This is a genomic window from Alexandriicola marinus, assembly GCF_004000435.1.
Classification (GTDB): Bacteria; Pseudomonadota; Alphaproteobacteria; order Rhodobacterales; family Rhodobacteraceae; genus Alexandriicola; species Alexandriicola marinus.
The window spans coordinates 1,189,257-1,244,135 of sequence record NZ_RBVZ01000001.1 but is presented as its reverse complement, the minus strand read 5'-3'; the positions used below and the strand labels follow the sequence as shown (position 1 = coordinate 1,244,135).

Here is a 54,879-nt window from a genome sequence, read left to right as displayed (position 1 = left end):
TCATCTTTTCGACGGTCTCATTCTTTTGGTGTGTCATCTGGAGTGTCCCTTCATGGACGTTCCGAGAAATAAGAAGCGTGCCGACATGCCGACCTCTTGGGGGTCGTACGCCAACACGCTTCTCAGGTGCTCGGAAAAAAATGCCCTGCCAGATATTCGGCGGGCACATCTCATCTAGCCGACATCATCGCCCCGCCGCACTGACGCAGGTTAGTCCCGGCGCGTGCGGCAGGTCGAATGACACGGCGGCACTCAGGCCAGCATGGTTTGCTGGTGGGAGATCCTCAGCCAGGTGTCGTCATCGTTGAGGTACGTCGAGGCGCAGAGGGCCTTGTAGATCGACACGTCGGCTTTCTCCGCTGAGACACGGTAGGTGAGAATGGCGATGTCATGGCATCGCGTGACGCGCCGTTCTGCCATGGCGACGGAGCGCCAGCCGGTCCTTTGCTTCAGATGGGTCCAGATCTGGTCACCCTGAAGGATGCCGGGTGGATAAGGGAAAATCATGACGGCGTTGGTTGCTGTCGTCGCCCGCGCGTTGTCCGCGCCACTGGTCCAGAAATCCTCCTCCATGTCCCAGAGTATGCTCTGCTCGCGCGGCGATAGCGTCCCGGTCTTGTGCGCAGAATGACCTATTGGCGGCGATGCCTGAGAGGAAACGGTCATTCGCCCGACCCCGATCCGCCGAGGAACAGGACCTGAAACAGCACAAAGACGATCGCCAGCATCACCCAGATCAGACCGGGACGTCCCGAAGCCGCCGGGGCATCGTCCTTGTCGGTCCCCGGTTTGTTGCCATCGGGGAGCAGTTGGCTCAGATCCTGTGCAACCCGGCCGTGATCGCTGGCGAGGGCCGGCACATCGCGAAACCGTTCGAGCAGCGTGTTCAGCCGTGATCGCGCCGCATTGCGGCCCAGCGTGGCCAGTTCGGCAGTTTCGATCCACGGATCGAGCCCGAGCCGCGCGAGCGTGGAGAGGACCGTGACGACAGATCCGTTCCTGTCCTCGCCGACCGAGGCATAGAGAAATCGCTCGAATTCGGGCGGGTGGGGGTTGAGCGCGTTGGAATCGGCCATGGTCTTTGCATCCTTGATAGCAGGGACGCAGATCGCCCCTGTTTTCCTGATGATAGACGCAGGTCTGCCCTGGCGCGCTTACACAGGTCAGTCCCGGCGATCATGCCCGCACGATCCGGGGCGGTTCTTTTGGCCGGGACTAACCTGTGTCAGCACAGGTCGGATCATCCTGGGGTAGAAACGGGAAAATCGTTCGACCGGGCCGCCCAGACTTAAAAGGCCGCCAGAGGAGGTCAGCGACAGATCTTCCAACATCGCGGAGACCAGAGATGAGCATGCGGTCAACCAGATCGACTGTCACGTTTTCAAGGCCCTTCACCATGCCGGGTTACACGGACGAGCTGCCCGCGGGCGAATATGGCCTTCTGATCGAGGAGGAGCTTATTCACGGGCTGAGCTTCGACGCCTATCGGCGCACCGGAACCTATCTGACGGTGCAGGGCAGGGGCCGGGAGGCCGGACGTACCGGGCTGCGCGCGATCACGGAAAATGACCTGAAAGAGGCGTTGAGCCGGGATGCGGCCGCGACCGAGACGAATAATCACAGCGATGCGGCGCTTTCCCCGCAGGAGGACTTGAAATGAACACTCCCGAATGGATCAAACCCGGCATCTATGGCGCGCTGGTCGGCGGCGCCCTTGTCGGTATCCTCGGCTTTTCGGTGGGCGGCTGGGTGACCGGCGGCACCGCGAATGACATGGCGATGGAGATGTCCCGCGACGATGTCGTGGCCTCGATGGTCCCGGTCTGCCTCGATATGGCGCAATCCGATCCGGCACGGGCGAGCAAGCTTGCCACGATCCGCGACACCTCGACTTTCCAGAGGCGCAACGCGGTCATGGAGGCTGGTTGGGCGACAATGCCGGGAACCGAGACACCGGATCGGGATCTCGCGCTGGCCTGTCTGACGGCGCTCGATGTCGATGCAGGCTGACGGCCAGACCGTCGGGGATCTTGCCCCAAGATGATTGACCCCGGACGGCGCGTTTCCGCGTCAGACGGCGGTCAGGCATTCATGACCACTGACACCCCACAAACCCCAGGACTTCGGTCCGCCAACGGAGAGCCGATGAACCGACATATGACCCCCACCAATGCCCTGCGGGCAAGCTGGATCGCGAGGCTGGCCCTTGTGGCCGGTGTGATCGCCTCCATGGCCTTCGCCGCCGTTGCGCAGGATGGCACCGGACCGGTGCCCCAGAACGCGCAGCCGCGCAGCTATGGCGAGGGTTGGGGCTGTGACCTTGGCTATCGGGTGGAGGGGGCCGAATGCCTTGCCGTCGTGATCCCCGAACATGCCTTTCCAACCGGGCATGCCTACGGAACGGGTTGGGAATGCGCGCGGGGATACGAGCAACGGAACCGCACGTCCTGCGTCGAGATCCTTCTGCCGGCCAATGCGTTTCTTCGGTCGTCCGGCTATGCGTGGGATTGTGATCGCGGGTATCGCAAGCAGCGCGACGCCTGTGTGCCCATCGTCGTGCCGGAAAATGCCTATCCGACCGCGGAAAGCTCGGGGCCGGGGTGGGCCTGCAATCGCGGCTATTCCGAAGTATCGGGCGCCTGTGTGCAGATTGTCGTGCCGGCCAACGCCTATCCGACGAACGCGACCTATGGCAGCGCCTGGGCGTGCGAGAGAGGCTTTCTCAAGACCGACGAGAGGTGCGACGCGATCACGGTACCGGCGAATGCCTTTCTGGATCAGAGTGCCTACGGTCCGGGCTGGCGCTGTGAACGCGGATACGAACCGCTTGGCGGCGCCTGTGCGGTGATCGACATGCCGGCCAATGCCCATCTCGACCGGACCGGCAATCGCTGGACATGCGACAGGGGCTTTCAGCTGTCCGACGAGGCCTGCATCCTTGCCCGCTGATGCGCCTCTTTCCGGTCATGGCGGGGCGGGGGGCGATCCCGTCTCGGCCGATCGGCCCGGGCGCGACGACGCCATGCCGACGATCAAGGGACGCAGGCGCCAGCGACATGCGGCACCGGGGGAGGAGATCACACCAATGAACGATCTGACCAGCAAGACCATTGCGGTCTTTTCGCAGCCTTTTACCGTTCCGGGCTTTGCCGAGACGCTTCCCGCAGGCGAATACGAGATCGAGACAGAGCTGGTGTCCCCTCCGGATCGTCAGGATCCGGCAGAGTGGAAGGCTTCTGTCCTCGTCAAGCTTCATCCCCGGATTTCGCATCCCGGTCTGGCACGGACATTGACCGTTACCCTGTCCGAGCTGGACCTTGCCCGGGCAAAGGACAAGTTGACGGGCCGGGCCTTGGCCGACTTTTTCCTCGAGGACATGTTGGCCGACCCGATCGTGCGCCTTGTGATGGAGGCCGATGGTGTCACCGAGGCGCATCTGCGGCATCTTTATTCGGGGTTCGGGATGTCTGAGCCCGACGTGGACGCGCCGGTATCATCCACGGCGACCGGTGTGGCACCGGATATCCACCCGATCACCTCAGCCGACGGCAAGGACATGCAGCCCGGCCCGTTCCGCCGCCCTGTCGCAGGACAGGTCTGATGGCGGCAAAGACTATCCCGGATAATGCCGCGCCGTATATCCGCACGGCAAAGGCCGTGGGTGACGTTCCACAGGAACGCCGGTGCCTGCGATGCACGACCCGCTTCGTGAGCGAAGGTTTCGGAGAGCGGATTTGCCGGCGCTGCAAGGGGTTGAACGCGTGGCGAAACGCCGTTTCGGTCACTCCGGGCCAATCTCGCCGCCGCTGATCCGTCTCGGCGCGCGTGGCAGGCAATGATCGGGCGGGCTTGCTGACCCGTCCGACCTGTTCATCTTCTCGACCCCGCGCACCCACGATCAAACGATCCCGGGGACGATGAGCCTCAACAGCCTGTCTCACCGCGCGCCACGCCAGAACCGTCGGGTCACTTGCAAGCACCGCGGTCGGTCATATGCACATCAAGAACCCGGACGTGCTGCAATTTTCGTCAGAACCGGGCCGGTCGGCTTGCATGAAAGATGAATTATCCGGATCGTGTCCACCTTGTGGTGTCTGAGCCCCTCTGATCCATGTATCCTAGCGTTGAATGAACTGATGCGTGTGGCAGTATCCCCTGCGGGCCGCATATCGGAGGGCGCTGTGATTTCTGCACCATGTCTATCCCCCGTTCGGAGCGCCTCTTCGACTATCCTCGAAGGGCTTCCTGCAGCTTGTCGTGTCGTCACAGGCGCGGTGCGAGATGGATCCAACCTGCTCATGGGGCTGACCGGGCTGAGGAATGGCATGAAATCCATCAGGCATTGGACTGAGTGCCGAAAGGCAGGTCGTATCCTGTCAGGGCAAGCCGAAAACCGGGGTTTATCGCGCACCCGCGCCCTGAACCCTTCGCGCCGACCCGGATATGGCGTCCGCGATCCGTTTGCACTCTCGGTCGAGGCAGAGCCATGACAGCCACGAATGAAACCCCGACGCGGGCATTGATGCCGGATTACCTGAGGCTGTTTGCCTTGTTCGGCATTGTCGTGGTCAACGTCCAGTATATCGCGTTTTCCGCGCTTGGCGGATTTGTCGATCCGGGCGGAGAGACGACGCGGGACGCCATTACCTTGTGGCTGGTCCACGGGCTGGCGCTGCTCAAGACTTACGGGCTCTTTTCTTTCATGTTCGGTGTCGGGCTGGGGTTTCTGATGCGCTCTGCCGCGCGGCGTGGGCTGCCTTTCGGGCGGCTCTATCGCAACCGCATGATCGGGCTGGCGGTTCTTGGGATCGCCCATGGCTGCCTGTTTTTTCCCGGCGATATCCTGACCATCTATGCGATCACCGGATCCATCCTCTACCGGTTCCGAGACTGGCCCGTTCGGCGTCTCGTTCGGGTTGGCGCGGCACTGCTTGTCGTGCAGGTCCTGATCGCGGCGCCGCTGCTGCTGATCGCGCCCGAGACGCCGGCGGACATCGCCTTGATAGAGCGCACCATCCTGACGGAGGGCGGGGTCCTGGGGTCGGTTGCGTTGCGCAGTGTCGCCTATGCGTTCACCCTGCCGTCCCTGCTGCTGGTTCAGGGCTTTTCTGCGCTCGGCTGGTTCTGTCTCGGGCTTGCGGCGGTGAAGTCCGGCATGATCGACAACGCCCGTCACCCGATCTGGCAGCGCGCGCGGCTCTGGTGCCTCGGGCCGGGTGTTGCGCTGAGCCTCGCCGGGGCGGCGATCTGGCAATGGGGTCCGGCAATGGCCGGTGTCGTTCTGACCGTGGTCGCGGCGCCGATCGCCACGCTTGGCTATCTTGGCCTAATTGCCGCAGTCGCGCGCCCGCCGGGGCCGATCATGGCTCCGGCCCTGACGGCAGGTGCCTCGAGCCTGAGCATATACCTCGGCCAGTCGATCGTCCTTTCGACGATCTTCTCGGCCTACGGGCTGGGCCTGTGGGGCGCGGTGGACAGGTGGACCGCCGTTGCCATTGCATTGGCCGTCACGGTGGGTCTGATCCTGACGCTGCTGCTCTGGCGGCGCTACGCCAGGCTTGGACCGTTCGAATGGCTGCTCCGCCGGATCACCTATGCCGGGCAAGCGGCCTGATACCTGTCGTTCGGCCATAAGGGGCCCGCACCGGGCCATGCGCCGTGACGCTTTACCGCGCTGCGCACCATGCGCCCAATCTCGCCCGGTGTGCGCTGTCCCGGGCGAGGAGCGATCGCAGTGCCCGCCCGAAAAGGCCCCGCAGAACGAAAGCGGGACCCCCGGGCGTTTCTACCCTTCGGGTTTTGCCCTGCCTCTGGCGCAATCGCCTCACCATCCAGACAGGACAAAACCATTTGTCAGACCGGTCGCCGGGGTGGACCCGGGCGATCAGCTTCGGTTGTCCAGTCCGGTCGTCTCGACAACACCCATCTCCTCCAGCGCGGCGTCGGTGAAGCTGAAGTCTACGATGTCGTCGATACCGATCACCGGGACATCGCTGAAGTCGGGATTGGAATAGGTGAAGTCCAGCGACGCCTGAAGCGTGTCGGGGCGCATGCAACCATTGACGCACCAGAGTTTGGAGTTGAACTCCGCGGTCCGTTCGATGCCTTCGCGGGTGAGGTCGGGGCGCCGTTCGACAGCCGCTTCGATCCAGAGTTCCGGATTGGCGGAAAACTCGCGGGAAGCATCCATGATCGCGTTGGTAAAGCGCTGCAGCGCTTCGCGCTTCTCGTCGATCCTGTCCTCGCGCACGACCAGGAATTTTGGTGCCGCCGGTGCGCGCGAGGCGAATACGTCGGCCGGCAGGAGGACATGCAGGCCTTCCGTTTCCTCGACCGCCGAGAAGGTTCCGAACGAGACGGTTGTCGCGTCCACGCGGTCGACGGCAAGTGCCTGAACACGGACTGACGGCGCGCCGATGGCCACATAGTCGGGCAGGTCCGGGTCCAGCCCGAAACTGCGCAGCACCGCCTGGGTGAGCGCATGGTCAAGCCCGCCGATATCAGAGATCGCGAAACTGCGGCCATCGAGATCCTCGAGCGAGGAGATATCCGAGCGTGACGCGATCAGGAACGGGATACCGGATCCGACAGAAAGAAACCCGCTGACGGGAAGATCGTTGCCCGCATCCAGTCGGACGGCCGCGTCAATGCTGATATGCGCAACGTCGACGGCCCCGGACTGAAGCGCGGCCGCGGCGAGGGGTGTTCCGTCAAGCCCTACGAACGTAACGCTGACCTGATGCTTGTCATAGAAACCGAAGTCCTGGGCCAGCTGGAACACCGATGACGTTGTCGGGTTGAAGACATTGTCGTCCGTGGCAAGCGTCACGGTCAGTTCGGGATAATCCTCGGCCTGGGCGACGCCGATCCCGGCGAGAGCGAGAAGGGCGGCTGCCGCGAGTGTCGAACGCATGGTGGAGGTGATCGTTTTCAAGATACTGGCTCCTTGGTTATTGGCCTGACGTTGCATGTGTGTGAAAGCGGGGTCAGGCTGCTGCCGCGAAAACGGGCAGCGGTTCAAATTCCTGTTTCAGGATCGTTCCGATAGCGTCATGCCCCATCCAGCCACGGATGAGGGTCGCATAAAGGCGGCGGAAGTCGGTGGTGTACCTCAGGTTTCCTCCGTCCAGATCGGTCAGGCTTGGCACGCCGCCGTAATGGCCGCCGTGAATCGGCTTGCCGATGATGAATGCGGGGCCTGCGGTGCCGTGGTCCGTGCCAAGGCTTGTGTTCTCGGAGACCCGCCGTCCGAATTCCGAAAAGGCCATCAACACCACGTCGTCGCCGCGGCCGAGCCTGTCCATGTCCCGCAGGAAGGCGGCAATGTGATCGGAGGTGTATGACCAAAGGCGGGAATGCAGATTGCCCTGGTGCACATGGGTGTCGAAGGCGTTGTTGCGAAACGGCACATAGTAGACCTGCGTCGGGAAGTCGGCGGCGATCAGGGCCGCGACCCGTTCAAGCCCCCAGTTCACAAGGCCGTAGTCGACAGGTGTCTGGTAGGACGCCCAAGCCTCGCGCACCAGCCGCTCCGACCGGCTGGCACTGGCCGCAATCTCGAAAAGGTAGTCGAGAGAGGGGTTGTGATCGACGTTGCCCGGTGCGTCGCCCGCGGCGATGGCCCCGGCCTCCTCATGGAACACGCGGCGGCTGAACTTTTCGGGATCGTCGAACACCAGCGGCACATGGTGCCGCGCCTTGACCGCGAGTGACTGGTGGTCGTCGATGTTGACGAGGAAGTTCTGACCGTGACCTTCGGGGTCGATGGCATCCGCCATCCGCCCCAGCCAGCCATATGCCTCTCCGCTATTCGGTGCGCCGGTCTGCCAGAAGGCCATCGACGAAAAATGCGAGAACGACGGCTGGTCGTAGCCGACGCCATGGACGATCGCCATCTGGCCGTCCTTGTAGAGCCGCTCGAACCCTTGCATCGATTTCTGGAAGGCAAAGTAATCGTCGATCCGAAGTGCCTGATCTTCCCGGATGCCCAGATGCGGACGCGCTCGGTAATAGGCATCATCGGCATAGGGAATGACCGTGTTCAGCCCGTCATTGCCGCCCGAAAGCTCGACGATGACCAAGATGCGGCCGTTGGAACCCTGTTTGCTCAGTTTCGACCAGACGGGGGAGGTGGCAATGCCGCCGGCACCTTCGAGAACGATACTGTCATAGCCGGACCGGACGAGGTTCTCCTTCTCGCTGGCAGAAAGCTTCGGTGATCTGGTCATTTGACGCTCCCGGGGGCTTGTTCAGGCAAGTTGATATTGTGGCGTGCACATGATCGCGTGGGCCACCAACCGCAGACCGTATTCGGTATAGCCCTCGGCCTCGGCGAGATCGGAGGTGCCCAGCTCCGAGGTCAGCATCTCGATCAGCGCGGCGCGCGAAGGTGCGGTCAGCGGCACGCAAAGAAGTCGCGCGGCGAGGAGGTCGACGGCCTCTTCGGTTGTTCGGGCGCCCTCGGCGGCGAGTGTCTTTGTCAGATCGAATTGGGCCGCGGCTCTCGGGATCGGCTTGAGTTTGCGCATCGCCTCCTGCCAGCCCATGAGATTGCCGAAACGGGTGTTGAAGCTCTCCTGAATGCCGGCGGTGGCGCTTGGCGCCGCGCCTTCCTCGAGTGTGGCGGCCGTGATCTCCATGCCCGCATTGATGTTGTCATTGGTGCGGCGGACGATGTCGCCCGGCTCGTGGTTCGGGTCGACGAAGGAAATCATGTCCGGGAACACCACGTCCCGTGCGAAATTCCCGCGCTCGAACAGCAGGCCCGGAGTGATCCAGGCGCGCCCCTCGCTCCACCCGGCGACGGTCGGCGGATAGAGCAGGATCTGCCCCAGCGTCTTGCCGACGGTATAGGGATCGGGGACCCCCGGCATCGCATCGAGGCCAAGCTTGCGATAAGTCGACACCATCAGTTCCGTGGGCGACATGATATGCGTGGCGACCGACGCGTCGCAGTAGAAATCCTCGGAGGCGAAGAGCGTCGCGAGGAATGGTGCGATCCTGTAATCGCCGTCACGGAACAATGCGCCAAGTTCGCGGGCAAAGTCGGGCGAAATGGTTTCGCGCACGAAGAAGCGATAGATCTTCGTGGCTATGTAGGTCGCGGTCTGATCCTGCTCGAGGATGATCGAGAGGATGTCGTCGCCGTCAAAGGCGCCGGTCTTGCCGAAGAAGGTCTTGTCGCCGGCGTCATGTTTCGTCTCATCGAACCGGAATTCGAGGTCGTCGTTGCCCCAGCCGGTGAAGGCGCGTGCGGCCTCCCGGATATCGTGCTCGGTGTAGTTGCCGACGCCCAGCGTGAAGAGTTCCATGACCTCGCGGCCGAAATTCTCGTTCGGGGCGCCGGCGACGTTATAGGTGGCGTCGAGAAACACGAGCATCGCCGGGTCCTTGGCCACCGCCGTCAGCAGGTCGCGGAAACTGCCAAGCCCGCCTGCGCGCAGCGTGTCGATCTGCAGTTTCATCTTGCGATAGTCGCGGACCTTCTCTTCGCTGGTGGCGAAATGGCCGTGCCAGAACAGCGTCATCTTTTCCTCGAGCGGATGACCGCTGCGCAGCATCCGGTCGAGCCACCAGAACGCAACACGCCGGGTTTCGAGCATGCTTGCCCGACGCCAATAGAAGAAACGGTTGGTCGCGGGCTGGAGCGGGCGCGGCCCGCTGGGTTTTGTCCTGACGCCCATCACCTCGCCGGTTTCGGCGGCCTGATCGGTGGTGGCCGGCCGGGAGGGTGGAAAATCGGCAAGGCAGGGTTCCCAGAACCCCGAATCCTCGAAGTCCGGCAAGACCGGGCCATCGGCCCGGCCATGGATCATCCGGTCGACCGCCTCGGCCGGAGACAGGGCCGCAAGTTCGGCGATCTCGGCCGGTGTTCCACCGAAGCCTGCGCGCCTGAGAAGGTGCGCGGCGCGTTCGACATTCCATTGCGATGCGCTGATCGGCGCGAGGTTGCCCTCCGCAAGTGACGCCATAGAGGCCTCCCGTCCAATGCGCCGTCATCAGGCGCTGCGGCTGTTGGCTTGATGTTAGGCAAGGCGCGGATTTCTAACAATTCCACGGCGGCCTATCGGCTCGATTAGCAAGTCTTATCGGGGTGCTTCGTCTGTGGATGAGGCATCTCCGAAGGCCCCGGCGAGTTCCTCCAGAGCCACGCCTTCACGGCCCATGGCATGGATCCGGTCCCACAGCGTGCGGCGCAGTTCGGCAAAACCCGGTTGACCGCGCGGATCGTTTTGCCAGCGTGGCGTGGGCAGATCGACTGGCAGGACGGCATCGATGCGGCCCGGTCTCGGGCGCAGAACGACGATCCGTTGCGACAGGATGATCGCCTCGTCGATGTCATGGGTGACGAAGACGATCGCCATGCGCCGTCGCTCCCAAAGTCGCAGCAGTTCGCCGCGAAGCGTCTCGCGCGTCATCGCGTCGAGGGCTGCGAAGGGTTCGTCCATCAACAGCACCTCGGGCTCGACCGCGAGCGCGCGCGCAAGGCCCACGCGCTGCTGCATTCCGCCCGAAAGCTCATGCGGATGTGCGTCGGCAAAGTCGCGTAGCCCCACGGCCCCGAGGATCGCCAGCGCCCGGGACCTGCTTTCCTTGCGCGAATAGCCCCGAAGACCGAGGACGAATTCGATGTTGCCGGCCACCGTGCGCCACGGCAACAGCCGGGCGGACTGGAACACCATCGCCATGTTCAGCGTGGGTTCGGGCGGACGGCCCTTGATCAGAACCTCGCCCTCGTCCGGCTGGATCAGGCCGTCGATCAGGCGCAGCAACGTTGTCTTGCCGCAGCCGGAGGGGCCGACAAGGCTGACGAATTCGCCGGGCCCCACGTCGAAGGACAGATCGTCCAGCGCCTGCACCTGTCCGTCCTTGAACGACTTGCTGACCCCCCGCAGGGAAATGGGCGGTTGCGATGCTTCCGCCATCTCAGTTTCCATCGCGCAGCTCGATGCGCCATCGGCCGAACTGTCGCTCGATCAGCCTGAGCGCGATGGTGATCAGCGAACCCAGCGCCATCATCACGAGAACCACTGCGAAATACCGGTCCATCTGGAACCTGTTGCCGGCCTTGATCATGAGCCCGCCAAGCCCCGATTGCGCCATCGTCAGCTCGGCGATGACCGTGCCGACGATGCAGATCGCCGCCCCAATGCGCAGGCCCGAAAGGATCGAGGGCAGGGCGTCGGGCACCATGACCTGCCAGAACAGGGTCCGCCGTGGCGCGCCGAAGGATTCCGCCATTTCGACCAGGTCCTTGTTGGCGTTGGCGATACCGGCCGTTGTGTTGATCAGGATCGGAAAGACCGCCGCCAGCCAGACCAGAACGACCTTCGCTTCGATGTAGAGGCCGAACCAGACGATGACCAGGGGGATGAACGCGGCGCTTGGGGTCGCGTTCACTGCGTTGACATATGGGTCGAGGACCCGGCCCAGAAACGGAAATCCGCCAAGGAGGATCCCGATCAGGATGCCCGATGACGCGGCCAGAACAAATCCGAGACCCAGCACCGTGAACGATTCTCCGAGTGCGCGGGGGATCGTCCCGTCGGACCACATCTCGACGCTTTGCCAGAACACCGCCTCCGGACTGGGCATCACCAGATTGCCCGACGTGGTGTTCAGCAGCTTCATTCCGGCGATCAGCATGACAAGAATGCAAAGCTGCCAGACAAGTGCGATCCGGCGCGAACGGAGCCGTGCCACCCCGGCGGCGCCGGTGGCGGCCTTGCCCGCGCGGCGGCCCTCGGACCCCCGGTTGGCGTCCGGCGCGCTGACGTTCTTTGTGCCCCGATCCGCCATGTCATCCTTTCGTCAAGACTGCGACCTTTGCCGTTTCGGGGCAACGGAAGCGAGTCGTGTTTACACGTATCTGTCTATTGCGAAATCAATACGTTGTATTGAAATGACCGCCGGCCAACGTCGCTAGGGTATTACGCAGCGCTTTGTGGCAGGGGCCGAAAATGGACAATATCACCTTCGATTTCGAGGCCGGGCTCGCCGAACAGACCGACAGCGCGCCCCGAAAGGCCGTCCTTTCGATGACACTTCACCAATTGCGCATCTTTCATGCGGTGGCCAACGCCAACACCATGACCAGCGCCGCCAAACAGCTCGGACTGACACAGCCCTCTCTGTCCCAGCAACTGGGTCGTCTCGAAGCGGCCATCGACGCGCGTCTGTTCTACCGGCGTCCGAATGAAATGGAATTGACAGAGGCCGGTCGATACCTCTTGCCCCGGGTCGAGCAGCTGTTGCGCATCCTCAACGAGACGGAGGAAGGGCTGACGCGTTTCAGCGACGGCCAGCCGTCGGTCGTCAAGCTCGCGGGGCTGGACTCGCTTCTGCGCAACCTTCTGCCCGGCGCGGTTCGCCGCCTGCATGATCGCCATCCTGACATCAGCATCGATGTTCAGGAAAGCGCGCCGGCCGACATTCTGGAAATGCTCGATGCACGGCGCATCAATTTCGGCCTCGTCGCTGCGAATTCCCTGGCACAGACCCATGAGCAATTTCTGCAGATCCCGGTGATGGAAGACCCCTATGTCCTTGCCGTGCCTGCGGATCTCGACCTGGCGGGGATCGTCGACCCGGTGCGAGAGCTGTCATCGTCGCAGTTCCGGACGCTCAACCAGTCGATCCAGTTCGCCTTTGGCAGCACCCACACACGGCGCGTCTCGAACTGGTATGATCGGCTTCTGCCCGGTCATCAAACGATCGTGCAATGCCGGAGCTACGAGTCCGCACTGTCATTCGTGCGGGCTGGGACCGGCGTCTGCGTGGCGCCGGCGCTGTCGACAATCGGAGCCGCAGGGCCCGATGACAAAGTGCGGCGCTACCTGATCAAGGTGCCGCCACGCCGGATCGTCGCGCTTCTGTTGTCTCATCACCGATCCATGGAGCCGATGGCCACGCTGATTGCCGCGCTGCAAGAGGTTGGCCGCTCCTATGAAGTGCCCCGATTGTTGCCGGTGCCTCCCTTCCTTGCCAAGGATGCCGTCCCCTCCCGGGCGTGATTGCAGCCGCGAGGCCTCCGACACGAACCCGCGTGTCCCTTACCCCTGTTGGCCGGCAGACCTTTCAATGCATCTCATAGGCAACATCAATCCAACATTGGCGCAGGCTTCTATCTTCATGAAAAGGAGCCTGCGATGAGAAATATCCTTCTTGCTGTTTCGGTGATCCTGCCCGCGTCGGGCATGGCGGAGGGCTTTCAGGAAACGTGGCGTCTTGGCGGTTTCACCATGCCCGAGTCCGCGTGGTATGAGGCCAGCATCGACAGGATCATTGTGAGCAATATCGGTGTCTTCGGCCCTGACGGGGGCATGGACGGACGCCTTTCGCTTGTGTCGTCCGATGGTGTTCTGGAAGAGGCCGATTGGGTGACAGGGCTGATGGACCCGAAGGGTATGTCGAGCCACGACGGGCTTCTTTATGTGGCCGATGCCATGGGAATGCATATCGTCTCGATCGCTGACGGCGCGCTCATGTCGACGATCACGCTTGAGGGCGCGACATTCCCCAATGACGTAACGGTGAGCGCGGATGGATCGGTCTTCGTGACCGATTTTCTTGCGGGCGGCCTTTATCGGTACCAGGACGGAGCCGCCGAGGTCTTCGTGCCGGCCGGCAGCCTGCCATTGCCCAACGGGATACTGGCGGATCAGGGCGTGCTCTGGATCGGATCTTTCGGTGACCAGATGCAGCCTGATTTCACCGTGGCCGAGCCGGGTGGGCTCTGGCAGGTGGATATCGACAGCCGGGCAATCTCTCCGGTCGAGACGGCACAGGGTGTCGGCAGCGTGGACGGCATGGTGATCGTCGGGGAGGCTGTCATTTTCGACGACAATCCAAGTGGCACGATGTTCATCCACGATGCAGCCGGGACACGCGAGCTTGCATCCGTGGGGGCCGGTGCGGCGGACCTTGGTGTGATGGGCGATACGGTGATCGTTCCGAATCTCGGCTCCGGCGAGATCGTGGCGTACCGTTATACTACGAATTAGACTGTCGGACCTCCGCGTCGAAACAGCGACACCCGGCATGGCGGTGGCCTTGCCGGGTGTCGTCTTGTCATGGGGTTGGGGGAGACCGCCGCTTGTGTCGTGGCTGGGATCTTCAGCCGCGCTTGATCATCCGGATCGAGCCCCGGTTGGGATCGTATCCGCGCGCCGATAGCCCGAATGCAACGAGCGCGACGCCCACCACGACGGCGCAGGAGGTCCAGTTCATCTGGCCATATGCCGCAAAGCGGATCAACTCGACCGCGTGGGTGAAGGGGTTGAACAGGGCGATATCATGGAGGAGCGATGCGCCGCTTTCCTGCAATTTCCACAGCGGATAGAGCGCCGAGGACATGAAGAACATCGGGAATATGACGAAATTCATCAATCCGGCAAAGTTCTCGATCTGCCGTGTGTAGACGGTGATCAGAAGTCCGATCGACCCCAGCATCAAACCTGACAACAGCATGGCCGGCGCGATCCAGATCATGCCCGCAAGGGTCGTATAGTACCCGACCAGTGCCGCCAGCCCCAGAAAGACATAGGCTTGCAGCATCGAAAGGATCGTGGCCCCCATGATCTTTGCCAGCAGCAGATAGCTTCGGGGCAGCGGCGTGACGAGCATCACCCGCATCACACCTGCCTCCCGGTCATAGACCATCGATAGCGCCGATTGCATGCACTGGAACAGGATGATGATCCCGACGAGCCCCGGCAGGATATATTCCTGATAGGGCGTGTAGGTCTGATAGGGCGGGATGATCGAGATACCCAACAGGTTCTGCAGTCCGGTGGCAAAGATGAACAGCCACAGCGAGGGCCGGATGATGGCCGACAAGAGACGCTCGTACTGGCGCAGGAACTTCAGGATTTCCCGCTCGGTCACGGCATATAGCCCCAGAAGATAGCGCCGCCGGACGGGGGATGTGCGCTCAGTCACAGGCGAACTCCGGCTCGTCGACGCCGAGGCTGTCGAGCGTGTTTGTTCGATGCAGGAACCCTTCCAGCGGCGCGATGCCGATGATCGCATTTGCGGTGGCAAGCAGGATCGGCTGTCTCAGCTGGTTGTCCCAGGGGCGGAAGCTCAGCTGTGCGCCCTTGGAGCCGTCAAGCCGCAGAGCGTCCGACCGCAAGAAGGCTTCGATCGCGTCGGGATCGCGGTCGCGGGATTTGGCCTCTGCCGTCAGGACCGCGCGCACGGCAATCCAGACCGACCAATCCTGCCAGGTCATCCGGCGGCTGTCGCCGATGGCTGTCTCGAACCGGCTGTTGACCTGCGGTGCGCCAAATCGCTCGAGCGACCAGTGCCATTCCAGCGGGACAAGCCCGGTCGCGCCGACCACCGGGCGGGGCAGGGCGGTGCGATAGGGCAGGTAGCGCGAGAATTCGCCATAGCTGTCAGCGATGAAGACCGCGTCATAGTCGCGAGTATCCCCGGTCAACAGGGCCACGTTGTTCTGTTCCCGCAGCGCGGGGTTCGTCGACAGATCGAATTCCCGCGTGTCCACGATCCGCAGGCGGAACCGTTCTGCCGCTTCGGTGAACGATGCCGCGCGCGCCAGATCCCGGTCCGTCTTTCCATGCAGAAGCAGCACCTGCTGCCATTGCATCTTGACGAAATGCTGGATCAGGGCGTCGGCGATCATCCTGTCGCTGGCGGCCGTGTGGAGCATCCGGGCATGACAGCGCCGGCGCAGCCAATCCTCGGGCGCGGTCGTATTGAGCAGGAGCGGGCCATCTGGCCCGAGGGCCGCGGCAACCGCGTCGGCCTCCGGCGCGGGCAGATCGAGAATGATGTATCTCGCGCCCTCATCGGCAAGCGACCGGGCCGCGGTCACGAGGTCACCGGGTTCGGCGACGCGCATCACCGACAGGTCGATCGTCAGATCCCGCGCGTCGGTCAGCAACGACAGGTCGCTGATCGCCATTCTGGCGGCAACCTCGGGGTCGCCCTGCCGGCTGGTCTCGATCCGCGCATAGGCGATGGCGTCGTCAAAGCGCGGATCGGGATCGAGCCCGACAAGAGCGATCCGAACCTCTTCTTGGGCCGAGGCGATCCCGGCCCAGACTGAGACGACAAGGATGAGCAGCGCGCGCATCAATCGTCGATCACAACCGTATGCGGGACCTGGCCCACGGGGATTGAGCGGATCGGGCGCAGGGTGGCGGTGTCGATCAGGGTTATGTCATCCGACAACCCGTTTGCCACCACCGCAACGCTTTCGTCGCGGGTCAGCGCGACCGACCATGCGCGGCGCCCGACAAGGACGTAGTCGATCAACTCGTGAGTGACCCCGTCGATGACCGCGATATGGTTCGCCCGACCGAGCGAGATGTATCCGCGCGAGCCGTCGGCCGTCAGCGCCATGCCCACCGGCGTCACGTCCTCGGGGCGGAAGCCGGGCGGCAGGAATTGCAGCACTTCCTTGATCTCGTTGGTTGCGCGATCGATGATATAAATCTCGCTCGAAAGCTCCGCCGAGACCCAAAGCTCGTTCGTATCGGGCGTCAGAATGAACCGCCGGGGCCGGGTTCCCACGATGATGTTGTCGATCACGGCACCGGCTTCGGTGTCGATCACGTGGATCATGTCGGCCACTTCCGAGGTCACATAGACGGTGGCGCCGTCCTCTGACGCGATGACGCCTTCGGGTTCGGCGCCCGTAGGCACGTCATGGATGACGATTCTGCTGTCGGCCTCGATGATTTCCATCATCGAGTCCTCTTCGTTCGAGACGTAGATCAGCGACTCGTCGGGCGAAAAGGCAAAAACCTCGGGGCTGGGCCCGGTCGGGATGCTGTCGACCACCTCCAGCGTTTCCACATCGATGATGTCGATCACGTCGTCGTCCCCGCAGGCGACATACAGAAGCGTCCGGTCGGCATTCAGCCTCATGTCGCGGGGACGGCGCGAGGTTTCGATGGTGGCGATATGTTCGAAATCCGGGGAAAAGACCCAGACATCGTGGCTTCGCTCGTTCGAGACGAAGATGCGCCCGGTGTCGAGCGCCATTGCCGGGGTCGCCGCGATCAGGGCGACGAAAAATGCGCGCAACATCGCTCTACCTCACGATGAACGTGCCGGCGAGGCCACGTTCCTTGTAGCCTTCGATCCAGAAATCGTAGTTGCCGGGCCGGATCGGAACGAACCATATATCGATGCGGCCTTCGTCATCGAATTCGATGGCATAGAGGCCATAGGGTTGGACCTCGAGGTCGTTGATCACCACCTGGTTGATCCAGGAATTGCGGAACAGGCTTGGCGCCACGATCTGGAACTCTTCGCGGCCGTCATGAACGATCGACCAGCGATAATACTTGCCGGTCTCAAGCTCGAATTCGTTGACGGAAAGCGACAGCTCGTCGCTGTTGATCTCCATGTCCGGAAGCCTCGTGGCATCGCTTGCGAGGTTGCCTTCGGCCTTTGCGAAGGTTGCCACGGCGCAGAACAACACAGCCCAGAATACCCGTCCCATTTTTTACTCCTTCAATCATCTGTCCGATTCAGAATAGACGAACAGTGGGATTGGATTTGGTAATGTCTGAGATTGAGTAACGCATTTTGGACGGGTGCTAGCATCCGTCTCAACACTACGACCAAACAAGGTCTGGTTTGGGAGGCATGACATGAAAAGACGGGATTTCAACAAGTTGCTTGCGATGGCCGCAGGGGTGGCTTTGCCGGCTCGGGCGTTCGGCTTTTCGCCACCTGCCAAAGAGGTTGTCGTCGGTGTTCAGCTGACCGGCACAGCCAGCTGGGAGATGCAGACGATTCTCGACAAGAGGCTCGATGCCCACAACGAAATCCGTCTTGAACTGATGGATGTGGCGAACAAACAGGCCGGTCACGTGGCCCTCCTGTCCGGGGAGGCGGACCTGATCCTGTCGGATTACATCTGGGTGGCCTCGCTCAGAGCCGCCGGTGAGCCGGTCACCTGCGTTCCGCATTCGCTCGCGGTGGGGGGGCTCATGGTTCCGGCCGGCAGCGACATCGGGTCTGTCGCCGATCTGCCGGGCAGGACGATCGGAATCGCAGGCGGCCCCGTCGACAAGAGCTGGATCGCCCTTCAGGCCTATTATGGCCAGCTGACCGGCGACACACTGGCCGACAAGGTGGATGCCAAGTTCGGTGCGCCGCCCCTGATCAATGAGCTTCTGGCGAATGGGGAAGTCGATGCCAGCCTGAACTTCTGGCATTTCAATGCGCGCGCCAAGGCGGCGGGACATTCCGAGCTGATCTCTGTCGCCCAGATGATGGAGGGCATGGGCATCACCAATCAGCCTCCGTTGCTGGCCTGGGTGTTCCTCGAGGAGACGGCCGAAAAGAAGGACGATGTGCTGACCCATTTCTTCGATGCCTCCTTCGAGGCCAAGGAGCTCCTCGCCTCCGACGATGCCATCTGGGAAGGATTGCGCGAACAGATGCGGGCGACGGATAACGATGCGCTGTTTCATGCCCTGAGGGACGACTACCGCGCCGGCATCATTCCGGGCTATTCCGACGAGATGATCGACGCGGCGGCGACTGCCTTTGCGATCATGGCGGAATATGGAGGTCCGGACCTGGTCGGTGATAGCACGACGATGGATCCGGGCACTTTTTGGGCCGGCTACCGCGCCTAGGCCCGCGCCAAGGCAAAGGTCCATCGCGCAGAAGGCCGACAACAACGATGTGCAAGGCGGTCACTCTTCCGTGCCAGATGGGCCTTTGTTCCGATGACGCCGTCCGGATGCGTCCATTGGAAAGCCATGGCGTGGTGACAGCCATCTTGTCCGCAAAGCGCCGGGCCGTCGTGGCGATCAACCGTGGCCTGATGCGCGCGCTGCAAAGGTTCATCTACCCGGTCGTGGAAGGGTGCCGCATGAGGATCGCTGTCAGTCACGGTGCCCCGAAGATCGCCGGATGTGCCGGTCCGGCAGGGCAGTTGCATGCCGGCCCGGTCAAGGCCATGGCCGGCTGCGGCGAGGGTGATCCATCCAATGGCATCGGGATCGGGGCCAAGCCATATTCGGGGGCAGAGGGATGAGTGGTCCCGTGCTGGACCTGAGCGATGTTCGCAAGTCCTATGGCAAGTCCCGGGCACTGGACAGCATTTCGCTGGCGATGAACGAAGGCGAGTTTGTCGGGCTTCTGGGGCCGAACGGGGCGGGAAAATCGACGCTCTTCCAGATCGTCGCAGGGCTGTTCGCGCCCGACGGCGGGACCGTCCGGCTTTTCGGTCTCGATCATGCCTCCAATGGGCCGCGTATCCTTGCCCGGCTCGGCGTGGTGTTCCAGGTCCGTTCGGTCGACCTCGACATTTCGGTTCATGCCAATCTTCGATTTCACGGAAGGCTGTTCGGGCTGAGCGGTGACGATCTGGCCCGGCGGATTGCCGAGCTTTGCGCGCAGTTCAATCTGGATGATCTGTTGACCCGGCCCGTGCGCACGCTGTCGGGTGGTCAGCAGCGCCGGGTCGAAATCGCAAGGGCCCTGATCAACCACCCCGATCTGTTGATCATGGACGAACCTTCCGCGGGCCTCGACGCATCGTCCCGCCGGGATCTGGTCGCGCATGTTCGTGCCCTTGCCCGAACCGAGCGGGTCGCCGTTCTTTGGGCCACCCATCTGGTGGACGAGGTCGGCGACGCGGACCGGATTGTCATTCTCGATCAAGGCAAGATCCGCGCCGACGACACGCCGGCCGCGCTGCTGGCAGCGACAGGCGCGGCGGATCTTACCGATGTCTACGAGAGGATCTTGCACAGGCGGCTGGCGGATGAGGACCGGGTCTAGACGGGCAGCGCGGCTGCCTCGACCCGTCAGGGTGCGTGGGGCACCGTCGTGATGACCCTCTCGCGATAGCCCTGAGCGACAAGCGCCTGCCGCGCCGCGTCGAGCGCGACCGGATCAGGGGTCACCCCGCGCGCCCAGATAAAGCCGACCTCGCCCCGCGGCGCGCCGATCACGAGAAGGCCGGCCTCCGCGTCTTCCCAGAGCACGATCAGCGGCAGGTTTCCGAGCTGTGGCAACCGGTTCAATCGCGCGACGAAGACCCCCGGCGACACCTCGACGATGATCCCTTCGATGGCAAGAACGGGCCCATCGAGCCGGCCCACATGGCAGTTGATCTTGAGCGTCAGTCGGCTGTCATCCCGTTCTTCGATCCGGACCGTGGTGCCGTGGCAATCCCGCCCCAGCAGGGTCGGCGTCCGGGCAAGTTCGAACCAGTCGCCCAAAAGCCCGCCTTGCTCGAAGCTCGTCATGGCGATCAGGGGCCGGTCGAGATCGCGGACCTGCTGCGCAAGGGCAGGGGCCGCCAGCCACATCGCCATGGAAATGCACATGATCCGCTCGAACATGCCTGTCTCCTCCGTTGCCTTTGGGAACACAGAACGATCCGGCCGAACCTTGCAATGCCGGGGCGCCAATACTGGCTATCGGTTATTCCAATTCCCGGACCGCTTAGTGTTTCCCTGAACGGAACCGGAGACCACATGCGAATCTGGCAAGGACTTGTCACTCTCAGCCTCATCCTCATGGCCGGGCTGGGCCTGTTGGTCATGTCGGGTCATGCGCGCGGTCTCCTGTCTGCGGAGCTGCAGGCGGAACTGCATGTGCAGGACTTTCCCTTACCGCCCGACATGGGGGTCGATGCGAACCGCGTGGCGGATTTCATGGCGGGCGAATTGCAGGACCGCATGGACACCGACATCGCCATCCGTCTGACGATGGACCCGAACGTGGCCCAACAGGTCAAGACGGTGGTCCTGCCACGGCTGATGAACGTGGTCGCCGTCCGGACGATGATGCGTGAGGTCCCCGAACTGTCAGAGCTTCTGGACCTCGGGACGTTCCGCCGGACGGTCAGTGGCACAGTCCACAGCCGGACCGCGGCCGAAGATGTGGCGCTGACGGTGCCCGGTGCGCTTCTTGCGACGGTGGACGGAACGAGGGTTCCGGTCACAACGACGTCGACCGGCATGACCGCGCTGGAGCTTGGATCAATCGCCGCCGGGGAAAGCCGGGACATCGTCCTGTGGCTGGACGAGAGCGCGGGATCGGTCGATCTGGGCCGCGCGATCCAGCTTGGTGCGACCGAAGGCCAGCGCGGACGCGTCCTTCTGTGGGGCGATACGGGCTGGTTCGGCGCCGATGTGGAAGCGCTGCGCTGGGGACGCTGGGTTGTCGGCGGTGTCCTTGCGGCGGCTTTCCTGTTCGGGCTGGCGGGCGCGATGCTGCCGTTTCTGGGTCGGCGGAAGGCCGGGCCCGATCGCGGCGATGCGGGGGCCTACCGATCCTGATCCGACGCCGCGCGGCCGGTCCGCCCGAATGGGCACGGGCAGTCGATCACTGCGGTTTCTCGGGGGTGACCGGCGCTGGCGCCGATCCGAATGTCAGGATCGAGGGATCGAACATGTAGAACCGTTGGCCCACCGAGGGCGAGCCGGTCGGCGGACCTTCGGCGATTTCGCCCTCGATCTCCTGTGCAAGCGCCTCTGCCGTCGCCTCGGGCAAGGTCTCCTCCGCATCGACGGTCCCCTGAATGGCTTCGCCCGCGGCGATTTCGCCCATCGCCTGGCTGATCTTGAGGCGCAGGTCGTCCGAATAGGGAAGCTGGTAGGCGCGCGGCTGACCCACGGGATAGTTGTCGCTGTCGAGCTGCTGAAGCCACAGGAACACCCGGCCGGTTTCCCCCTGAAGCTGATTGGGTTCGACGATCTCGGCCCAGAGCATGCGGAAGCTTGGCGGGATCGGGCCATCCGACGGCATGCCGCGCAGTTCGCCCACCGCATTGAATGTCAGCGGGATCAGCGCGATGGTCGCCGCCGTCGACAGGACCTTGAACACCCAGTGGAGCCGGGACAACAGGAGGAGATAGGCCAGAAGGGAGACCACCAGTGCATAGGCCGCCGTCAAGGTAAGGATCGTCATGGTCATTGGTCGATCACCTGTCCGGTCGCAGCATCGATCTGCCCGCCTTGATCGTTCCCTCCGGGTCCGGAGCCGGGCCCCTTGCCCCCGGACCGTGTCTGTTCCACGAGGCTTCTGGGAATATTCGTGACATTCTCGACCTCGCCGCCCGCAAGCGTGAACCGCACGGCCGTCACCTCGTCGCCCGTGCCACGCAATTCGAGGGTCTGGTAGAAGATCACCTCGACCGAGGGGTTGAGCTTCTCGACCTTCACTTCCACCGGCAGGGGCGCCGCGCCGTTGGCGATGTAATGCACGATGTTGACGATGTATTCCCCGTCCTGAAGGCCGCGGAACGCCACGGTTTCCTGATTGAGCGGGTTCGAGATCTCTTCGTTGTTGAGGAGGATCACGTCCTTGAACATGCCCCTGTCGTCGCGTTCCAGATGCATCAGCCCGGATTCACGCTGGTTGTACCAGACGATGTTGCCGGCCGGGTCCATCACGTAGGTGTCGACATCGTCGGGATTGTTGTCGGGCCAGTTCACGGTGATGATCATCTCGGCCTTGGGATCGATCTTGCCCTCCTCCGCGGCCGGGTTGATCATCGCGAACGAGATGAAGAACATGAAGGTGATGGCCTTCAAGGCATTGAACAGGAGAGCCGAAAAGATCTCGAAATCCGGTTCCTGCTCTTCTTCAAACATCGCGGTCTGCCCGGGCCAGAAGCGGGAGAAGGGAAACTTCGGTGAAACTTACGGTGGTCTGGCTCAGATCGGTCACGAGAGCGTCGGCGATATTGTATTCCAGCCGAAGCAGAATGCCGCCGATTAGGCCCGCGATCGTGGTCAGCAACGACACCGCCATGCCCGAGATCATGTCCTGCAGGGCCTCGCGCAAGGTCTCGACCTCGAAGTTCGCCATGTCGCCCATCGAGTTCAGCATCATCACGAAGCCGACCATCGTGCCCAACATGCCCAGCTTGTAGAGCAGGTCCGCCCCGTAGGTGCCCACCTTCGTCCGGCGCCGGAAGCTTGCGCCGAGGCTCATCATCAACAGATGGGCGTCGCCGTCCTCGTCCGAGGAACTCTGGCGGGCGCGGATCAGGTCGGCGACATAGCTGTCGACAAGTCCGCCGCCTGCGGGCGGCTCCGGCACCACCGAACTCGCGGCGAGCCGTGCTTTCCACATCATCGCCCGCCGGTTTTCCCGAGACAGCTCCACGAGGATCCACAGGCAATGCGCCGAGAAGCCGACGTAGAGCACCGCGATCAGGACCGTGATCCGCGATCGGTCCGCGCTGAACAGATAGGTCAGAAGGCCGTAGTCGTAGGAGACGACCCCTCCGATCGTGATCAGCGCCATCAGAAGCGCCCATTTCAGAACCGCGTCATAGGCCCCGTCACGGCCCGGCGTCAGGATTGCATCGGCAATTTGCGTCATCTTCGATCCTATCTCAAACCGCCCTGGCTTTCGCGCCGGCGAAACTCCCACGGCTCTTCGAACTGCACACCGGGCTGCCACAGCCCTACGCCGGCCCCGATCGCCTCGGCCATCGGGCCCATATAGGCATCGGTCTGCTCCACGTAGGCCAGCGCAAGACCCGCCCTGACCATTTCCGCGTTCAGATCCTCGCCCCCGCTTTCACAGACCCCGAAATGTCGACCGAACGGATCGGGATCGCTCACGAAACGGCAAACCACCTCGCCGCGACCGGCGAGAAGTTGCAGCTGGCGGAAGGCCACGTCGTAGCAGCCCCAAAGCTCTCCGTTCAGGCGGCAGGTCTGCGGCCGCTCCGGCGCGTCGATGCCCCAGAGGATGACCCGTTGGCCTCCGAATCTCAGGATATCGGCGTCGATGACCTCGGCCGTTCCGCGTATCTCGCCTGCCTCGGATTGCGCATGGATCGGGCCTGCAACGGCTAGGCCGAGCAGGGCGACCATTGAAAAGACCAATGTCGTGGATTTGCGCAAACGGGAGATGCGGTCGTTATCAGAGGTCATGGGCAATCCAGTTCAATAAAGGGGGAAGCCGGGAATGCGGATCGTATTGGCGACGGCACTGACGTTTCTTGCGGGACCACTTCTGGCGGAACCGGTCGCAGAGCTGATCGAAGGGCTGCGCGATGAGTGCCGGGGCTGCGACTTGCAGGGCGCCGATTTCAAGAAGGCCGATCTGTCCGGTGTCGACCTGACCGGCGCCGACCTGACGGACGCCTCCTTTCATCGCGCCAATCTGCGCGGCGCTATCCTTGACGGGGTGACGGCGCGGGGCACGAATTTCAATCTGGCCGACCTGACGCAGGCGCAGATGACAGAGGGCGATTTCGTGCGGGCCATGTTCTACGGCGCGCAGATGTCGGGCGCCGATCTGAGCGCTGCCGACCTGACGGAGGCGCGCATGCAGACGGCCCGGCTGACCTCTGCCAAGCTGCCCGGAGCGGTGCTGGACCGGGCGCTCCTGCGCGAGGCCGTCGCGAACAACGCCGATTTCAGCATGACCTCGATGGAACAGACCAACCTCAACGGGGCGCGTCTGGGGCGCAGCCTGTTTGACGGCGCGACGATCAGCTATGCGGGCTTTGTCCAAGCTGAGGCAAGCCGGGCGAGCTTTGCGAACGCGACCGTCGCCTATACCGACTTCTACGGCGCGGACCTGCGTCGCGGGACGGTAGAGGGCGCCACATTGACCGGCAACCGCTTCACCACCGCCGCAACCCGTGAACTGGATTTCGACACGGCCACCATGACCGGCAACCTCATGTCGAACGGGCGGATGCAGGACTGATCTCATGGCGCCGGTGCCGGGACGTAGGGGGACAGGACTTCCTCGAAGCGGGTCTGGCTTTCGAAGTAACCCGTGTTGATCTCCTGCGTTTCGAGGTTCCGCGCCTGCTGGCCGCGCTTGCGCAGATAGGTCGCCTCGAGGAGGATCCGCGTATTTCCGTCGGGTGACCGGGCGGTGCACAGTTCATGGATGAACTGGTTGCCCACCGGCTGTTCGCCGTCCCGCATGGGAACGTCCGCGCACTCCAGCGACCATTCCCCGAATCGTCCCTTGAAGTTTCGGATCAGGGTGAACGCCGTGCGGCGCACCATGTCCTCGGTCCGGTCATCGGTCACGATCCGACGGCCCTGCACGATGCCGTCGGGATCGACGAGAACCGACACGATAACGGGATGTGCGTAAACCGAGGTGCCCCCCTGAAGGGCCTTGTATTCAAGCTCAAGCGCCCGCGCGACGTAGTCCTGCTCATCGTCGTAAGAGAACTGGACCTCTCGCAGGCCGGACTCCTCGGGGGCGCAGGTCATGAAATCGGTGAAGGAGCCCAGCTCCCGCCCCGGCGGCCCGCCGTTGGTGCCGCAGGTGATCACGCCGACGCGGGCGTCAGGGGCCTGCGCGACCGGCTCGCCCAGGACCACGTCCCAGATCGAATAGGCGGGAACGACCTGTTCCTGACCAAAAGCCCCCTGAGCCGAAAGACCGAGGCAGAAGGCGGCGCTGAGAAACCTGTGCATGTTCATGGGATCACCGGAGCCCGGCGCAGGCGCGCGCGGACGGGTTGTCGTAGAATTCGGCGCATTCCTCATACGTCGGCTCGCCGCGGCCGATCACATAGGTTTCGAGGTAGGCCACGATGTTGGCCACGTCCCGGTCGTTGAACGTCTTGCCGCGCGGTGGCGCATTGCCCGGGGCGAAATCATCGAGGCCCATTCCGAAGCAGCGGCCGTCGCGATAGGCGGCTCTGTCGTGATAAGGCATCGCGCTTCCCGGTCGGCCACATCCGATCACCTCGATCAGCGCCGCCGTGTCCAGAGGGGTCTCGCGCAGATTGGGTCCGACAGGGGCCTGAAGATTGGTGCCCGACTTGCCGTCTCCGGCCCAGCCATGGCAATTCCCGCAATATCCGACCGACCGGTAGACGACCCTACCACGCTCCGGATCGCCGATATGTTGGTCCGTTTCCTGAGCCCGCAGGGGCGGCGCATGAAGCGTCGCGAGGGCCAGTGTCAGGGCGGCAAGAGGGATTGCGACGGTGGAACTCAAGGGCATGGCATCTCACTGTCTGGGCCGGTGATTGAGGGCAGAAATGCCGGGCAACCGAAGCTGCCCGGCATGGGATTTTCAGGTCATCAGCTGTCGAGAGCGAAGACCCAGAGCATGTTGGCTGCCTGCATGTTGGACAGCTCGGGCGCCAGGCCACCGCCGACACCAAGGCCACCGCCGGTGATCGCAACATACTGCGTCCCATTCACCAGGAAGGTGATCGGCGCGGCCGAGAACGACGTGCCCACATTCATCGACCACAGCTCTTCGAGGTTCGATGCGTTGTAGGCCGAGAAGGTCCCGTCCAGATGCCCGGCCCAGAGCAGATCGGCCGACGCCATGACGCCGCCATACAACGGGTAGGGCGTGTTGAGCGTCGCCTCGATCGTGTTCGTGGAAACGTTGACCGCGTTGATCGACCCGGTCTGTTCTCCGCTGTTCACGCCTGCGCCACCGATGAAGATGTTCCCGGGGAGAACGTCATCGGGATCGACTGCCCGGACCGACAGGTCGGAACAGCCTTCGATCCCGCCGGCATAGGCCAGCCCGAGTTCGGGGTTGTAGGCCGTCGGGAAGAAGTTGGTGCCGCCCTGGATGTTCGGGCAGGTGGTGGCCGTATCGCCGGCGCGGGTGATCCGCCCGATCGCGTAGGACTGCAGGTCGGCTTCCGGATCGTATTCGATCGGCAGGCCGGTCTTGGAATCGATGCCTTCGGTCCAGTTCAGGTTGCCGACATAGGCCACCGAGTTGATGTAGGCGCCGCTGTTCCGGTCGAGCGTGTAGAAGATGCCGTTCCGGCCAAAGCGGGCCATGACCTTGCGGTCCTCGCCGTCGATATTGGTTTCGACGAGAAGGGCAGGGCCGACCTCGTCATAGTCCATGTAATCGCCGGGCGTGTACTGGAAGTACCAGGCCAGCTCGCCCGTATCGGCATCGAGGGCAACCGTCGAGTTGGTGTAGAGGTTGTCGCCGGGCCGGTATTCCGGGTCATACATCGGAACCGGGTTGCCGGTGCCCCAGAAGACGAGGTTCGATTCCGGGTCGTAGGAGCCCGCGACCCATGCCGCGCCACCGCCGGTCTTCCAGCAGTCGGGATTGCCGGTCTGCTCGCAGAGCCAGGTCTCGGAGCCGGGCTCGCCCGGTTCAGGGATCGTGTAGAAGCGCCAGAGTTCCTCGCCCGAATTGGCGTCGATCGCGGCGATCCAGCCGCGGGTCGCCCAGTCACCATAGGACTGGCCCACGATGATCTTGTCACCGACCACCTGTGGCGAGTTGGTGAAGCCTTCGCCCACTTCGGTGGCGACCTGCGCATCCCAGACCACGTCGCCGGTATCGCTGTCACAGGCGACGACCCGACCGTCGGGCAGCACGCTGATGACGTTGTTGCCCGAAAGCGCAAGACCACGGTTCGCCAGAAGGATGCCCTGGCTCGGGTCCTTGTCGATACCGGTGTCGCAGATCCAGACCGGCCGGGCGGCGGTTTCGCTCGTCAGGTCGTACTTGTAGGGCGTGCCCCACGGATCCGACAGATAGAGGAACCCGTCATCGACAAGCGGGGTCGTCTGCATGGCGCCGATGCCGAAACCCGCGGGCTCCATGCCGCCGATCGGGGCAGCCATGACCAGACGCAGGTTTTCGACGTTGCCGGAGTTGATCTGGTCAAGTGACGAGAACCGGTTCAGGTCGAACGTCTTTCCGATCATCAGCCAGTTGCCGGCCTCCTCCTCGGACCCTGCCGCAAGCAGGCGCTCCATCGTCACCTCGGCGTGGGCCATGCCCGACGCCGTGGCGATCAAGCCTGCGATTAAATAGTGAGATTTCATGTTATGCCTCCCGACCTTACATGATTGTGGACTTCAGTGAGGACATGCTCGCACCATTGTTTAATGGATATTCCTATGAGCAATATTGGTTGTGCGATGCTGCCTTTATGGCCTTAGGCGCTTTGAGCGAGTCGGTCCGCGTCTTGGCCGATGCGGCGGTCGCCAAGGATCAGATCCGACCCTCCCAACGAAAGCGACCCCAGGATGATCCCGGGGTCGCGCAGGTCCGACTGACGGCTTTCGGTCAGGTTCGGATCATGACGTATCTGTCATCTCATCCGGGCTGGAACCCGCCGGATGACGGGTTGTCGCTACTTTCGCCACTCGCGGAGGAAGAGGAAGCGGATGATCGCGAGGGAGAACAGCGCAACCCCTGCATAAAGAGCATACCAGTAGCCGTCCTGCAGGGCCGAATCCATCCTGACCTTGCGGTGCGATGTCGGGTCCGTGTAATCCGACCGACCGATGAAGTTCATGTCCAACCCGGAGGCGCGCATATCGCCGATGAAATAGGCCAGCCCGACGGTGATCAGGTAGGACAAGCCGACAAGAAGGATCAGCGTCGTCGCAAGCGGGAGCCTGACGGGACCCAGCTTGAATTTCATGTTCACGAAGAGGCTGGCCAGAAGGGCGAGCATCGCGACGCCGAAATAGGTCCAGACAAAAGGTTTGAAAAAGCCGGGCATCTCGTAGAGAGCCGGATCGGAGGCCATCCTGACCGGACCGACCGCGTCGATACCCCAGGGATGAAGCACAAGGTCGTCGGTTCCCCGGATGGTTGCGATGTCCCCGATCCACCACGGCTGGAACCACGAATAAACCATGAGCGCAGCCGCCGCCACGAGCAGGAGCCTAAGTATCCACGTTCCCGCGCCCCCACCAACAGTAAAAGCCGCTTCTGTATGTGCCATCATTCCTCCCATCGCCCGCTTGGTCATCGACCTGCGGGCATACTCCCAGTCCAATGAAATTATATGCTTTTTTGCTCAGCTATCTGGCTTCACGCTGCCCAAGCGTAGCAACGAAAAATTTTTCCGGTCAAGCCAAGGCCATGGCCTCCGACGCGGTCAACGGAACGACGAAATCCGCCGCGCCGTCATGTGTCCGATGGTGTCGGCATGGGGCCAATTCCGGGCAAGACGATCTCGGGTTGGTTGCCCCGCGCTCTTGGGTGGTTCCAAATAAGTTATTTAAAACAAATTGTTATATGCATTCTTTCAACCAGCCCTGGTCCCGTCGTGATCATGAGACCTGGCCGAGGCAAATCCGCGACGAGAGGAATCACGGGCTTGCGGAAGGCAGTTCCGGCATCCACGATGAATTCTCAATCTGGAATATTGGGATAGCAAATGATCGATGCGAGGCCCTTGCGATCGCTCGCTATTCCCAAGTCGAGGCGTCACCCGGCGGGGTGCTGTCATTCTCGCCCGGTGTGCTGTTCTGATCCGGCCGTATCCGACCCGCTAACGCGTCGGTGACCGCTTCAGATTTCGATGCACGACATCGGTCTCGTCTGCGACGGAAGTGCTTCGATCGTCTGCGGCAGGATGGCATTGTTGATGGTCTGTTCGACGAAGCTGCAGAGCCGGTTCTGAAACTCCAGGAAGGGCCGCAGCGAGGTCAGGTGCCGCGGCATGATCAGAACGGCGTCGCGTCCGATCATCTCCAGATCATAGAACCTGAGTCGGTCCAGTGTCTGACCGGTCAGATTCGGCAGCAGCGACGTCGGGCAATGACAGGTCGCGAGTCCTGCCGCCGTGATGTCGATGGCCACCTGGTGAGTCGAGGCATGGAAGAAGGGGGCCGAACCGGGCAGGTTGTCCCGATACCAGGCTTGACTCCGATGGCTCCAGGGCACTGCCGTGGTGACTTCGACGTGCCGGCCAAGCGCATGGTCCTCGGTGTTTTTCTGTTTACGGTGGATCAGCGCATCAGCGACCTGTTCATGCGATACCGACCTCGGCACCCCCCAGACGATGCGGTCGTGAAACAGGTGACGGATGGACAGTGAGGCCTTGTGATCCTCGACATTGGCGGCTGTCACGACACCGCAGTTAAGTTGATGCGCGTCAACCATCTCGACAATTTCTTCGGAGCTGAGCGCGAAAATGTGTTCGAATCGCGTGAACTGGCCGATATCGACAGCAATGCTCGCGGCGGCTTCGGTGAAACGTCCGCGCAGGGATGGTGTGGCTCCGAAACGCAGGAGGATCTGATCGGTTCTGAAGTTTTGGGAATGCCCGGTCTCGTATTCTTCGCGGCGATTCAACAGATCGCGAGACGCGCGGAACCAGTGTTCGCCGGCAGGCGTCAATTCGACATTCTGACCGCGCTTCCGAAAAATCAGCTGGGCGCCCAACTCTTCTTCGAACTTCGCCAGCTGCTGCGAAATTGTCGGCTGTGACAGACCCGTGAGACGGGTTGCCTTACTGATTGAGCCAGAAACAACGACTGCATTTAAGAGCTCAAGGTAACGGAACGTGATGTTCATCGGATGACCTCCCGTGCAAACGTTATCTGAATATATATTATTGGCAATATATACTTCTTCTGAAGTCCGCTTCGGTGGCGCGATGCCTCTGACAGGAACAGCAGGCCGATGGCTGATTTCGCGACATGTCCGGTCGTTTCTCGGGTCTTTCGAAGCGGTCTTGGCTCCGCTTGCGGGAGGTCATGGCCGCACGGATCCGCGGGTCGAATGCCCGAAACGCGAGATCGGGGCTGGCCATGCACCAACCGGCGCTTTCCTCTTGGAATTCTCCGAGCAGGGCCGGGGCCGGCATCCCGGACCGAATGGCAGGTGTTCATGGCGGCGCTGCCTGTTGTCCGCCATGTGCGACGCAAGTCGCGGCCAGGTCGTCCTTGGTGCCAAAAAGGATTGGCGACATTTCCCGGTCACGCCGGCCGTATCGGTGATCGCCGCAACCCGGGCATCCTTGTCGCCCATTTCGCGAAACACGATCACTGCGGCGTCATGAATGCGGAACCGGGAGCGACGACGGAGGGATCCCCTTTTTCAGCCGTATCAAGGTCCTCTCACTGAGTCGGGCCAGCCTTGGAGACGATGATCCGAGTGATATCCATGTGCAGCATCTACCCGCGCGTGTAAGTTATTCCTGCATGTAAGCGTCACCAGAGCAGTGGGAGCCGTCCGATGACCAGTCTTGAGCCTTTTGGGAAGGGTCTCTGGCTGGCCGAAGGGCCCATGGTCACGGCAGCGATGGGGTTTCGCTACCCGACGCGAATGGCGGTGATCCGATTGCAAGACGGAGGATTGTTCATCTGGTCGCCCGTGGCTCTGGCTCCCGATCTCGCGGCTCAGGTCCGCGCCCTGGGTCCGGTCAACCATATCGTTGCCCCGAATGCCCTGCACGACACGTTCCTCGCTCAATGGGCGGCGGACTATCCCGAGGCTGCGCTGCATGCCGCACCCGGGCTTGCCGGGCAACGGCCGGACCTGTCCTTTTCCTCGACACTGAGCGAAGGGCCCCCCGAGGCCTGGGCAGACGCGATTGATCAGGTTGTCGTTGGCGGAAATGCGATCACGACCGAGGTCGTCTTTTTCCACCGGGAAAGCGGAACTGTCCTTTTCGCCGACCTGATCCAGCAATTCCCGAGGTCATGGTTTCGCGGGTGGCGCAGCATCCTCGCGCGGCTCGATCTCATGACAGGGCCCGAACCCGCCGTGCCCCGGAAATTTCGGATGGCATTCACCGATCGCAAACTTGCGCGGCGGGCGGTCAGCCGGATTCTCGACTGGCCGGCCGGGCAGGTGGTGATGGCCCACGGCACGCCGGTCCGGCGCGACGGTGCCGCCTTCCTTCGACGGGCGTTCCGATGGTTGCGGGTGGCGCGGGGCTGACGGCATTCCGGGCCCGTGGCTGTTGCATCCGATCATCACTGGCTGGAACCCATCTGGCGACCCCTGAGACGGCATTAGACGTCCTGGGCGGGGTGCGGGCTTTGCGCAACCGCGCGCAGCTCGACCAGCCCGCCGGGCACGATCAGTTCGCTGACGCCAATGGCCGTCCAGGCCGGGTAGGGGGCGGTGATGAAGCGGTCCTTGACGCGGATGAAACTCTCCATGTGGCGGGACATCTCGACGTGGTAGGTCGTGATTTCCACGATGTCCGGCAAGCCGGCGCCCGCCGCGTTCAGAATGGCCCGAAGCGCAAGAAATGCGGTGACGAACTGCGCCTCAGGGTCGCGCACGGCGACCAGATCGGCCAGATCGTTCGACGCGTTGCGGGTGGTCGATCGTGCACCGGCAAGGCCGTCCTCGTTCGGCGGCTCGCCGCCCGGGCTCGTCCCAATGATGCCGGAACAGAAGATGAGGCCATTTGCCTCGACGGCCGGCGCAAAGTGCCAGTTGTCATAGACCCCTTGCAGGTCGGGCGGGATGATGCGTCTGGCGGGTGACATCGGGGCTCCATTTCCGCGTTCGCCAAGCGTGCGCCGGATGCGGATTTGGCCGGAAAGCGCACTTTGGGAATTGGTCTGCCTCCAAAACTAGTGGATAGGCGCTCGCCGGTCCATCGCGATGCGCGGGTCAGGGGTGCCAACCCGCCGGTTTGGGCCGCCCCTCGCGCCACAGGGCCTGCGCGTGACCGTCGGAATCGCTTCCCGAACGGCTGCCCAGGCCCTAGGATCGGCCCCGCGACCGAGGGAGGGGAACAATGCGGTTTGACAGGATGCGGCCCGGTGAATTGAGGGAGGCGGCTGAACGGGGGGTGCCCTTCGTCCTGCCGATTGGCGTGATGGAATATCACGGACGCCATCTTCCGTCCGGCGTCGATATGATCGTGGTGACCGAGACGCTTGAGAGACTTGGGGACCAGATCGTCGTTCTGCCGCCCTTCGCCTATGGCGCGGCAAGCTATGCCGTGGCGCGACCGCAAGACGGTGGGACATTGCATGTGGATGCCGCCGCGATCCTGCCTTTTGCCGATGCGTTGTTCGCATCGCTCCTTCTGGCCGGCTATCGCAATATTCACGGCATCGTTCATCACCAGACCGAGAATTTTCATCAGGGAATGCCCACCGATCTTGTGTTCCGACTTGCCGCGCGCAACGCGATCTTCCGCCATATCGAGAAGGAAAGAGGCCCCGGTTGGTGGGGTGCCGGCGAGATGGCGGATTACTACGATCAGCACGCCGAGGGCACCGATCCCTTTGCCTGGATCAGGATTCACCCGCTGTTTCCCAAGGGCGCCGATTTCCCGTTCGATCATGCGGGCGAGGGCGAAACCTCGCTGATGCTGGCGCTGGCACCTGAAACGGTCGCGCGCCACGAGGCCGAGGATGATGGCCACTGGTTCACCGACACCGCGCCCCGCGCAAGCGCGGAGGCCGGGGAGAGAGGCGTCGAGATTGCGCTCGAGCATCTGCGCAAGGTGCTGGGTCTTGCGCCCGGGGCCTGAACGGATGTGTCAGACGCTCCGGTGTTATCCGGCCTCGGGCGCGCCGCCCAGGGCGCGGTCAAGATGCACGTAGCCCCCATCTGGAAAGAGCCATTGGCCCGTCGTATGCGACGACCGCTCTGACAGGAGGAACGCCACGGTATCGGCAATCTCGCGCGGGGTCGTCATGCGCTGGCCCAACGGGATGCTTTGCGTGATCTGGGCCTCGGCCCCGGCGGGATCGTCGAATGTATCGAGCCACCGTCGATAAAGCGGTGTCATGACTTCGGCGGGCACGACGGCGTTCACCCGAACCCCGTCCTTCAGGAGTGCCGCGGCCCATTCCCGCGTCAGGCCAAGCTGTGCCGCCTTTGCCGCGACATAGGCCGAGGTCGAGCCCTGTCCGGTCAGGGCCGTCTTGGAACTGATGTTGACGACCGATCCGCGCGCGGCCCTGAGATCGGGAAGGCACAGGTGCATCAGTGTGTAGTAGTGGATCAGGTTCTGCTCCAGCGAGGCGCGGAACGCCCCGGGCCCGGCATCGAGGCCGACGGAATCATTGGCCCCCGCATTGTTGACCAGACCGTCGATCCGGCCCGCCCGCGCGCGGACGGCTTCGATCGCTGCGGCGCATTCCTCATCCCGCGACAGATCGGCCCTGACGAAGATCGCGCCGGGCAGACCGGCGATCCAGTCCTCGGGCGGCGCGCTGCGCGAGACGATCGCCGGGATCGCGCCTTCCTCGGCGAGAACGGTGCTGATCGCGGCCCCGATGCCAGAGCCGCCGCCGCTGACGACGATCACTTTCCCGGTCAGTCCCAGATCCATGACAAGTTCCTTTCTGCGTCGCGTTTGCGCCTCTTGCGGCAACGGGCCTTGGCCCATGCCGACCTGCCGTTGCCCCGCGTCGATCCGCCCCTAGCCATCGCGCCGGATCGGCGGGGCAAAGGCCAGTTCTTCACCGTCGCCAAGGTCCTCGGGCTGTTTGCCATAGCTGCCGAACCGTCGAAGGATGTCCGCCATCTCGTCGCGGTCGAGGATGACCGGGGTTCCGGATTGGCGGGCAAGGATGAATTGCTGGCACAGCATTTCGATCTCGACGCCAAGCGCCAGCACCGACCTCAGCGACGAGGCGAAACAGATCATTCCGTGATTGGCCAGAAGGGTGGCATTGCGCCCCTCCATCGCCCGGAGCATCGCCGTCGACAGTTCCTCTGTCCCGAAACTCGCATAATCCGCACAGCGCAAGGTATCGCCCCCGGTGACCCCGATCATGTAGTGAAAGGCCGGAATGTCCTGCCTGAGACAGGACAGCGCGGTCGCATGGGGTGAATGCACATGCAAGATCGCCTCCGCCTCGGGCCGTGACCTGTAGATATCCATGTGCATCCGCCATTCCGAAGACGGCAGAACAGGGCCGAGATAGCCGCCCTCAAGGTCCATCTGCACGACATGTTCGGGCGACATGTCGTCGTAGCGGACGCCCGAAGCTGTGATCAGGAACCCGTCGCTGTTGCGCACTGACACGTTGCCTGCCGTGCCCTGATTGAGCCCGATGGCGTTCATCTCGAGGCAGGTGCGAATGACGTCCTGGCGCAATTCTTCGTATTCGTTCACGGCGAATCTCATCTAAGATAGTGCTGATTAAGCCCGCGAACCGGAAGAGAACCAAGTGCCGAACACCGCGCCGCGCAGTATTGTTGTCATCGACGTGGGCGCGACCAATGCCAAGGTCGTGCAGATCGGCCCCGATCTGACAATCATGCAGGACCGTTCGGTTCCGGTGGCCCCTCTGGACGGGGGGCTCTACCAGATCCTCGACAGTGAGGCTGTGCTGAATTTCGCAAGCGCCGCGATCCTTGATTTCGACAGGCGGACCTCGGTGGATGCGATCGTTCCCTGCACCCATGGCTCGGCGCTGGCGCTGCTCACAGCTGATGGCGAGTTGGCGCTTCCGATGATGAGCTATCTCGCGCGCGTCCCCGATGACATTGCGCAGATCTATGACACGATCGCCCCCGCTTTCGACGAAGTCCGCGCGCCCACGAACCCCGGCGCGCTGACTTTGGGCCGCCAGTTGCTCTGGCAGGAGACGTATTGGCCCGATGCCTTCGCGCAGGTCGACTCCATCCTCCCCTATGCGCAATATATTGCGTTTCGTCTGTGCGGCGTCCGCGCGACCGAAGTTTCGGCCATGGGGGCGCAGACCCATCTCTGGGCGCCCGAGGCGCGGGCCTATTCGTCACTGGCGCGGGTGCGGGGCTGGGACAGTCTTTTCCCGCCGATGCGCGCCGCGGATGATGTTCTGGGCCAGATCCGCGATATGGAGTTGACCGGACGGGGCGATGTCCTGTGCGGCGTCCACGACAGCAATGCGAACTACGTCAGATACCTGTCCGGCGGACCAATGGTCCTTCTGTCGACGGGCACCTGGATCATCGCCTTCGACAGCGACGGATCGATAATGGGCCTCGATGGGGCGCGCGATCAGGTCTCCAACACGACGGTGTCCGGGGCGCCTGTGGCCTGCGCGCGGTTCATGGGGGGGTGAAGAATACGCCCGTATCGCCGGGCGCGACAATCCGCACCGCGCCAGCGTTGCGGGTGTGGCGGCTTTGGTGCGCGACGGTGTGATGGCCTTGCCGTCCTTCACCGACAGCGGCGGTCCGGTGCCACACAGAGGCGGCCGTGGCGAAATTCTTGGAACGTCTTCAATCATGGAGGAGGCCTTGGCGAACCTCGCCACTCTCTACACCGCGCAGATGACGTCCGTTGCGCTCGACGCCCTTGGGCGAACGGAAAAGGTCGTGGTGGACGGGCCATTTGCCACCAATATCGCCTTTCTTCAGACGCTCTGCGCCCTGATGCCCGGGCGTCGGATCCTTCGCGCGCTCGAAGCGCAGGGCACGGCGCTTGGAAGCGCGTCCCTTGCGATCGGCGCGGCGGCACCCGAGCCCCGGATCGACCCTGTCGCGACGCCGGATATTCCGGGCCTTGAGGCCTATCATCACCACTGGATGGCCGCGGCCATCGCATAGGGCCCGAGGGCAGGGCGGGTCTACCGGGGCGGTTCCTGATCGGCGGGTTCTTCTGGCGGCTGATCGGCATCCAGCTCGGCCTGATCGGCCGAAAACGCGGCCGTTTCGGGTGTCGAGGCGCGCGCCAGTGGCTGGGCCTGAAATGCGACCTTGTCCTCCGACGCGACGGCGGGCGCCGTCCGGAGCCGGAAGATCGCGAACAGCAGCAAAAGCAGGTGCGCCGAACCCGTCACCGCGAACAGCGTCGATGCGCCATAGGACGTCATGGCAAAGCCCGCGACGGTCGGCCCGAGGATCGAGCCGATCCCGTAGACCAGCAACAGCCCGCCGCTGACCTGAATGAAGGCCCCCGGTTCCGCGTGGTCATTGGCATGGGCCACGATCACCGGATACATGGCAAAGACCGTCGCCCCGAAGAGCGCCGACAGCGCCAGAAGGATCATGGGCTGCGTCATGCCCGAAAACAGGAACAATCCGTCCGCGAGAATGGCGAAAACGCCGATGGCAATCAGGACCTTGCGGCGATCAAACCTGTCCGACGCGATGCCAACCGGGATCTGGGAGGCCGCGCCTGCAAGGATCGGGATGCTGGCGAAGAGCGCGATGTCGCCCAGCGGCAATCCGACCCGGGCGGCATAGACCGCCGCCAATGTGCCAAAGGCCGCGTTCGAGACCCCGACCATCAGTACGGCAAAGACAGCGATGGGCGAATTCCGCCACAGCTTGCGCAGATCAAGAGAGACCTTGGTCAGCGGCCGGGGCGTCGAGGTGGCACTGATCGCAGTCGGCAGCAGAGCGAGGCAATAGACCATCGCGGCCAGTACGAAAAAGAAATAGCCCCCCGGATCGCCCAGCGTCAGAACCATCTGCCCGGCGGTCGTCGCCGCGAGATTGACCATCGTGTAGACGCCGAAGGCGCGGCCCCGCGACTTCGCGTCGACCCGCTCGTTGAGCCAGCTCTCGACGATCATCGCAGCGCCGGCAAAGCAGAAACCAGACACCGCGCGCACCGGGATCCAGACCCATGGCGTGATCAGGATCAGCGACAGAAGGACGGCGATCGCCGCGATCGCGCACATGGCTCCGAACGCCCGGATATGGCCCACCCGGGCCACCAGGGCCGGCGTGCGCAGGCAGCCCGCCACATAGCCAATGGCCCAGCCCGTCCCGAGCAGGCCGAGCGAGGCCGCGGTGAAGCCGTCCGCCTCGCCCCGGATCGGCAGGATCAATCCATTCACGCCCCCGGCGAACAGCAGAAACGCTGAGCCCATCAGGAGCGCGGTCAGGGGAAGTAGTCCTTTCAACATGAGGCCACCGTAACTTCGTGGCGGTCGGTTGAAAATCCGAAAGCCGTGGTCCCGGGAGCACCTCGCCGGTCATGCCTTGAATGTCGCGGTCAATGTCCGGTTGCCGGGCGCCGAACCTTGTGGCTTTGCTGTTGAGGCATCGCTTCTCGATCCGGATCGAACCGGCCGCGTGGTCTTCTCTCGCAAGGGTCCGGATGTCGCATGTGGTTGAAATCGTCGCGCTTTGCTTCACCTCAATCCCTGAAAGTGAAGGAGTTGAGATTGCAAACCGACGAGGCGACACGGTCCAGGGCACTGCAGATCACGCAGGACTTCGTGCCGCGGATGGGCAAGGCCTATGCCGCCGGGCGAAACCATGATCGCGGGCCGGGCCGGCATCGCGATGTCTCGCAGCTTTCGGCCCATGTCCGGCGGCGCCTGATCACGGAACAGGAGCTGGTCGCCGCCGCGCTTGACCATCACGGGGCAGGGGCTGCCGAGAAGTTCATCCAGGAAGTGCTGTGGCGAGGCTATTTCAAGGGCTGGCTGGAGCAGCGACCGCAGGTCTGGGCCCATTATGTTTCTGGCCTCGATGCCGACCTTGCCATGCTCGACCGCGACGATGCCCTGCGCGCGCGGGTCGAGGCGGCGGAACGCGGCGAAACGGGTCTTGCGTGTTTCGACGCCTGGGCGCGCGAGCTGATCGAGACGGGCTATCTGCACAACCACGCGCGGATGTGGTTTGCCTCGATCTGGATCTTCACCTTTCGTCTGCCATGGCGGATCGGCGCGGATTTCTTCTTGCGTCACCTTCTTGACGGCGATCCGGCCTCCAACACCTGTTCGTGGCGCTGGGTTGCGGGCCTTCATACCCGTGGCAAGGCCTATGAGGCGAAGGCGTGGAACATCGCCAAGTTCACCGGGAACCGGTTCACCCCGCGCGAGAACGATCTGGCCACGGACGTGATCGGGCTCGAGGATCAGGAACCCGGTGGCCTGCCCGAGATCGTGCCCCTGCGGTCCTGCACGCCGCCCTGGCGCGATGTGCCGACGGCGCTTGTGCTGACCGAAGAGGATTGCCGTCTGGAAGACTTCGATCTTCTGTCCATCGACATTCGCGGGGCGGTCATGCTGCAAAGCAGTCACCTGCGCTCACCACGAACCGTGGCCGGGCATGTCAGCGACTTCGAGGCGGGTGCGCTCCGGGATGCCGCTGATCGGATCGGTCATCCCGCCGTTGAACTGCGCGCGGATGCGCCGGAGGGCCTCGCGCTCTGGGCCGAACAGATCGGCGCGCAGCAGATCGCGATGCCCTATGTTCCGACCGGCCCGCTTGCCGATTGGATCACCCGGGCGCGCCCGGCGCTTGAGGCGCGCGGGATCGTCTTGACCGAATGGCAACGGGAATGGGACAGGCTGATCTGGCCCCATGCCACCGCCGGGTTTTTCAAGGTGAAGAAGAAAATCCCGCAAATCCTCCGGACCACAGGACTGACATGACATCACTTGCCATTGAAAACGTTCAGGATTACCCGCGCCCACCCGCACTCGAACCGGTGCCCCAGATGCTGCGCATTCTGCTGGGGGATCATGTGGTGGCCGAGACGGTGCGGGGGTTCCGCGTTCTCGAGACGCATCACGCACCGACATATTACCTCCCGCCCGGGGATGTCTTCGCCCGGTTGAGCCCCGCGCGAGGCCGATCGATCTGCGAATGGAAGGGCGTTGCGACATATTGGGACGTGACCATCGGCGATGTCATGGCCCCGCGCGCAGCCTGGAGCTATCCCGAGCCAACGCGGCCCTTTCTGCCGATCGCCGGCTACCTTGCCTTCTATGCGACCTCGATGGACGCCTGTTTTGTCGGGGAGCACCGGGTCATCCCGCAACCGGGCAATTTCTATGGCGGTTGGGTGACCGATAACCTGCAAGGCCGGATCAAGGGCGCGCCGGGCACGGAACACTGGTGACGCTAGCCCGCAAAGCGCGCCGTCAGGCCCCCATCCACAGTCCAGTTGGCCCCCGTGACGAATGACGCCTCGTCCGACAGCAGGAACGCGATGCAATTGGCGATCTCGGACGGGCTCGCCATGCGGTGCATCGGATGCACGTCCAGCACCTGATCGCGTAGCGACGGGTCGTTCATATCGAAGAACTCCTTCACCAGCGCGGTTTCGGTATAGCCGGGGCTGAGCGCATTCACGCGGATCTGGTGCTTGCCCATGTCGAGGGCGAGCGACCGCGTCAGGCCTACAAGCCCGGATTTCGCCGCCGCATAGGGAAAGAAGCCCGGGTAGGTCATGGTGGCATGCACCGAGGCCACGTTGACGATTGAACCCTTGCCCGCCGCGATCATGCCGGGCAGAACGGCCCGCGCCGCGAGCCATGCGGCCTTGAGGTCGACGGCGAAGACCCCGTCCCATTCGTCTTCGGTCATCGTTACCGGATCGGCATAGGAATTCCGGCCGGCGTTGTTCACGAGGCCGGATACCGGCCCAAATTCCGCGCTGAAGGCCCCCACCGCGACGGCCAGCGCCTCGGCGGAACAGATGTCGGCCTCGCGGAACATGACCCCGTCGCCCAGACGTTCGGCCAGGGCCCGGCCCTCGTCGGGCAGAAGGTCGACGAAACTGACCCGCGCGCCTTCGGCCAGCGCCTTTTCCACCGTGGCGGCGCCGATGCCCCGGCTGCCGCCGGTGACAAGGATATGAGCGTTCTGAAGTCGTCCCATCATGTTCACCAATCCGCAACCGAGCCGTCGTCGTGATACCACTGGATCGGCAGGGCGTCCTGCCAGGGGTGGCGTTCGGCGGCGGCTTCGTCGATTTCGATCCCGATGCCCGGCCCTTGGGGCGGGAGCACGTGGCCGCCTTCGATCGGGGCACCGCCGCTGACAACCTCGTCGCGCCACGGCACGTCCGAGCGCATGACCTCCTGCACGAGGAAATTCGGCGTCGCGAACCCCAGATGAATATTCACCATCGTGGCCACCGGCCCCAGCGGGTTGTGAGGCGCCATGCTGACTCCGAAAGTGTCACACAGAGCCGCGATCCGGCGGACCTCGGTCAGGCCGCCGGCGTGACAGACATCGGGCTGGGCGACCGATATGGCGCCCGCCTGAAGCAGTTGAAGGAATTCGTGCCGGTGGCACAGCCTTTCGCCGCTGGCGATCGGAATGGTCGTGGCCTGCGCGACCCGGGCGATGCCGCCTACGTCCTCGGGCTGGCAGGGCTCCTCCAGAAACCATGGGCGATAAGGCTTCAGCACTTCGGCATATTGGATCGCCATCGCGGCCGAGGTGCGGCCGTGCAGATCGACCATGATGTCCATCGCGTCGCCCGCGCCCTCGCGGGCCGCGGCCATCAGCGCCTCGGCCGATTTCAGTGCCGCATGGCTGTCGAGCGGCTTCGTCCGGCCGACGGCAAGGATCTTCACCGCGGTGAAGCCATCCTCCCGCGATCGCGCGGCCTTTTCGGCAAAGCTTTCAGAGCGCGCGCTGTCGTAGACGGCCAGCGAGTCGCCGCCGCCGAGATGATCGTACATCCTGAGTTTCTTGCGGGTCAGCCCGCCCAGAAGCTGCCAGAGAGGAATGTTCAGCGACCGCGCCTTGATGTCGTGCAGCGCCTGATCGATCCCGGAAAGCGCCGACATCGTGACGATGCCGCCCTTGAAGAACGGATGTCGGAACAGGACCTGCCAGATATGTTCGATATTGCGGGGGTCTTCGCCGATGATCAGGCTGGCCAGATCCTCGATGGCGCCCACAACAGCGCGGGTCTGGAATTCCAGCGTCGCCTCGCCGAGCCCCGTGAGGCCCGGCTGATCGGTTTCGATGCGCACGAAGATCCAGTTCCTGAGCCGCGCATTGACGACTTGCGTCCGGATTTTCGTGATCTTCATGGCTCAGCGTCCGGTCAGAGATTGCCGCTTCATGCGCCGGTCGATCAGCGTCTGCAAAACCACCGAGACGACGATCACGAGGCCGAAGGCAAGTTGCGTGTAGAAGGCGTTGATGCCCGCGGCCACGACACCGGCATTGATCGCACCGATGATGTAGGAAGCAAAGAAGGTGCCGGCCACCGATCCGGTGCCGCCAAAGACGCTGGTGCCACCAAGGAACACCGACGCAATGGTGTTCAGCAGGAACCCTTCGCCCGTGGTGGGCCAGAAGTAGAACCCGTAGATCGAGGTCATCAGGCCCGAGAATGTTGCCATGACACCCACCAGCATGAAGGCCCGGGTCTTCACGCTGACCGCGTTGATGCCCATCAGCCGTGCCGAGGTGGGGTTGTCCCCCACCAGAAAGACATGCGCGCCAAAGCGGGACCGGTTCAGCAGGAACCATGCGCCGATCAGGATGATGATCATCCACAAGGTCTGGACCGGGATCCCGAACGGGGACGAGCGGAAGATGGCATGCATCTCGGGGTATTCCTGCGCGGTCAGCGGCACTCCTGTGCCGTCCATCATCACCAACTCGAGCCCGCGGAACAGGAACGACGTGCCGATGGTGATCACGAGCGAGGGGATATTGAGCCACGCCACGAGCGTGCCGTTGATCCAGCCGCACAGCGCCCCGGTCCCGAACGCCGCGACAAGCGCGAGTGGCCAGGCAAGCCCGCCCTGCGCCAGAAGGCAGAACACGGCCGTGCCAAGCGCCATGATCGACGGGAAAGACAGGTCCATCTCGCCGGTGATGACGACGAATGTCAGCGCGATGGCGATAATGCCGAATTGCGGGGTCGTCTGGGCGAAGGCGATATAGATGTTCTGGTTGGTGAACACCTGCGGCGCCGCGATCACGAAGGCCAGCCACATGGCCAGACCCACGCCGACGATGCCCACCTGGCTTACATAGCGGCGCAGGAACGAGGGCTTGCCGACCCGGTTGTCCTGTGGCTTTTTCGGCTTTTCGCCGGTCGGTTGTGTTTCCGCGACCATGATCTTTCCCTCAGTTCAGCGACCCGGTGCGGGCGACGTGGTACAAACGCTCGATCAGGTCATCCATCGAGATTTCACTTTTCTGATAGATGCCGGCGACCTTGCCGCGATCGAGCACGTAGAGCCGGTCGACCACCGGATAGACGTGGAAGATATTGTGATCGATGAAGATGGCGGATTTGCCCGCCGTCTTGATCCCGCTCACGAAATCGAGCGTCTTTTTCGTCTCGGTCAGCGACAGGCCCACCGTGGGCTCGTCAAGGATCACGAGGTTGGCATCGAAATACAGCGCGCGGGTGATGGCGACGCCCTGTTTCTCGCCGCCCGACATGGTGGCCACGACGTTGTCGGGGTGCACGGCGGCCGAGGTGAAGCCCATGTGATCCGACATCAGCCGCGCGGATTCGGACCGCATCCTGGCCACGTCCAGAAGGCCCCATTTCGTGCGCGGTTCGCGGCCCATGAACATGTTGCGCCAGATGGGCTGTTTCTCGCACAGGGCGCGCTCCTGATAGATCGTCTCGATCCCGAGGTCGCGGGCGCGCGCCACGGACCAGTCGTCGATCCGTTCGCCGTTGAACCAGATCTCTCCGCCCGGGTCGGGGGCGTGAAATCCCATGACCGTCTTGACCAATGTCGATTTCCCGGCGCCGTTGTCGCCCAGAAGGCCCACGATTTCGCCCGGATAGACGGCGAAATCGACGCCCGAAAGCGAGCGGACCTCGCCGAAGGTCTTGGACACGTTGCGCAATTCGATAACCGGGGTTCCCGGCGGAGTCGTTGTCTGGGTCACGGGGCGGCCTCTCGGACAGAAGGGCCCACGGCGGCGGATGGGCCGCCGCGGGCAAGGGGTTGTCAGCGGATCTCGACCGCGGCGAGGGGCGCCACCGCGTCAACATTGGTGGCATCCACGAAGGCGCCGGCCGTGTTGATATCAAGCCCGGAGAAGCCGTATTTCTCGGTCAGGCAGATATTCAGGATCGGCAGGTAGCCCTGAAGATAGGGCTGCTGGTCGATCACGAGGTTCTGATAGCCTTCCTGAACCGCCTGGGCGGTGTTGGGCGACATGTCGAAACCCGCGAAATAGACATCGCCCGGCTCGAGACCGGCAGCATCGGCGTAGACGCCCACATTCGACGTCAGGCCGCCGTGGTCGGTGACCACGATCTTGACGTCGGGATTGGCGCCCATCAGGCCCACGAAAGTGGCGGTGCCGGCGTTGGGGTTCGCGTTGGTCGCGGCGTCGATCTCCTGGTAGATGACTTCCAGACCGGCGGCCTCGAAAGCGTCGATGACGCCCACGGTGCGCTGACCACGGTCGCCACCCTGCGAACGCAGGCCCCAGACGAAAACCTTGTCGCCTTCGGAAACCTCGGCCCGGGCCGCGGCCTCGGCGCCAAGCGCGTAGCCCGCATCGTAGTTCGGCGCGCCGACATAGCCAAAGCCATTCGGTCCATAGGCGGCCTGGCTGTCGCGCAGAGATGTGTTGAGCGTCGTGAAGATGATGCCCTGTTCATAGGCCTGCTGCACGATCGGGCCCGTGGCATCCTCGCCGGCGAAGCCGTAGGTGGCGATCCCGTCGACGCCGGTCGCAACAGCCTGCTGGATCTGCTGAAGCATCAGGTTCGGGTCCCAGTTCGAGAAGTAGTAGGTCACGTCCGCCCCGAGATCGAGTTCCGCCTGACGGAAGCCGTTATAGACGTTGTTGGCGAACACCCCGCCCTGTGGGCCGCCGGGGAACGCCGCGATCCGCACGCCTTCGCACCATTTCTCCACCGGCTCCGCCATCGCGCCGCCTGCGAGCAGAGCAGCAGACGAACAGGCCAGTGCCGAAAGCATCATCCTTGCCGAAATCATGTTGAATTTCCTCCCATGCTGGGCCCCGTTCGCAGCCTGTCTCGGCTGATCGAAGGGGCACATCAAAATGGGTAGACGAGTCATACAAGTCTGTAAACGGTTTTCTGGTTTGCCCTGCTGGCCGCACTTTGCGCACGTCGCCATAGGTCGCATATAGCGGCTTTTCGCTGCGTCGCAGCGGAAGTTTTCGCGTCGCGTCAGAAAATCCGGTATTTACCAGAGATCAAACTTGTCCTACAGGTTTGCGAATGGTGATACCTAGCAAAGATCCGTCCACCGCCGTGCCCGCCGCGCAGACCGTGGCGGAATTGCTGACGTCGCAGATCATCGACCAGCTTGATCTGGGCGCGCAGCTTCCGTCGGAGGCCGAGCTTGCCACGCGGTTCGAGGTGAGCCGCGTCACGGTGCGCGAGGCGCTCAAGCTGTTGGCGGGGCAGGGGCTGGTAAGCCTGTCGCGCGGCCGGCGCGCGACGATCACGCAACCCGACGGGGCGATGTTCGGCGCCTTTCTCAGATCGCTCATCCATTCCGACCCGCGCGCCGTGTTCGATCTCAGCCAGGTCCGCCGCTCTCTGGAGGTTCAGGCCGTCACGCTTGCCTGCCGCAACGCCAGCCGGTCAGGGCTTGACGGGATGGAGGCGGCGCTTGCGGCCATGCGCGAGACGGCGCGCGCCATGCCCGAGGATCGCGCCGATGATGAACGCGGCCGGGCCTTCGACCGCGCCGACGTCAAGTTTCACCAGGCGATCGCCCTTGCCGGCGGCAACCGGGTGCTGGTCTTCCTGTTCGAGGTGATGGAAAGCGCGCTTCTCGAAGGGTTCGAGCGCAGCCGTCGCGGCCATGTGCGCTCTCGCGAGATGCTGCTCGCGGCCTGTGACGATCACGGCGTAGTGCTCGATCATGTCCGGACGCGGGACGAACGCGCCGCCGCGGATGCGGTGCTGGCCCTGATCGCGCGGTCCGAGGCCAATCTCAGGGCGGCGGTAGGGGTTACCTGACAGGAAAAGCCATGAAGATTACAGCACTAAAGACATGGATCGTGCCGCCCCGGTGGCTGTTCCTGAAGATCGAAACCGATGCAGGCCTTTCGGGCTGGGGGGAACCCGTTCTCGAAGGCCATGCCGCGACGCTGGCCGCCGCGGTGCAGGAACTGGAGGATTTCCTGATCGGGCAGGATCCCCGCCGGATCGAGGATATCTGGCAGACGATCTATCGCAACGGCTGTTATCGCGGTGGCCCGGTTCTGATGAGCGCGCTTGCGGGCATCGACATGGCGCTTTGGGATATCAAGGGCAAGGAGCTGGACACGCCCGTCCATGCGCTTCTGGGCGGGCCGGTCCGGGATCGTATCCGGACCTATCGCTGGTGCGGCGGCGACCGCCCGTCCGATCTGATCGAGGGTGTCCGTGCGGTCCAGGCGCAGGGCTATACGGCGGCCAAGTTCAACATCTGCAGCGAGCTTCAGATCGTCGACACCCATGCCAAGCTCGACGGAATCATCCAGACCCTGTTCGACCTGCGCGAGGCCGTCGGGTCCGAGATGGACCTTGCCTTCGATTTCCATGGCCGGGTCCACGCGCCGATGGCGCGGGTGCTGCTGAAAGAACTTGAGCCGCTGCGCCCGATCTTTGTCGAGGATGCGGTCGTCTCGGCGATGGTCGAGACCATGGCCGATCTGGCCCGCGCCACGTCGATCCCGCTGTGCATCGGCGAGAGGCTGCACAGCCGATACGATTTCAAACGCGTCTTCGAATTGCGCGCGGCGCAGGTCATCAATCCCGACACGGCCCATGTGGGCGGCATTTCGGAAATGGTGCGCATCGGCCATTGGGCCGAGGCCTATGATGTGGCGCTTGCCCCGCATTGCCCCATCGGGCCGATCGCGCTGGCCGCCTCGCTTCAGGTGGATGCGGTCTGCCACAATGCGTTCATCCAGGAGCAGTCGATCGGCATTCACTACAACGCCGGGGCCGACGTTCTGGATTATGTCGAACCGGGCGGTATCGTGGTCGAGGACGGGCATCTTCTGATCCCGCAGGGCCCCGGTCTGGGGATCGAGGTCGATGAGGCCAAGGTCGAGGAAATGGCCCGGATCGGCCACCGCTGGCGCGCGCCCGTCTGGCGCCATGACGATGGATCGATTGCAGAATGGTAAGGCAATTCAAAGGGATACACGCCGTTCTTTTCGCGCTTTACGATGCCGAAGAGCGGCTTGATCGCGCGGCGATGTCCGCACAGCTGGCATGGGTCCGCGCGGCAGGCGCCGAAGGCGTGGTGGTGCTGGGCCTTGCGACCGAGGTGGGCAAGCTGACAGAGGCCGAGAAACGGCAGGTCATCGACTGGGCTGCCGAAGATCGCGGCGATCTTCCGCTGGGTGTCACCATCACGGGCAATTCTGTGGCCGAACAGGCGGCCCTTGCCGCACACGCGACGGATGCGGGGGCCGATTGGCTGATCCTTCAGCCGCCGCTGGCCGGCAGCTATTCGGCGGCGGAATACCTCGATTTCTTTGCGCGGGTCGGTGCGGAGCTCGCGGTGCCCTTCGCGGTGCAGAACGCGCCGCAATACCTTGGCCGGTCGTTGTCGGGCGATGATCTGGCGAACCTTGCCGCCCGCTGCCCGGGCTTCACCCATGTCAAGGCCGAGACCAGCGCCGGCGATCTGGCGGGCCTTGTCGCGCTTGCCGGTGACAGGCTTACGGTTCTCAACGGGCGTGGCGGGCTCGAGATGACGGATTGCCTGCGGGCCGGCTGCGACGGGTTCATCGTGGCGCCCGACGTTCTGCCCGGGGTTCTGTCCTGCATGGCGCTTTGGCGCGACGGCGACGAGGCGGGGGCCGAGGCGGCCTATGCCGGCTTTCTGCCTGCCGCGACCTTTGCGATGCAATCGCTCGAGCATCTGGCCTGCTATGGCAAGCGCATCTTCGGCGCGCGCGCCGGGATCACGATCCATGACCGCGCGCCAGCGCTCAGACCGACCGAGGCCGGTCTGACCTTCGCCCGCCGTTGGGCCGTGGCCGGGTTTCAGGTCGAAGGCGGTTGAAACACGCTGTCGCCGTTTACGCGGATCTCCACATCAACCCTGTATGTTTCGAGCGCCTCGGGGTTCACGTCGACGCCCAGGCCCGGGCCGTCGGGGATATGGATCAGCCCCTCGGCATCCGGCGCAATGCGTGTGCGCGTCAGGTCGACCGCCAGTTCCGACAGGCCCGTCGGGTATTCGCAGATCCGGTGATCCTCCAGCCCGGCATAAGGCTGGATCGAGGCCGACAGCGCAAGGTTCGACGTGAAGGTGTGGTTGATATAGGTGACACCCCGTTCCGCCGCGTAGCGCGCCACATCGGTCGCGGGGCCAAGCCCGCCGATCCGGCCGCAATCGATCTGGACAAAGCCCACGCCGCCGAAATCGATCAGGTGTTCGGCCATGTGGCGATTGTGCGCGGCCTCGCCGCCCGCTGTCCTGACCTGCGAGGAGCGTTTGGACAGATCGCCATAGGCGCGGTAGGCGTGTCCGTGAAACGGCTCCTCGAACAAAAGCACGTCCGAGGCTTCCATCGCGGGCAGGCGGGCGGCGGCGGCCTCGACATCCTCGCCGAAGATCTGGCCCGCATCGATCAGAAGGATTCCCTCGGGGCCCAGCCCCTCGCGGGCCGCGGCGACCTGATCGGCATCGGCCTCGACCGAGGCGCCGAAGGGCGCCCAGCCGAATTTCGCGGCGCGAAACCCCTTGGACCGGATGTCGCGGGCGCGGGCGAGCGTCTCGTCTGCGGTCGTGCCGAACAGGACCGAGGCATAGGGCGTCTTGGGATAGGCGCGCTCCCATCCGAGAAGCTGCCAAGCCGGCACACCGCGCGCGCGGCCCAGCATGTCCCACAGGGCCATCTCGATGCCGGACCAAGTATGGGCGGCCTGAAGCAGATCCATCGAATCGTAGGCGACCTTGGCGGCGATGGCGCGAATGTCGTCGGGCGTTTCGACCTTTGCGCCCAGCACGGCGTCCGCGACCGGACGACAGGCGCCATGCGACATCGGGCAGACAAAGGCCGCGATCGAGGGAAGGGGGGCCGCTTCGCATTCGCCCCAGCCTTCATGCCCGCCCGCCCGCACCCGCACGACCAGCGCATCCTGACTGCCATCGGCTGCCGTCGTGACTTCGGGCATGGCAAGATAGAAGAAATCGACGCTTTCGATCTTTGGTGCTGTCACGGCCCGTTCTCCTCGATGTACTGCGATGAGCGCATCATTAGCTGCGGCCACGAAGTGTCAATAGAGCTGTGGTCCGGAACATCGGGCGGTTGCCACGGCGGCGCGGGGGCGCAATAGATCATCATGTCATTGACGGGGAGGAAAATCATGAACGTCTACGATCTAGAGGGCCGCACAGCGGTCGTGACCGGCGGCTGCAACGGCATCGGTGCTGCGGTGGCCGATCGGATGCTCGCCTCTGGCGCGCGGGTCATGGTGTGGGACCTTGATCCCAGCGACATCGAGGCGCGGCTCAAGGACAAGCTGGGCGAGCGCCTTCAGGTGCTGGCCGTGGACGTGAGCGACCCCGACGCGGTCGATGCCGCCGCCGCCGAGACCGCTTCGCGCATGGGCACGATCGATATCCTGATCAATTCGGCCGGCATCGCGGGGCCGACCCACGCTCTTGCCGACTATCCGACCGAGGCGTGGAAGAAGGTGCAGGAGGTGAATGTCGACGGCACCTTCTATTGCTGCCGGGCCGCCGTCCGCCTGATGCAGCCGCGCGGCTATGGCCGGATCGTCAACATCGCCTCGATCGCGGGCAAGGAGGGCAATCCCAACGCCAGCGCCTATTCCGCGTCGAAGGCAGCGGTAATCGCGATGACCAAATCGCTGGGCAAGGAACTGGCAGGCGCCGATATCGCAGTCAATTGCATCACGCCCGCCACGGCCCAGACCCGCATCCTCGAACAGGTGAGCGAGGAATTCATCGACTACATGCGTTCCAAGATTCCGCGGGGCCGCTTCGTGACGGTCGAAGAGATCGCCTCGATGGTCTGCTGGCTGGCCTCGTCGGAGAATTCGTTCACCACCGGCGCCGTCTTCGACCTGTCCGGCGGGCGCGCGACCTACTGAACACAGTGCCGGCAATGGTCGCGGGTTGGCCCGGTCGAATGGCGCCCCGGTGCATATCGTGCATCGGGGTGTCCTGTTGCCTCGCGTGAGTCGCGCGACCGACCCGGCTGCATCGCCGCAATCGGCGCCAATTCGATGGCGGGTGCGGCGCCGCTCGGGTCGGTTGACAATATGTCGCACCCGGGGTCTGACCCTGTCAAATCAAGCCAAGTATACAAATGTACACAATGCTAGCGCAAACATATGCTGCGTTTGCACGGTAAGGGACCGAATTCACGGGGAAATTCGAAAAAGAAAAGAATTTTACAAACTTACCGTTCTGTTTGACAACGTGTTTTACTGAATTCTCTGCGCCTTGCGCTTGTTCGGCTGTGCCGGTTTCAAGACCCGTTAGTCTCTCCCTCGTGCGCGGCCCCGGACCCGATCCGGGTTTGGTGGCCCCGAAATACGAGGAGGAGTTACATGCCAGACACGGACCTGCTGACGCCGACCGAACCACGGGACGCCACCGCGCCTCGCCCCCATGTCGATGCCGAGGCCTATGCCCGGATGTATGCCGCATCCGTCGCCGATCCTGACGCCTTCTGGGCCGAACACGGCCGCCGCGTCGACTGGATCACGCCCTACACGAAGGTCAAGAACACCTCCTTCGCGCCGGGCAACATCGATATCCGCTGGTTCGAGGACGGCACCCTGAATGTGGCGGCCAATTGCATCGACCGTCACCTTACCACGCGCGGCGATCAGACGGCGATCATCTGGGAGCCCGATGACCCACGCAAGGACGCAACCTTGCATATCACTTACCGCGAGCTTCACGCTTCGGTCGGCAAGATGGCCAATGTGCTCCGGTCGCTTGGTGTCGAACGCGGCGACCGGGTCGTGATCTACCTGCCCATGATCCCGGAGGCCGCCTACGCGATGCTGGCCTGTGCGCGGATCGGCGCCATTCACTCGATCGTTTTCGCCGGCTTCTCCCCGGACGCCCTCGGGGCGCGGATCAACGGATGTGACGCAAAGGTCGTCATCACCGCCGATCATGCGCCCCGGGGCGGACGAGAAACGCCGCTCAAGTCCAACGCCGATACCGCGCTGCTGCATTGCAAGGATGACGTGAAATGCCTCGTGGTGAAGCGCACCGGCGGGCAGACAACCTGGACGGAGCGGGATCACGATTGCAATGCCCTGATGGCCGAGGCATCGGCCGAGTGCCCGCCGGAGGAGATGTCGGCGGAAGATCCGCTCTTCATCCTTTACACGTCAGGCTCCACCGGTCAGCCCAAGGGGGTTGTGCATACGACGGGCGGTTATCTCGTCTATGCCTCGATGACGCATGAATATGTCTTCGATTATCAGGACGGCGATGTCTTCTGGTGCACGGCCGATGTCGGCTGGGTCACGGGCCACAGCTACATCGTCTATGGGCCGCTGGCGAACGGGGCCACGACGATCATGTTCGAAGGGGTGCCCACCTTCCCCGATGCGGGCCGGTTCTGGGACGTCTGCGCCAAGCACAAGGTCAATCAGTTCTACACGGCGCCCACCGCAATCCGTGCGCTGATGGGCGCGGGCCGCGAGTGGGTCGACACACACGATCTGTCGAGCCTTCGAATCCTTGGCTCGGTCGGTGAGCCGATCAACCCCGAGGCGTGGAACTGGTACAACGAGGTGGTGGGCCAGAACCGCTGCCCCATCGTCGATACCTTCTGGCAGACAGAGACCGGCGGCCACATGCTGACGCCGCTTCCCTATGCGACAAAGCTCAAGCCCGGGGCGGCGCAGCAGCCGTTCTTCGGGGTGCAGCCCGTCGTGCTCGACCCTCAGTCTGGCGTCGAGATCGAAGGCAACGGCGTGGAGGGGGTGCTCTGCATCAAGGACAGCTGGCCTGCCCAGATGCGCACAGTCTGGGGCGATCACGCGCGGTTCGAGAAGACATATTTCTCGGACTACAAGGGATACTATTTCTCGGGCGACGGCTGCCGCCGGGATGAGGACGGGGATTACTGGATCACCGGTCGCGTCGATGACGTGATCAACGTCTCCGGCCACCGGATGGGTACGGCCGAGGTGGAAAGCGCGCTGGTCGCCCACCCGAAGGTCGCCGAAGCCGCGGTCGTAGGTTACCCGCATGATGTGAAGGGGCAGGGCATCTATGCCTATGTCACGCTGATGAACGGGCAGGCCCCGTCGGACGCGCTTCGCAAGGAGCTGGAAACCTGGGTCCGCACCGAGATCGGCCCGATCGCCAAGCCCGACCTGATTCAATGGGCGCCCGGCCTGCCGAAAACCCGCTCGGGCAAGATCATGCGCCGCATCCTGCGCAAGATCGCCGAAGACGATTTCGGCGCTTTGGGCGATATCTCGACCCTGGCAGAGCCGGCGGTGGTCGATGACCTGATCGCAAACAGAATGAACAGGCGGTGACACATGCGTGATTTCGGAAAAGTTCCTGTCCTGATCCTCCTTGGCCCGCCCGGGGCAGGCAAAGGCACACAGGCAAGGATCATGGAAAACCACTATGGCCTCGTGCAGCTGTCGACGGGCGATCTTCTGCGCGAGGCGGTGGCAAAGGGCACGGGCCCGGGCCTCGCGGCCAAATCGATCATGGAGGAGGGCGGTCTCGTCAGTGACGACATCGTCCTCAATATCCTGAGCGAGCGGCTCGACAGCCCCGATTGCGGCGCGGGCATCATCCTCGACGGCTTTCCCAGGACGCTTGCGCAGGCTGCGGCGCTGTCCGAGATGCTGGAGGGGCTGGGCACGCGGGTTCATGCGGCTATCAGCCTGAAGGTCGAAGACGAGGCGATGGTGACGCGGATTTCGGGTCGCTACACCTGCCAGGGCTGCGGCGAAGGCTATCACGACAGCTTCAAGCAGCCCCGGGCCGAGGGAAGCTGCGACAATTGCGGCGGCACCGCATTCGTGCGCCGGGCCGATGACACCGCCGATACGGTGCGTCGCCGGCTTGACGCCTATCACCGCGAAACCGCCCCGCTGATCGAGTTCTACGGGCGCGACGGCGCGCTCGAGACCCTGAACGCGATGGACGATATCGGCACGATCACGAGCGCATTGCACCGGATCATCCGGCCGATCGTCGTGGAGGTGCGCGGCGTGCCGCTGGCGCGCGGGAGTTCAAGACTGTCTGAAACGGAGGAAGCACAATGAGTGCGAAGAGCGACCCCAAGGCATATTGGTCCGCCAATGTGCGTCTTATCCTGATCAGCCTCGCGATATGGGCGCTGGTCTCTTTCGGGTTCGGGATCATCCTGCGCCCGGCCTTGTCGGGGATCACGATCGGCGGCGCCGATCTGGGCTTCTGGTTTGCCCAGCAGGGATCGATCCTCGTCTTCTTGGTGCTGATCTTCTTCTACGCCTGGCGGATGAACAGGCTCGATCAACAATTCGGCGTGGACGAGGAATAGACCCATGGATCAATTCACTCTCAACCTGCTGTTCGTGGGCGCGTCCTTCGCGCTCTACATCGGCATCGCGATCTGGGCCCGGGCGGGTTCCACGTCGGAATTCTATGCCGCCGGGCGCGGGGTTCATCCCGTCACCAACGGCATGGCGACCGCGGCCGACTGGATGTCGGCGGCCTCGTTCATCTCGATGGCGGGCCTCATCGCCTTTACCGGTTATGACAACTCGTCCTTCCTGATGGGCTGGACCGGGGGCTACGTGCTTCTGGCGCTGCTTCTTGCGCCTTACCTGCGCAAGTTCGGCAAGTTTACGGTGTCGGAATTCATCGGCGACCGGTTCTATTCCAAAACCGCGCGGATGGTCGCCGTGATCTGCCTGCTGGTGGCCTCCATCACCTATGTGATCGGCCAGATGCAGGGGGTGGGCATCGCCTTCGGCCGCTTCCTCGAGATCGATGCCTTCTGGGGCCTTCTGATCGGGGCCTGTGTCGTCTTTGCCTATGCCGTGTTCGGCGGCATGAAGGGCGTGACCTATACGCAGGTCGCGCAATATTGCGTGCTGATCACCGCCTATACGATCCCGGCGGTCTTCATCTCGCTGCAGCTGACCGGCAACCCGATCCCGGCCCTTGGCCTGTTCGGCGAGCATTCCGCATCCGGCGAGCCGCTTCTGGTCAAGCTGGACCAGATCGTCACCGATCTGGGCTTTGCCGAATATACCGCCGCGCATGGCTCGACCATCAACATGGTGCTCTTCACCCTGTCGCTGATGATCGGCACCGCGGGTCTGCCGCATGTCATCATGCGCTTCTTCACCGTGCCGCGCGTCTCTGACGCCCGCTGGTCGGCCGGCTGGACGCTGGTGTTCATCGCCCTGCTTTACCTGACGGCGCCTGCCGTGGGGGCCATGGCGCGGCTCAACATCTCTGAACTGATGTGGCCCAACGGAACCGATGGCGAGGCGGTCAGCGTCGAGCAGATCGAGACCGATCCCGAATATGGCTGGATGGAGACATGGCAGAAGACCGGCCTTCTGGGCTGGGAAGACAAGAACGGTGACGGTCGTATCCAGTATTACAACGACGCCAATGCCGATCTTCAGGCACGGGCGGCGGAAAAAGGCTGGGAAGGCAACGAGCTGGTCAATTTCAACCGCGACATCCTCGTTCTGGCCAATCCCGAGATCGCATCCCTTCCGGGCTGGGTCATCGGCCTTGTGGCGGCGGGCGGCCTTGCGGCGGCCCTGTCGACGGCGGCGGGCCTTCTGCTGGCGATCTCCTCGGCGGTATCTCACGACCTTCTCAAGGGTCAGCTGACGCCCAACATGTCGGAGAAATCCGAACTGATGGCAGCGCGCATCTCGATGGCTGCGGCGATCGTGGTGGCGGTGATCCTCGGCCTCAATCCGCCGGGATTTGCCGCGCAAACGGTGGCGCTGGCCTTTGGCCTTGCGGCGGCGTCGATCTTCCCGGCGCTGATGATGGGCATCTTCTCGACGCGCATCAACAATGCGGGTGCCGTGGCGGGGATGCTGGCCGGTCTTCTGGTCACGCTTCTCTACATCTTCCTGCACAAGGGCTGGTTCTTCATCCCGGACACCAATTCGTTCACGGATGCCGATCCTCTGCTCGGGCCGATCCAGTCGACCTCGTTCGGGGCGGTCGGGGCCGCGGTCAACTTTGCGGTGGCCTATATCGTCGCCGGCATGACCAAGGAGACCCCGCAGGAGATCAAGGACCTCGTCGAAAGCGTCCGCGTCCCGCGTGGGGCCGGCGTTGCTGTCGACGGTCACTGATCAAAGCCTCTGGCGCGGCCAGACTGGCCGCGCCACCGTGCCATCATCGTCCTGCCCGGTTGCCATCGGGCAGGACAGACCATCAAGAGGGATGACACCATGCCACTTCCGGCAGATCTGACACAGTTCCTGTCCTCGGTGCACCCTTATGACAGCCTGCCCGATACCGTCCTGACCGATCTGGCCCGCGCCTGCGAGGCCCGGCCCGTCGCCGAAGGCGAGACCATCTTCAAGGTCGGGGACACGATTTCGGACCTCTTCGTCATCGCGGGGGG

Annotated in this window: 59 protein-coding genes (2 of these 59 running past the window's edge); 27 read left to right on the top strand and 32 right to left on the bottom strand. The window is 63.4% G+C overall.

The features are described from left to right. From EP376_RS06060 to EP376_RS06050, 3 genes are all read right to left on the bottom strand, one after another. Positions 1–37 carry the 5' portion of a hypothetical protein gene (locus EP376_RS06060; RefSeq protein WP_127654609.1) on the bottom strand. It extends 152 nt beyond the left edge of the window, so the window shows 37 of its 189 coding nt (coding positions 1–37); its start codon is at positions 35–37; the stop codon falls past the left edge of the window. A 215-nt stretch (positions 38–252) separates the two neighbouring features. After that, positions 253–666: a hypothetical protein gene (locus EP376_RS06055; RefSeq protein ID WP_238928585.1), complete on the bottom strand. Its 414-nt coding sequence runs from the start codon at positions 664–666 to the stop codon at positions 253–255. After that, positions 663–1,076 carry a hypothetical protein gene (locus tag EP376_RS06050; protein WP_127654608.1) on the bottom strand — a complete coding sequence of 138 codons (414 nt, stop codon included), beginning with the start codon at positions 1,074–1,076 and terminating at the stop codon, positions 663–665. The genes EP376_RS06055 and EP376_RS06050 overlap by 4 nt, the downstream gene beginning before the upstream one ends. 269 nt (positions 1,077–1,345) lie before the next feature. On the opposite strand from EP376_RS06050, the gene EP376_RS06045 reads away from it, so the two are divergent. From EP376_RS06045 to EP376_RS06025, 5 genes are all read left to right on the top strand, one after another. Next, a complete protein-coding gene (locus tag EP376_RS06045) occupies positions 1,346–1,660 on the top strand; it encodes a hypothetical protein (RefSeq protein ID WP_164744873.1) in 315 nt (104 codons plus the stop codon). Continuing rightward, the gene (locus EP376_RS06040) at positions 1,657–2,010 is read left to right on the top strand and encodes a hypothetical protein (RefSeq protein WP_127654607.1); all 354 of its coding nucleotides are present in this window, start codon (positions 1,657–1,659) and stop codon (positions 2,008–2,010) included. Before EP376_RS06045 ends, EP376_RS06040 begins: the two co-directional genes overlap by 4 nt. 135 nt (positions 2,011–2,145) lie before the next feature. Next, complete coding sequence (locus tag EP376_RS06035; protein WP_127654606.1) at positions 2,146–2,949, top strand: hypothetical protein; 804 nt, start codon at positions 2,146–2,148, stop codon at positions 2,947–2,949. Positions 2,950–3,085: 136 nt separating this feature from the next. Further along, positions 3,086–3,601: a hypothetical protein gene (locus EP376_RS06030; protein ID WP_127654605.1), complete on the top strand. Its 516-nt coding sequence runs from the start codon at positions 3,086–3,088 to the stop codon at positions 3,599–3,601. An 885-nt stretch (positions 3,602–4,486) separates the two neighbouring features. Further along, positions 4,487–5,614: a DUF418 domain-containing protein gene (locus EP376_RS06025; protein ID WP_127654604.1), complete on the top strand. Its 1,128-nt coding sequence runs from the start codon at positions 4,487–4,489 to the stop codon at positions 5,612–5,614. Between the two features lie 270 nt (positions 5,615–5,884). Here EP376_RS06025 and EP376_RS06020 read toward each other — a convergent pair whose 3' ends face one another. From EP376_RS06020 to EP376_RS06000, 5 genes are all read right to left on the bottom strand, one after another. Further along, entirely contained in the window at positions 5,885–6,934 is a 1,050-nt protein-coding gene (locus EP376_RS06020) for an ABC transporter substrate-binding protein (protein WP_238928583.1), read from the bottom strand. Between the two features lie 52 nt (positions 6,935–6,986). Next, complete coding sequence (locus tag EP376_RS06015; protein ID WP_127654603.1) at positions 6,987–8,228, bottom strand: DUF1501 domain-containing protein; 1,242 nt, start codon at positions 8,226–8,228, stop codon at positions 6,987–6,989. Positions 8,229–8,249: 21 nt separating this feature from the next. Beyond that, a complete protein-coding gene (locus tag EP376_RS06010) occupies positions 8,250–9,971 on the bottom strand; it encodes a DUF1800 domain-containing protein (protein ID WP_127654602.1) in 1,722 nt (573 codons plus the stop codon). A gap of 114 nt (positions 9,972–10,085) precedes the next feature. Continuing rightward, the gene (locus tag EP376_RS06005) at positions 10,086–10,925 is read right to left on the bottom strand and encodes an ABC transporter ATP-binding protein (protein ID WP_127654601.1); all 840 of its coding nucleotides are present in this window, start codon (positions 10,923–10,925) and stop codon (positions 10,086–10,088) included. A gap of 1 nt (position 10,926) precedes the next feature. Further along, positions 10,927–11,799 carry an ABC transporter permease gene (locus EP376_RS06000; protein ID WP_127654600.1) on the bottom strand — a complete coding sequence of 291 codons (873 nt, stop codon included), beginning with the start codon at positions 11,797–11,799 and terminating at the stop codon, positions 10,927–10,929. A gap of 161 nt (positions 11,800–11,960) precedes the next feature. Between EP376_RS06000 and EP376_RS05995 the strand changes: the two genes are divergently transcribed. Both EP376_RS05995 and EP376_RS05990 read left to right on the top strand, forming a co-directional pair. After that, complete coding sequence (locus EP376_RS05995; RefSeq protein WP_127654599.1) at positions 11,961–13,013, top strand: LysR family transcriptional regulator; 1,053 nt, start codon at positions 11,961–11,963, stop codon at positions 13,011–13,013. Positions 13,014–13,148: 135 nt separating this feature from the next. Next, a complete protein-coding gene (locus tag EP376_RS05990) occupies positions 13,149–14,003 on the top strand; it encodes an NHL repeat-containing protein (protein ID WP_127654598.1) in 855 nt (284 codons plus the stop codon). 112 nt (positions 14,004–14,115) lie between these two features. Here EP376_RS05990 and EP376_RS05985 read toward each other — a convergent pair whose 3' ends face one another. The 4 genes from EP376_RS05985 to EP376_RS05970 are packed head-to-tail and all read right to left on the bottom strand — an operon-like array spanning position 14,116 to position 17,476. Further along, a complete protein-coding gene (locus tag EP376_RS05985) occupies positions 14,116–14,940 on the bottom strand; it encodes an ABC transporter permease (RefSeq protein WP_240652434.1) in 825 nt (274 codons plus the stop codon). Next, the gene (locus EP376_RS05980) at positions 14,933–16,099 is read right to left on the bottom strand and encodes a type 1 periplasmic-binding domain-containing protein (RefSeq protein ID WP_127654596.1); all 1,167 of its coding nucleotides are present in this window, start codon (positions 16,097–16,099) and stop codon (positions 14,933–14,935) included. The genes EP376_RS05985 and EP376_RS05980 overlap by 8 nt, the downstream gene beginning before the upstream one ends. After that, the gene (locus EP376_RS05975) at positions 16,099–17,058 is read right to left on the bottom strand and encodes a PQQ-dependent catabolism-associated beta-propeller protein (RefSeq protein WP_127654595.1); all 960 of its coding nucleotides are present in this window, start codon (positions 17,056–17,058) and stop codon (positions 16,099–16,101) included. Before EP376_RS05975 ends, EP376_RS05980 begins: the two co-directional genes overlap by 1 nt. Before the next feature lie 4 nt (positions 17,059–17,062). Further along, a complete protein-coding gene (locus EP376_RS05970) occupies positions 17,063–17,476 on the bottom strand; it encodes a cupredoxin domain-containing protein (protein ID WP_127654594.1) in 414 nt (137 codons plus the stop codon). A 151-nt stretch (positions 17,477–17,627) separates the two neighbouring features. Here EP376_RS05970 and EP376_RS05965 point away from each other — a divergent pair, with 151 nt between their 5' ends. The 3 genes from EP376_RS05965 to EP376_RS05955 all read left to right on the top strand — a co-directional run bounded on the left by EP376_RS05965 (position 17,628) and on the right by EP376_RS05955 (position 19,776). Further along, positions 17,628–18,623 carry an ABC transporter substrate-binding protein gene (locus EP376_RS05965; RefSeq protein ID WP_127654593.1) on the top strand — a complete coding sequence of 332 codons (996 nt, stop codon included), beginning with the start codon at positions 17,628–17,630 and terminating at the stop codon, positions 18,621–18,623. A 134-nt stretch (positions 18,624–18,757) separates the two neighbouring features. After that, entirely contained in the window at positions 18,758–19,027 is a 270-nt protein-coding gene (locus EP376_RS05960; RefSeq protein WP_127654592.1) for a hypothetical protein, read from the top strand. Continuing rightward, positions 19,024–19,776 (top strand): ATP-binding cassette domain-containing protein, encoded by a 753-nt coding sequence (locus EP376_RS05955; protein WP_127654591.1) that lies wholly within the window; start codon positions 19,024–19,026, stop codon positions 19,774–19,776. Before EP376_RS05960 ends, EP376_RS05955 begins: the two co-directional genes overlap by 4 nt. A 26-nt stretch (positions 19,777–19,802) precedes the next feature. Here the strand turns inward: EP376_RS05955 and EP376_RS05950 are convergent, their stop codons facing one another. Continuing rightward, positions 19,803–20,342: a lipocalin family protein gene (locus EP376_RS05950; protein WP_127654590.1), complete on the bottom strand. Its 540-nt coding sequence runs from the start codon at positions 20,340–20,342 to the stop codon at positions 19,803–19,805. A gap of 135 nt (positions 20,343–20,477) precedes the next feature. On the opposite strand from EP376_RS05950, the gene EP376_RS05945 reads away from it, so the two are divergent. Continuing rightward, positions 20,478–21,284, top strand: a complete 807-nt coding sequence (locus EP376_RS05945) for a hypothetical protein (protein ID WP_127654589.1) — start codon at positions 20,478–20,480, stop codon at positions 21,282–21,284. A 46-nt stretch (positions 21,285–21,330) separates the two neighbouring features. Here the strand turns inward: EP376_RS05945 and EP376_RS05940 are convergent, their stop codons facing one another. Genes EP376_RS05940 through EP376_RS05925 form a run of 4 tightly spaced genes read right to left on the bottom strand, consistent with a single transcriptional unit; the run spans position 21,331 to position 23,897 of the window. Continuing rightward, positions 21,331–21,921: a hypothetical protein gene (locus EP376_RS05940; protein WP_127654588.1), complete on the bottom strand. Its 591-nt coding sequence runs from the start codon at positions 21,919–21,921 to the stop codon at positions 21,331–21,333. Beyond that, positions 21,918–22,601 (bottom strand): hypothetical protein, encoded by a 684-nt coding sequence (locus tag EP376_RS05935; protein WP_127654587.1) that lies wholly within the window; start codon positions 22,599–22,601, stop codon positions 21,918–21,920. The genes EP376_RS05940 and EP376_RS05935 overlap by 4 nt, the downstream gene beginning before the upstream one ends. Beyond that, a complete protein-coding gene (locus EP376_RS05930) occupies positions 22,594–23,337 on the bottom strand; it encodes a MotA/TolQ/ExbB proton channel family protein (RefSeq protein WP_127654586.1) in 744 nt (247 codons plus the stop codon). The genes EP376_RS05935 and EP376_RS05930 overlap by 8 nt, the downstream gene beginning before the upstream one ends. Positions 23,338–23,345: 8 nt before the next feature. Beyond that, positions 23,346–23,897, bottom strand: coding sequence for a thermonuclease family protein (locus EP376_RS05925; protein WP_127654585.1), 552 nt, complete (start codon positions 23,895–23,897; stop codon positions 23,346–23,348). 34 nt (positions 23,898–23,931) lie between these two features. Here EP376_RS05925 and EP376_RS05920 point away from each other — a divergent pair, with 34 nt between their 5' ends. Then, positions 23,932–24,681 (top strand): pentapeptide repeat-containing protein, encoded by a 750-nt coding sequence (locus EP376_RS05920; RefSeq protein WP_127654584.1) that lies wholly within the window; start codon positions 23,932–23,934, stop codon positions 24,679–24,681. Between the two features lie 2 nt (positions 24,682–24,683). Here EP376_RS05920 and EP376_RS05915 read toward each other — a convergent pair whose 3' ends face one another. The 5 genes from EP376_RS05915 to EP376_RS05895 form a co-directional block, all read right to left on the bottom strand. Beyond that, on the bottom strand, positions 24,684–25,418 hold the full coding sequence (locus EP376_RS05915) for a hypothetical protein (RefSeq protein WP_127654583.1): 735 nt from the start codon (positions 25,416–25,418) through the stop codon (positions 24,684–24,686). A 4-nt stretch (positions 25,419–25,422) separates the two neighbouring features. After that, positions 25,423–25,947 (bottom strand): c-type cytochrome, encoded by a 525-nt coding sequence (locus EP376_RS05910; protein ID WP_127654582.1) that lies wholly within the window; start codon positions 25,945–25,947, stop codon positions 25,423–25,425. 80 nt (positions 25,948–26,027) lie between these two features. Further along, positions 26,028–27,764 (bottom strand): pyrroloquinoline quinone-dependent dehydrogenase, encoded by a 1,737-nt coding sequence (locus EP376_RS05905; RefSeq protein WP_127654581.1) that lies wholly within the window; start codon positions 27,762–27,764, stop codon positions 26,028–26,030. A gap of 311 nt (positions 27,765–28,075) precedes the next feature. After that, positions 28,076–28,675, bottom strand: coding sequence for a hypothetical protein (locus tag EP376_RS05900; protein ID WP_164744872.1), 600 nt, complete (start codon positions 28,673–28,675; stop codon positions 28,076–28,078). A 572-nt stretch (positions 28,676–29,247) separates the two neighbouring features. Next, entirely contained in the window at positions 29,248–30,255 is a 1,008-nt protein-coding gene (locus EP376_RS05895; RefSeq protein WP_127654579.1) for a LysR family transcriptional regulator, read from the bottom strand. A gap of 663 nt (positions 30,256–30,918) precedes the next feature. Here EP376_RS05895 and EP376_RS05890 point away from each other — a divergent pair. Further along, positions 30,919–31,626, top strand: a complete 708-nt coding sequence (locus EP376_RS05890; protein ID WP_127654578.1) for a DUF4336 domain-containing protein — start codon at positions 30,919–30,921, stop codon at positions 31,624–31,626. Positions 31,627–31,700: 74 nt separating this feature from the next. Here EP376_RS05890 and EP376_RS05885 read toward each other — a convergent pair whose 3' ends face one another. Continuing rightward, on the bottom strand, positions 31,701–32,186 hold the full coding sequence (locus EP376_RS05885; protein ID WP_127654577.1) for a RidA family protein: 486 nt from the start codon (positions 32,184–32,186) through the stop codon (positions 31,701–31,703). Positions 32,187–32,440: 254 nt separating this feature from the next. Here EP376_RS05885 and EP376_RS05880 point away from each other — a divergent pair, with 254 nt between their 5' ends. Further along, complete coding sequence (locus EP376_RS05880) at positions 32,441–33,184, top strand: creatininase family protein (protein ID WP_127654576.1); 744 nt, start codon at positions 32,441–32,443, stop codon at positions 33,182–33,184. Positions 33,185–33,208: 24 nt separating this feature from the next. Here the strand turns inward: EP376_RS05880 and EP376_RS05875 are convergent, their stop codons facing one another. Together EP376_RS05875 and EP376_RS05870 are read right to left on the bottom strand one after the other, a co-directional pair. Beyond that, entirely contained in the window at positions 33,209–33,991 is a 783-nt protein-coding gene (locus EP376_RS05875) for an L-fucose dehydrogenase (protein WP_127654575.1), read from the bottom strand. A 90-nt stretch (positions 33,992–34,081) separates the two neighbouring features. Further along, complete coding sequence (locus tag EP376_RS05870; protein ID WP_127654574.1) at positions 34,082–34,792, bottom strand: class II aldolase/adducin family protein; 711 nt, start codon at positions 34,790–34,792, stop codon at positions 34,082–34,084. A 43-nt stretch (positions 34,793–34,835) separates the two neighbouring features. On the opposite strand from EP376_RS05870, the gene EP376_RS05865 reads away from it, so the two are divergent. Further along, complete coding sequence (locus EP376_RS05865; protein ID WP_127654573.1) at positions 34,836–35,714, top strand: acetate and sugar kinases/Hsc70/actin family protein; 879 nt, start codon at positions 34,836–34,838, stop codon at positions 35,712–35,714. Beyond that, on the top strand, positions 35,638–36,201 hold the full coding sequence (locus EP376_RS23585) for a hypothetical protein (protein ID WP_338068379.1): 564 nt from the start codon (positions 35,638–35,640) through the stop codon (positions 36,199–36,201). The genes EP376_RS05865 and EP376_RS23585 overlap by 77 nt, the downstream gene beginning before the upstream one ends. 20 nt (positions 36,202–36,221) lie before the next feature. Here the strand turns inward: EP376_RS23585 and EP376_RS05855 are convergent, their stop codons facing one another. Continuing rightward, positions 36,222–37,508: an MFS transporter gene (locus EP376_RS05855; protein ID WP_127654571.1), complete on the bottom strand. Its 1,287-nt coding sequence runs from the start codon at positions 37,506–37,508 to the stop codon at positions 36,222–36,224. A 261-nt stretch (positions 37,509–37,769) separates the two neighbouring features. Here EP376_RS05855 and EP376_RS05850 point away from each other — a divergent pair, with 261 nt between their 5' ends. Further along, positions 37,770–38,987 carry an FAD-binding domain-containing protein gene (locus EP376_RS05850; protein WP_238928582.1) on the top strand — a complete coding sequence of 406 codons (1,218 nt, stop codon included), beginning with the start codon at positions 37,770–37,772 and terminating at the stop codon, positions 38,985–38,987. Further along, the gene (locus EP376_RS05845; protein ID WP_127654570.1) at positions 38,984–39,457 is read left to right on the top strand and encodes a DUF427 domain-containing protein; all 474 of its coding nucleotides are present in this window, start codon (positions 38,984–38,986) and stop codon (positions 39,455–39,457) included. The genes EP376_RS05850 and EP376_RS05845 overlap by 4 nt, the downstream gene beginning before the upstream one ends. Before the next feature lie 2 nt (positions 39,458–39,459). On the opposite strand, the gene EP376_RS05840 is transcribed toward EP376_RS05845, so the two are convergent. The 5 genes from EP376_RS05840 to EP376_RS05820 all read right to left on the bottom strand — a co-directional run bounded on the left by EP376_RS05840 (position 39,460) and on the right by EP376_RS05820 (position 44,285). After that, on the bottom strand, positions 39,460–40,221 hold the full coding sequence (locus EP376_RS05840; protein ID WP_127654569.1) for an SDR family NAD(P)-dependent oxidoreductase: 762 nt from the start codon (positions 40,219–40,221) through the stop codon (positions 39,460–39,462). Positions 40,222–40,223: 2 nt separating this feature from the next. Beyond that, positions 40,224–41,387, bottom strand: coding sequence for a galactonate dehydratase (gene dgoD, locus EP376_RS05835; RefSeq protein ID WP_127654568.1), 1,164 nt, complete (start codon positions 41,385–41,387; stop codon positions 40,224–40,226). 3 nt (positions 41,388–41,390) lie between these two features. Further along, a complete protein-coding gene (locus EP376_RS05830) occupies positions 41,391–42,428 on the bottom strand; it encodes an ABC transporter permease (protein WP_127654567.1) in 1,038 nt (345 codons plus the stop codon). A 10-nt stretch (positions 42,429–42,438) separates the two neighbouring features. Next, positions 42,439–43,221: an ATP-binding cassette domain-containing protein gene (locus tag EP376_RS05825; RefSeq protein ID WP_127654566.1), complete on the bottom strand. Its 783-nt coding sequence runs from the start codon at positions 43,219–43,221 to the stop codon at positions 42,439–42,441. A gap of 62 nt (positions 43,222–43,283) precedes the next feature. Then, a complete protein-coding gene (locus tag EP376_RS05820; protein WP_203330864.1) occupies positions 43,284–44,285 on the bottom strand; it encodes a sugar ABC transporter substrate-binding protein in 1,002 nt (333 codons plus the stop codon). A gap of 251 nt (positions 44,286–44,536) precedes the next feature. Between EP376_RS05820 and EP376_RS05815 the strand changes: the two genes are divergently transcribed. The 3 genes from EP376_RS05815 to EP376_RS05805 are packed head-to-tail and all read left to right on the top strand — an operon-like array spanning position 44,537 to position 47,327. Further along, complete coding sequence (locus tag EP376_RS05815; protein WP_164744871.1) at positions 44,537–45,283, top strand: FadR/GntR family transcriptional regulator; 747 nt, start codon at positions 44,537–44,539, stop codon at positions 45,281–45,283. Positions 45,284–45,294: 11 nt separating this feature from the next. Beyond that, entirely contained in the window at positions 45,295–46,440 is a 1,146-nt protein-coding gene (gene dgoD, locus EP376_RS05810; RefSeq protein ID WP_127654564.1) for a galactonate dehydratase, read from the top strand. Beyond that, positions 46,434–47,327 (top strand): dihydrodipicolinate synthase family protein, encoded by an 894-nt coding sequence (locus tag EP376_RS05805; RefSeq protein ID WP_127654563.1) that lies wholly within the window; start codon positions 46,434–46,436, stop codon positions 47,325–47,327. The genes dgoD (EP376_RS05810) and EP376_RS05805 overlap by 7 nt, the downstream gene beginning before the upstream one ends. Here EP376_RS05805 and EP376_RS05800 read toward each other — a convergent pair. Next, a complete protein-coding gene (locus EP376_RS05800) occupies positions 47,309–48,490 on the bottom strand; it encodes a mandelate racemase/muconate lactonizing enzyme family protein (RefSeq protein ID WP_240652433.1) in 1,182 nt (393 codons plus the stop codon). The genes EP376_RS05805 and EP376_RS05800 overlap by 19 nt on opposite strands. 147 nt (positions 48,491–48,637) lie before the next feature. On the opposite strand from EP376_RS05800, the gene EP376_RS05795 reads away from it, so the two are divergent. The 6 genes from EP376_RS05795 to EP376_RS05770 form a co-directional block, all read left to right on the top strand. Further along, positions 48,638–49,387: an SDR family NAD(P)-dependent oxidoreductase gene (locus tag EP376_RS05795; protein ID WP_127654562.1), complete on the top strand. Its 750-nt coding sequence runs from the start codon at positions 48,638–48,640 to the stop codon at positions 49,385–49,387. 462 nt (positions 49,388–49,849) lie between these two features. Then, the gene (gene acs / locus EP376_RS05790; RefSeq protein WP_127654561.1) at positions 49,850–51,811 is read left to right on the top strand and encodes an acetate--CoA ligase; all 1,962 of its coding nucleotides are present in this window, start codon (positions 49,850–49,852) and stop codon (positions 51,809–51,811) included. Positions 51,812–51,814: 3 nt separating this feature from the next. Next, the gene (locus EP376_RS05785) at positions 51,815–52,555 is read left to right on the top strand and encodes an adenylate kinase (RefSeq protein ID WP_127654560.1); all 741 of its coding nucleotides are present in this window, start codon (positions 51,815–51,817) and stop codon (positions 52,553–52,555) included. Next, on the top strand, positions 52,552–52,812 hold the full coding sequence (locus EP376_RS05780) for a DUF4212 domain-containing protein (protein ID WP_127654559.1): 261 nt from the start codon (positions 52,552–52,554) through the stop codon (positions 52,810–52,812). The genes EP376_RS05785 and EP376_RS05780 overlap by 4 nt, the downstream gene beginning before the upstream one ends. Before the next feature lie 4 nt (positions 52,813–52,816). Then, complete coding sequence (locus EP376_RS05775) at positions 52,817–54,604, top strand: sodium:solute symporter family protein (RefSeq protein WP_127654558.1); 1,788 nt, start codon at positions 52,817–52,819, stop codon at positions 54,602–54,604. A gap of 99 nt (positions 54,605–54,703) precedes the next feature. Continuing rightward, a protein-coding gene (locus EP376_RS05770; RefSeq protein WP_127654557.1) for a DUF294 nucleotidyltransferase-like domain-containing protein crosses the window boundary here: on the top strand, positions 54,704–54,879 show its start. 1,645 nt of this gene lie beyond the right edge of the window; 176 of the gene's 1,821 nt are visible here — the first part of the coding sequence; it begins with the start codon at positions 54,704–54,706; its stop codon lies beyond the right edge, outside the window.

Bases quoted from the DNA above. Each gene is read 5' to 3' on its own strand.
- EP376_RS06055 (WP_238928585.1), bottom strand. From the start codon at position 666: ATGACCGTTTCCTCTCAGGCATCGCCGCCAATAGGTCATTCTGCGCAC.
- EP376_RS06050 (WP_127654608.1), bottom strand. From the start codon at position 1,076: ATGGCCGATTCCAACGCGCTCAACCCCCACCCGCCCGAATTCGAGCGA.
- EP376_RS06045 (WP_164744873.1), top strand. From the start codon at position 1,346: ATGAGCATGCGGTCAACCAGATCGACTGTCACGTTTTCAAGGCCCTTC.
- EP376_RS06040 (WP_127654607.1), top strand. From the start codon at position 1,657: ATGAACACTCCCGAATGGATCAAACCCGGCATCTATGGCGCGCTGGTC.
- EP376_RS06035 (WP_127654606.1), top strand. From the start codon at position 2,146: ATGAACCGACATATGACCCCCACCAATGCCCTGCGGGCAAGCTGGATC.
- EP376_RS06030 (WP_127654605.1), top strand. From the start codon at position 3,086: ATGAACGATCTGACCAGCAAGACCATTGCGGTCTTTTCGCAGCCTTTT.
- EP376_RS06025 (WP_127654604.1), top strand. From the start codon at position 4,487: ATGACAGCCACGAATGAAACCCCGACGCGGGCATTGATGCCGGATTAC.
- EP376_RS06015 (WP_127654603.1), bottom strand. From the start codon at position 8,228: ATGACCAGATCACCGAAGCTTTCTGCCAGCGAGAAGGAGAACCTCGTC.
- EP376_RS06010 (WP_127654602.1), bottom strand. From the start codon at position 9,971: ATGGCGTCACTTGCGGAGGGCAACCTCGCGCCGATCAGCGCATCGCAA.
- EP376_RS06005 (WP_127654601.1), bottom strand. From the start codon at position 10,925: ATGGCGGAAGCATCGCAACCGCCCATTTCCCTGCGGGGGGTCAGCAAG.
- EP376_RS06000 (WP_127654600.1), bottom strand. From the start codon at position 11,799: ATGGCGGATCGGGGCACAAAGAACGTCAGCGCGCCGGACGCCAACCGG.
- EP376_RS05995 (WP_127654599.1), top strand. From the start codon at position 11,961: ATGGACAATATCACCTTCGATTTCGAGGCCGGGCTCGCCGAACAGACC.
- EP376_RS05990 (WP_127654598.1), top strand. From the start codon at position 13,149: ATGAGAAATATCCTTCTTGCTGTTTCGGTGATCCTGCCCGCGTCGGGC.
- EP376_RS05980 (WP_127654596.1), bottom strand. From the start codon at position 16,099: ATGCGCGCGCTGCTCATCCTTGTCGTCTCAGTCTGGGCCGGGATCGCC.
- EP376_RS05975 (WP_127654595.1), bottom strand. From the start codon at position 17,058: ATGTTGCGCGCATTTTTCGTCGCCCTGATCGCGGCGACCCCGGCAATG.
- EP376_RS05970 (WP_127654594.1), bottom strand. From the start codon at position 17,476: ATGGGACGGGTATTCTGGGCTGTGTTGTTCTGCGCCGTGGCAACCTTC.
- EP376_RS05965 (WP_127654593.1), top strand. From the start codon at position 17,628: ATGAAAAGACGGGATTTCAACAAGTTGCTTGCGATGGCCGCAGGGGTG.
- EP376_RS05955 (WP_127654591.1), top strand. From the start codon at position 19,024: ATGAGTGGTCCCGTGCTGGACCTGAGCGATGTTCGCAAGTCCTATGGC.
- EP376_RS05950 (WP_127654590.1), bottom strand. From the start codon at position 20,342: ATGTTCGAGCGGATCATGTGCATTTCCATGGCGATGTGGCTGGCGGCC.
- EP376_RS05945 (WP_127654589.1), top strand. From the start codon at position 20,478: ATGCGAATCTGGCAAGGACTTGTCACTCTCAGCCTCATCCTCATGGCC.
- EP376_RS05940 (WP_127654588.1), bottom strand. From the start codon at position 21,921: ATGACCATGACGATCCTTACCTTGACGGCGGCCTATGCACTGGTGGTC.
- EP376_RS05935 (WP_127654587.1), bottom strand. From the start codon at position 22,601: ATGTTTGAAGAAGAGCAGGAACCGGATTTCGAGATCTTTTCGGCTCTC.
- EP376_RS05930 (WP_127654586.1), bottom strand. From the start codon at position 23,337: ATGACGCAAATTGCCGATGCAATCCTGACGCCGGGCCGTGACGGGGCC.
- EP376_RS05925 (WP_127654585.1), bottom strand. From the start codon at position 23,897: ATGACCTCTGATAACGACCGCATCTCCCGTTTGCGCAAATCCACGACA.
- EP376_RS05920 (WP_127654584.1), top strand. From the start codon at position 23,932: ATGCGGATCGTATTGGCGACGGCACTGACGTTTCTTGCGGGACCACTT.
- EP376_RS05915 (WP_127654583.1), bottom strand. From the start codon at position 25,418: ATGAACATGCACAGGTTTCTCAGCGCCGCCTTCTGCCTCGGTCTTTCG.
- EP376_RS05910 (WP_127654582.1), bottom strand. From the start codon at position 25,947: ATGCCCTTGAGTTCCACCGTCGCAATCCCTCTTGCCGCCCTGACACTG.
- EP376_RS05905 (WP_127654581.1), bottom strand. From the start codon at position 27,764: ATGAAATCTCACTATTTAATCGCAGGCTTGATCGCCACGGCGTCGGGC.
- EP376_RS05900 (WP_164744872.1), bottom strand. From the start codon at position 28,675: ATGGCACATACAGAAGCGGCTTTTACTGTTGGTGGGGGCGCGGGAACG.
- EP376_RS05895 (WP_127654579.1), bottom strand. From the start codon at position 30,255: ATGAACATCACGTTCCGTTACCTTGAGCTCTTAAATGCAGTCGTTGTT.
- EP376_RS05890 (WP_127654578.1), top strand. From the start codon at position 30,919: ATGACCAGTCTTGAGCCTTTTGGGAAGGGTCTCTGGCTGGCCGAAGGG.
- EP376_RS05885 (WP_127654577.1), bottom strand. From the start codon at position 32,186: ATGTCACCCGCCAGACGCATCATCCCGCCCGACCTGCAAGGGGTCTAT.
- EP376_RS05880 (WP_127654576.1), top strand. From the start codon at position 32,441: ATGCGGTTTGACAGGATGCGGCCCGGTGAATTGAGGGAGGCGGCTGAA.
- EP376_RS05875 (WP_127654575.1), bottom strand. From the start codon at position 33,991: ATGGATCTGGGACTGACCGGGAAAGTGATCGTCGTCAGCGGCGGCGGC.
- EP376_RS05870 (WP_127654574.1), bottom strand. From the start codon at position 34,792: ATGAGATTCGCCGTGAACGAATACGAAGAATTGCGCCAGGACGTCATT.
- EP376_RS23585 (WP_338068379.1), top strand. From the start codon at position 35,638: ATGGGGCGCGCGATCAGGTCTCCAACACGACGGTGTCCGGGGCGCCTG.
- EP376_RS05855 (WP_127654571.1), bottom strand. From the start codon at position 37,508: ATGTTGAAAGGACTACTTCCCCTGACCGCGCTCCTGATGGGCTCAGCG.
- EP376_RS05845 (WP_127654570.1), top strand. From the start codon at position 38,984: ATGACATCACTTGCCATTGAAAACGTTCAGGATTACCCGCGCCCACCC.
- EP376_RS05840 (WP_127654569.1), bottom strand. From the start codon at position 40,221: ATGATGGGACGACTTCAGAACGCTCATATCCTTGTCACCGGCGGCAGC.
- dgoD (WP_127654568.1), bottom strand. From the start codon at position 41,387: ATGAAGATCACGAAAATCCGGACGCAAGTCGTCAATGCGCGGCTCAGG.
- EP376_RS05830 (WP_127654567.1), bottom strand. From the start codon at position 42,428: ATGGTCGCGGAAACACAACCGACCGGCGAAAAGCCGAAAAAGCCACAG.
- EP376_RS05820 (WP_203330864.1), bottom strand. From the start codon at position 44,285: ATGATTTCGGCAAGGATGATGCTTTCGGCACTGGCCTGTTCGTCTGCT.
- dgoD (WP_127654564.1), top strand. From the start codon at position 45,295: ATGAAGATTACAGCACTAAAGACATGGATCGTGCCGCCCCGGTGGCTG.
- EP376_RS05805 (WP_127654563.1), top strand. From the start codon at position 46,434: ATGGTAAGGCAATTCAAAGGGATACACGCCGTTCTTTTCGCGCTTTAC.
- EP376_RS05795 (WP_127654562.1), top strand. From the start codon at position 48,638: ATGAACGTCTACGATCTAGAGGGCCGCACAGCGGTCGTGACCGGCGGC.
- acs (WP_127654561.1), top strand. From the start codon at position 49,850: ATGCCAGACACGGACCTGCTGACGCCGACCGAACCACGGGACGCCACC.
- EP376_RS05785 (WP_127654560.1), top strand. From the start codon at position 51,815: ATGCGTGATTTCGGAAAAGTTCCTGTCCTGATCCTCCTTGGCCCGCCC.
- EP376_RS05780 (WP_127654559.1), top strand. From the start codon at position 52,552: ATGAGTGCGAAGAGCGACCCCAAGGCATATTGGTCCGCCAATGTGCGT.
- EP376_RS05775 (WP_127654558.1), top strand. From the start codon at position 52,817: ATGGATCAATTCACTCTCAACCTGCTGTTCGTGGGCGCGTCCTTCGCG.